Genomic DNA, 57,671 nt, shown 5'->3' with positions numbered 1-57,671 from the left:
AGTCATTGTCTGTAGACAAAGGACCAAGGCAGCCATTGGGCTACCTTGGTTTTGTTGATTAACGGTGAACCGCTTCGAGTTTCCAAATGTTGTTCACGTAATCGCGGATGGAGCGGTCTGAACTGAACTTGCCAACCAAAGCGGTGTTCAGAATCGCTTTCTTCGCCCAACCGGCTTGATCGCGGTACTGCTTGTCCATCGCTTCGTGCGCTTTCACATAAGAAGCGAAGTCTGCAAGACATAGGTACGGGTCACCGCCATCTAGTAGGCTATCGAAGGTCGCTCGTAGCAGGCCAGGTTGACCCGGAGTGAACTCTTCACCAAGAAGAAGATCCATCGACGCTTTCAGTAGTGGGTCTGCGTTGTAGTAATCGAATGGGTTGTACCCTTTCGCTTTCAGCGCTTCTACGCCATCCACTTCTAGACCAAAGATGTAGATGTTGTCATCGCCCACTTCTTCACGAATCTCAACGTTCGCGCCGTCCATAGTACCGATAGTCAACGCACCGTTCAGTGCCATCTTCATGTTACCAGTACCAGATGCTTCTTTACCTGCGGTTGAGATTTGCTCAGACACATCCGCCGCTGGGATGATGATTTCAGCCATGCTCACGCGGTAATCAGGAATGAAGACCACTTTTAGCTTGTTACCGATGCGTGGATCGTTGTTGATCTTCTCTGCAATCTTGTTCAGCGCAAAAATGATCTCTTTCGCTAGGTGGTAACCCGGTGCCGCTTTCGCTGCGAAGAACACCACGCGTGGCGCCATGTCGAAGTTCGCATCGTTCAGTAGGCGGTGGTACAGAGACAAAATGTGCAGCATGTTTAGGTGCTGACGCTTGTACTCGTGTAGACGCTTGATTTGCACATCGAAGATCGCATTGGTATCGAGATCGATGTTCATGTTCTCTTTCACCCAGTTCGCTAGGCGCTCCTTGTTCGCCTTCTTAACCGCCATGTATTCCTTCTGGAATTTCGCGTCATCAGCAAACTTGGCAACACCTTCTAGCTGCTCTAGGTGTGCAGGCCAATCCGTACCAATCTTCTCAGAGATCAGTGCAGACAAACCTGGGTTACAGAATTTCAACCAACGACGTGGCGTCACACCGTTTGTCACGTTTTGTAGACGCGTTGGGTAAAGCTCATCGAACTCTGGGAATAGGTCACGTTTTACCAATTCAGAGTGCAGTGCCGCTACCCCGTTGACTGCGTAAGAGCCAATCACACATAGGTTTGCCATGCGAACCATACGGTGGAAACCTTCTTGGATGATAGAAAGCTTCTGCTGCTTCGCAACATCACCAGGCCACTTGGCACGCACTTCTTGTAGGAAGCGGTGGTTGATTTCGTAAATGATTTCCATGTGACGAGGAAGTAGGTGCTGAATCAGAGATTCGCTCCACGTTTCTAGTGCTTCTGGCAATAGCGTGTGGTTGGTGTAGGCGAATGTCTTCGAGCTGATCGCCCACGCTTCATCCCAATTTAGGCCTTTTTCATCAATCAAAATACGCATCAACTCAGGAATCGCGATGGTTGGGTGCGTGTCGTTCAACTGAATGGTTTCAAAGTTTGGTAGCGAAGCCAATGTGTGGCCAGCGGCTTCATGACGACGAAGGATATCGCGTACTGATGCTGCACTGTGGAAGTACTGCTGCATCAAACGTAGCGTTTTGCCTTTTTCGTGGTTGTCGTTCGGGTAAAGTACTTTGGTGATGTTGCCCGCATCGATCAGTGCGTGCTGCGCTTCAAAGTAGTTACCATTATTGAAGCTCTCTAGTGAGAATGGCGCAATCGCCTGACATTCCCACAAACGCAGTGGATAAACCGTTTCGCTCTCGTAACCCACGATCGGTAGATCCCATGGCATCGCTTTAACGTGCATGCCTGGTACCCACTGACGGCGCTCTTTGCCACCTTCGTTGATGACTTCAACGTGGCCGTAGAAACCAATCTCTTGAGCCAGTTCAGGACGAGCCACTTCCCATGGGTAGCCTTCTACACCACGCCATGCGTCTGGCGCTTCTTTTTGACGACCTGCTTCAAATGATTGCTTGAATAGACCGTATTCGTAGTGCAAGCCGTAACCCACGGTTGGGAACTCTTGCGCCGCCAAAGAATCCATAAAACACGCCGCTAGACGGCCTAGACCACCGTTACCCAATGATGGGTCACGTTCTTCTTCAAGAAGATCCGTTAGGTTTTGGCCAAGCTCAGCCATCGCTTCAGTGATCTGCTCGTACAGACCCATGCTGATCAAGTTGTTACCGGTTAAACGGCCAATCAAGAATTCAAGCGATAGGTAGTTGACGCTTTTCGCTTCAACGATTTTTTTGTCTGTCTCTGTTGCAAGCAAATCAAAAGTCGTCAGCTCTGCTAACGCACGGCCCATTGCAAGATACCAAGCGCGACTATCTGCGTTTTCAAGCGTGTGTGCATACGTTGCTGACAGGTGTTTTTTAACACTTTCTTGGAACGACACTTTGTCGAACTGTTTCTGTTGAGTAGGTTTCATTACCGAAATCTCACTTTTGGTTCTAATCCATCTGCGATACATCGTGCATGGATGGCAATGAATAAACATCCTCCTAGTTTTCAGCCTCTACAGGAGGAGGGGCAAGGGCGTAGAGGGGGGATTGGGGGACTGTTAGTGATCCGTCTCTCACCTTTCCCTCTAAGACACCAGATTGCAGTGATTGAGATCACAGCCATCAACTAATAACTCTAGATGGCAAATATGACGCTGAGGTTGAAGAGCGAATTTAGAAAATCCATTTTTGTAAATTCGATCACAATAAAGTTTTTCTTTATGAAAGATGTTGCAAGATATTGTGCAATACCATTCTTACCTAACGATTCAGATGGAGAATTTATAGATCAAATTCACAAAATTGGGGCGTAGTTGGCGTCAAAACCATCAACTCTTGAGAATTAGGAAGTGGATCAAAGTCTGAGGTGATTTCTTTAACGTAACATGCCCAACAATTCGAGCATTTTGTCTAATTTTTGTTCGCTGGCTACATCCGGTTTTTCTGCCATGAAAAACCCAATATAAAAAGGAAGTATTAGAATGTGGATTCCTTCAAAACTCACACGCCCAGGCCGACTGCATAATGCGATTGTCCGCCCGAGAGTGTTAGAGCTGCTGCAACAAGCCCCTTACTATAAGTTGGTGTTGTTCCGCTCTCCCGCTGGCTACGGAAAAACCACCATGGCAGCGCAATGGTTGGCCGACAAAACCAACGTGGGTTGGTACAGCATCGATGACAGTGATAACGACGGTTTCCGCTTCATTAACTACCTGCTGCAAGCACTCAATAAAGCGACCAATGGCAACTGCAACAATGCACAAAAATTAGCAGAAAAGCGCCAGTTTTCCTCCCTGCGCTCGCTGTTTAGCGATGTATTCTCCGAGATGGTCGACTTTCATCAAGAGTGCTACGTGGTACTGGATGACTACCACGTGATCAACAATGAAGAAGTGCACGAGGCCATGCGTTTCTTCCTAAAACACATGCCGGACAACCTCACCCTTGTTGTCACCAGCCGTGCGAATCCACCTCTGGGGACGGCCAACTTGCGTGTGCGCGATCTAATGATTGAGATTGGCAATGAGATGTTGGCCTTCGACACCGAAGAGACCACACGATTTTTCAACCAGCGCGTCGCCGATGGTATCGATGAAGATACCGCCAACAATCTGCGTAACTATGTAGAAGGCTGGCCATCGGCATTGCAACTGATCGCCCTTCAAGCACAGCATCAAAAGCGCACCTTAGCGCAATCAGCCGAATCGGTTTCCCAGTTTAACCATGCCCATCTCTGGGATTATTTGGTGGAAGAGGTGTTTGACCTGCTCGATGCCGATACACGCAAATTCTTGATGCAGGTGTCGGTGCTCGATCACTTTAACGATGAGCTGGTCTACGCCCTCACCCAGCGTGAAGATGCACTAGGGATGATTGAATCTCTCAACCGCTACGGCTTATTCATCTATCCGCTTGAAGGGGAGCAAAACTGGTTCCGCTTCCACAATTTGTTTGGCGAGTTCTTGTCTCACGAGCGTCAAGCGCGTATTCCACAACAGGAGCAGGAGCTTAACCGCAATGCTGCCATTGCGTGGTTGAAACAAAAATCCCCGCATCAAGCGATTCGTCACGCCCAAAAGGCGTATGACGGGGAACTGGTGACAGAGATCCTCAACGAGTTTGGTTGGAAAATGTTCAACCAAGGCGAGCTGTCTACTCTAGAATCCGCCATCAACCTGCTGGAAAAAGATCTTCTGTTCAGTAACCCAAAACTGACCATGCTACGCGCTTGGCTTGCACAAAGTCAGCACCGCTACAACCAAGTGGGCACCTTACTGGCCGAAGCAGAAAATGAGCACAAAAAGCGCAATATTGATCTTGATATTCAATATCAAGGCCAAGCGAATGCCTTGCTGGCTCAAGTAGCCATCAACAGCAACGATCCAGAAAAAGCCCTCGAGCTGGCTGAACTGGCATTGAGCCAACTTGATAGCACGGTTTACCGCAGCCGCATCGTCGCTACTTCGGTAGTGGGGGAAGTGAACCACGTGATTGGCCGCCTTGATCGCGCTCTGCCAATGATGCAGCAAACCGAAAAGCTGGCGCGCCAATACCAGGTTTACCACCAAGCGCTGTGGGCAATTTTGCAGCAAAGCGAAATCCTCATCGCGCAAGGCTATGTGCAAGCAGCCTTCGAGCTGCAAGATTCCGCCTTCCGCCTGATTGAGGAGCAGCAGCTTCAACATGTGCCTTTGCATGAGTTCTTGCTGCGCGTGCGAGCGCAAGTGTTGTGGTGTTGGAACCGTTTGGACGAAGCTGAAGAGTGCGCTTACAAAGGGCTGCAAATTCTGGAAAATCACGCGCCAAGCAAACACTTGCACAGTTATTCCATGCTGGCTCGCATCGCCATTGGCCGTGGCGAGCTCGATCGCGCAGGCAAGTTCATCGAACACATTCAACATTTGATGAAGCAGTCCACCTACCACGTGGATTGGACCGCCAATGCTTCGCTTTCACTGATCTTATACTGGCAAGCGAAAGGCAAACTCAACGCGATTCAAGAGTGGCTAGACACGGCTGTGCGTCCTGAAAATGCCTGCAACCATTTCTGTCAGTTGCAGTGGCGTAATATCGCTCGTGCGCACATCAACCTTGGTCAATACGACCAAGCGCGCCAAGCCTTGGATTTCTTGCAAAGTGAGGCCGAGAAAGCGAATTTAGTCACCGATCGCAACCGTAACCTGATCATTGAGGCAATTTTTGCTGTTCATCAGAAAGATGAGAATCAAGCCAAAGTGCTGCTTAAGGAAGCACTGCAGCTCACTAACCAAACCGGTATGGTCGGCAATTTCTTGATTGATGGCGCGACCATTGGCAACTTGTTGGAAAAACTCACCAACCGCCATGAGCTGGGTGACTTAGAACGCCACCGCGCACTTCAATTGATGAAAGACATCTCTTCTAATCAGCGCAGCCGTTCGGTTCACTTTGACGAAGAGTTTGTCGAGAAACTGGTCACCCACCCGAATGTGCCTGAGTTAGTGCGCACCAGCCCACTGACACAAAGAGAGTGGCAAGTGCTGGGCTTGATCTATTCTGGCTTTAGTAACGAGCAGATCGCCCAAGAGCTCGATGTCGCGGGCACCACCATCAAAACCCACATCCGCAACTTGTATCAAAAACTCAATATCGCCAACCGTAAAGAAGCGGTCACCACCGCAGAGAACCTCTTGCAGTTGATGGGGTATTAAATACTCCCGATATCAGATAATAGTTACAACACTCAAAAGCCGATCAATCGATCGGCTTTTTTCTTTCATCAGTCAAATCCGTTACGAACGTTCAACTCTGTTTATCGCGCCATCGAATCCCCAACAAAATTGAATATAACCGATTGATATTGTTTACTATCTAGTCAAATTTATAAAAAACCCCATCAGAATCACACTTAGATAAATTATTTAGGTGAATTCGACTCGGTTTGATTATTATCGGGAAATAATGAGTTTCATTCTCATTTAATCAATAAGACAGCAAAGCGACATAGAATAGGTATCCGAAAAACTAAATCATGAACATACGAACAAAACCGCACCATAAATTTTCGCTGTACATGGGTGAAAATCGAATTAGTTATACTCTTTTGGAAACTGAGAACATTGCGTTCTATGCTGGAAAACTATCTGAGCGTTCTTCCAACTCAACTTACATACAGAATTACGCACCATCTGTCACATCTTATTGCGCAATTGCGCGTGCAATTCTTTTGCATTGGTCTCGGCCCGCGATTCAATATTTGATTGGTTCGGCGTCAGAGCTGGCTAAGATGCATTGGGCGATTCACTGCCAGCCGAACCAGACCATTGAGGTGGACTATTTTACCCAGCGCTTGCACGTCACCACAGTAGAAAAGCAGCACGATTACAACAGCTACGACTCTTTGATTCATTGGTTGGATGGCGCAAGCATGGCGATTTTGGCGGATGACCCACAGGCGAAAACGCAGCTCAACGCCGTTCCCGCTCATGAAATCTCACGGAAAACAGACCTCACCGATTTTCGTCCGATTGAACAAGATTTCTTTCACTTGTTTAAGGCGTTTTTGTTTGGTGAGCAAAACAAGGAGCAACAGGCCGCACTGCTGCAAGCGGTGGTTCCCTACCTCACCAGTGAGTTAATTGCGGAAAAAGGCCACCCTTACTGGATGAATTACTATGAGTTCCTCATTTTTCCGCTCTACAGCCTGATTGCAATTAGCTGGGGATTTGAAGCAACACCGCTAGACCAAGCGGTGGAAGCGTCTATCGAGGCCAACTATCAATGGTATGCCTATTTTGCCGAACAAAATGGCGGAAAAACCGGAGAAGAGAGCTTGCACCTTAATGACCGTAGCTGCTTGTTTCATAACATTCTCACCGCGTTTTTAAAGGTGCACTACCAACAAACGGGTGAAACGCCAAGCTTCGATTCGCTCTACACTCCGATGTGGTTGATCAAAGGCGAAGGCCCAAGCTTTGAAGCGCTCAAGGCCAACCCGCCCGAGTTCACCGTTGAATCCGTGTTAGCCGAATAGTTGGGTTGCAAGGTAAAAATCCGATAGCCATCGCGATCGGATTTTTCTTTCCACACCTGTGCGATGTGTTTTGAGTTAAAACGAGTCTTAAAAGTTTGAACGCCATCTCCCAAATCACAGGCAAAAAAAAACCAACCGCAAAATGAGTGCGATTGGCTTATGTATGATGTGAACAATGTGTATTCACTAACAACGTCAGTTGGCTAGGTGACCCTCGGCTTAATAAGGGTCGAGAAGTATTATGCATTAATCATGCCAACTTTAAAAGCGCTATTTTTGGGCTCAATATCCCATACATTAACTCTTGCTAAAATAATTTTTGCATTTTGCAAAAGCATTTTGCAAATGACTATGCAAATAGCCATTGTGAATACAGTTGCGCTTAAATTTTATACGATGAATATAAAAGATAAGAATCGTGACCATTGTTCGAAGGCAAGGAGCGCTATGTCCACGTAATTTCATACTTTTTTGACATGAATCTGGGTATACTCGCTGCACTGCTTTTTTACGATTTCTACGACATGAATTATTTGTTTACTTTCTTAAAAGGTTTAGCGATGGGCGCCGCCGACGTGGTGCCAGGTGTCTCTGGTGGCACAATCGCGTTTATTACCGGTATCTATGACACCTTGCTCGAAAGCATTCGTCGCGTTAACCCTAGTGTGATAAAAATCTGGCGTGCAGAAGGCTTTAAGGCGGCGTTCAACCACATTAACGGCTTTTTCTTAATCGCTTTGTTTGGTGGCGTACTGACCAGCATCGCAACGCTTGCCAAACTGATCACTTGGCTTTTGGCCAATCACCCCATTCCAATTTGGTCGTTTTTCTTTGGCCTCATCTTGGTGTCGGTTTATCACATCCTCAAACAGGTTGAGAAAAAAGACCTCACTCGTTTCGCTCTGTTGTTTCTCGGCATCGCGTTTGCCTACAGCATTACCGTGCTTAAACCGCTTCATTTAGAACCCACGTCCATCAATGTCTTGATTGCGGGTGCGATTGCGATTTGCGCGATGATTTTGCCGGGTATTTCGGGCAGCTTTATTCTGCTGCTGATCGGTATGTACGCGCCGGTTCTTGGTGCGGTTAAGAGCTTCCAAGTCGATATTCTGGCGCTGTTCTTAGTGGGCTGTGTGACAGGGCTGCTGACTTTCTCTCACGTGTTGTCATGGCTGCTGCGCAAGTTCCGCGATTTCACTCTGATGTTCTTAACGGGATTGATGATCGGCACACTGCCGAAAATTTGGCCTTGGAAAGAAACCATTAGCTGGCGTGTCAACTCAAGCGGCGAGCAAGTACCCTTGGTTCAGCACAACCTGACTCCGTTTGAGTTTGAAGCACTTACTTCACAGCCTTCACAGTGGCTAATGGCGATTGTTATGGCGCTGGTTGCGATTGCCTTGGTATTGGGCCTAGAGAAATTTGCCGAAGCCAACGCAAAATAATCCCAGTCTAAATCAGTTCAAAGCGGAGAATCCTCTCCGCTTTTTTATTGCTAACGCACAATTTTCAACGGCTGTCGCAGTGTTTCAAATGGAATGTGGTAGGATCGCCTCACGCTTCTTCCAGCTTCAAAAACAATGAACAACATACTGAAAATTATCGCGTTTATCCTCGCTCTCTCGGGCGGATTCTTTGCTAAAGACATCGTCCAGCTGTTTGCATCTGACACAACCGCTGTGACTCAATCTGCGCCTCAGTTAGAGGACTATTGCATGCTCTCAACCCAAGCTTGCACGCAGCAAGCGGTGAGCATGACGCTAAGCAATGATACCGCGCAACCGTTGGTGGCCAGTGAAGTTCGTGTCGAATGGCCCTCTAGCAAAGAGCCGCAATTAGTGCTCACTCTTAGTGGCTTAGAGATGGACATGGGCAAGCCAAAGTTTGTGCTTAAACAAACTTCGCCTGGCAACTATTCCGGTGAAGTGATTCTGCCTGTTTGCACTACCGACGCCATGACGTGGTTAGGCGAGCTTACCGACGGTACTACCACGGTTTACCCTGCAATAAGGATGCAACGATGAGTAAAAATAGGTCTCTCTTTCTGGTGGTCGCTTTTGTGCTTGGATTTGCACTCAAAAGCTATTTGGATCTGCAAGGTAAAGTGGAAAACGAAGCCACACCACCAAGGCACTCAGCCGCAATGCTCTATGGTCAAGATGGGCAAGCGGTGAACATTTTTGACACGGAAGATACACGCATCCGCGTAGTCTATTTTGGCTTTACGCGCTGCCCAGATGTGTGCCCGACGTCTTTGGCGATGCTCTCTGGCGCTTTGAACGAGTTGGACGATGCCACCAAAGCGAAACTGCGCCCGATGTTTATTTCGCTCGATCCAGAGCGTGATGACGCAAAGCTTTCTGCACAGTACGCCCACTATTTCCACCCAATGATTGAAGGGCTCTCTTCTTCACTGGACGTCACCACGGAACTGGCCAAACGCTACGGAGTCATTTTCCGCAAAACAGAATTGAAAGACTCAGAGTTGAAGTACACGCTCGATCACAGCTCTTACTTCTACTTTTTGCAGCCCGATGGCACCTTGATCACCAAAGTGCCACACACCTTAACTCCCGCTCCGATTGTGGAAGCAATAAAAACGATAACCCAAGGAAATTAGGATGAAACTTAAAGCTCTCGCGCTTGCCGCACTACTTGTCAGCCCGTTGGTTAGCGCGCAAATGGATCTCATGGCTCACCACCCTTATGCCCGAGCGATGGCCCCGGGTGCCGTGAACAGTGCGGTCTTTGTGGAACTGATGAACCGCAGTGACAACGTGCGTACGATTGTTGCCGCAGAAACGCCAGCAGCAGGCAAAGTGGAACTGCATGACGTCATCAAAGAAGGCGATGTGATGAAGATGCGTCAAGTTGAATCGATTGAAATCCCAGCGAAAGGCAAAACCGTGCTCAAACCGGGCAGCCTTCACATCATGCTGTTTGATCTCAAAGCGCCATTGAATGAAGGTGAGCAGATCGATGTCACAGTGACTTTCGCCAACGGTGAAAAGATGACCTTCCAAGCGCCAGTGAAAAAAGTGATGAAAGGTATGCAGCACTCAGGCCATTAAGCCCTCACCAGCCGCAATCAAAAAGCAAAGTGCAAAAAAGGAGCAACTCAGTTTGCTCCTTTTCTTTGTGCAACGTATACTCATGCGGTTTCTATCACTAACTGGAGGAATTCTGATGATTGTAACAAACCAAACTCAAAGGGCATGGTTGGGTTAACGGAAAGTCCGTTTTCAATTCTATTATCGCATTACGCGACTTCTCCCTTCCCTTCTCAATTTGCCCGGTCAAACCGGGGTGATTCTATTTGATTTACGAATGAAACCCTGAAGCTATTACTTAGTGGGTGCTTTTGCGCACCGGGAAAATTCGCAATGAACAACACAATGACGTCTTCTCAGCCTTACACTTTGACTCAACTAGGCTGGAAACCATTTTTTCAACAACAACTGACGCTTGAAGATTATGAAAATACGCAAATCTGCCGAGTGATCGCCCATCATCGCAGTGGTTATCAGCTTTGCAGTGAACAAGGACGCTTTCACCTTGCCATTCACCATGCACAACCGAAAATGACGGTTGGCGATTGGGTTTTGCTCGATGATCAGCAACAGTTTAAACGTCTACTTGAACGCCAAAGCGAACTCAGTCGCAAAGCGGCTGGCAGTAAAATCGCGGAGCAGTTGATTGCCACCAATGTCGATACACTGTTTATCGTCTGCTCGCTCAATGATGACTTTAACCTCAGCCGCATTGAGCGCTATTTGAGCATTGCAAAAGAAGCGCACATCGAGCCTGTGGTGGTCCTCACCAAAGCCGATTTATCTCAGCAGGCAGAGCAAAACATCACGCAGGTTAAGCAACTCAGTGCCGCGCTATGGGTAGAGGCAGTGAATGCGCTCGACCCTGCTAGCGTCGTGGCATTACAACCTTGGTGTGCCAAAGGCAGAACAGTGGCCTTTATTGGTTCTTCCGGTGTGGGTAAATCCACACTCACCAATACCTTACTTGGTGTAGAAACCCAACAAACCGGTGGGATTCGTGAAGATGACAGCAAAGGCCGCCATACCACCACGGCTCGCTCTGTTCATATGATCCCTGACGGCGCATTGATCATCGATACACCGGGAATGCGTGAACTTCAGCTTGCCGATTGTAGTGAAGGCGTCAGCGAGACGTTTGCTGAGATCGAAACGCTCGCGCAGCACTGTCGCTTTAAAGATTGCCAGCATCAGCAAGAGCCAGGATGCGCAGTTCAACAAGCGATTGACTGTGGCACACTAGAAGCCCGACGTTTACAAAACTACTTTAAGCTGCAACGAGAACAGGCCTACAACGCTTCAACGTTTGCAGAGCAAAGGAGCCGAATGAAGCAATTTGGCAAAATGTGTCGTCATATTCAAAGTGACAAGCAAAAACTCAAAACCACCTATTAACCTCAACGGTTAGTAACTTTTTCATAACCAAAGTGGGCAATCATTCACTTTGGTTATGCTTTCCTCTTACCAATCGTTGCGGCAAATTTACCTCACATCAACATTTTTAACCACGCATCACAACATTGAACAAACAATAACCCCAAAAACAAACTAAAACTAGACACAAAATATTACCAAGCTACTATAGGTTCCATTCAGCATAAAAATGGCTGAATTTTTATTACTTTTATAAAACGATTATTCAAATATCCTCACGCAACTTGATGTTTCCGCTTCAAGTAGCAAGGGGATAACTATAATTCTGATAAATGCAGGAATGATGTATGCAACATAACAGTCTTATCGCCCGATTTGCCCGAGGCAATCTGGTGATCCAAATTTTAGTCGGTATCATCCTCGGTATCTCGCTGGCCTTAGTTTCACCAAGCTCAGCGGAAAGTGTCGGCATGCTGGGCAGCTTGTTTGTCGGCGCACTGAAAGCGATCGCTCCAATTCTTGTTTTCATTTTGGTCGCCGCGTCTATCGCTAATCAAAAGAAAAACCAACACACCCATATGCGTCCTATCATTGTGATGTACCTAGCGGGCACCTTCTTTGCAGCTCTGACAGCCGTTGTTTTGAGCTTCATGTTCCCGACGACATTAACCTTGGTCACCGGCGCTGAAGGGGCAAATCCTCCTCAAGGCATTATGGAAGTGATCAAAACCTTGCTGTTCAAGTTGGTTGATAACCCAGTTAATGCACTAATGAGCGCGAACTACATTGGTATTTTGGCATGGGGTGTCGGCCTTGGTTTGGCACTTCACCACGCATCAGATACCACCAAAGCGGTATTTGAAGACCTGAGCCACAGTGTTTCTCACATCGTGCGCTTCATTATTCGTCTTGCGCCATTTGGTATCTTTGGCTTAGTGGCGTCTACATTTGCTACTACAGGTTTCGATGCCTTAGCTGGCTACGCTCACCTATTGGTGGTACTGCTGAGCGCTATGGCGATCATTGCGTTGATCGTTAACCCAGCTATGGTTTACGTGAAAACCAAGCAAAACCCATATCCATTGGTGTTCCAATGCCTACGTGAAAGTGGTGTAACGGCCTTCTTCACCCGTTCGAGCGCGGCAAACATCCCTGTGAACATGGCATTGTGTGAAAAACTGAAGTTAGACGAAGATACTTACTCTGTGTCTATCCCACTGGGTGCAACCATCAACATGGCGGGTGCGGCCATCACTATCACCACACTGACGCTGGCTGCCGTTCATACCATGGGTATCGAAGTAGACTTGATGACAGCGCTACTACTGAGCGTGGTTGCTGCCGTTTCTGCTTGTGGTGCATCTGGTGTTGCTGGCGGTTCTCTGCTCCTAATCCCACTTGCGTGTGGCCTGTTTGGTATTTCAAACGACATCGCGATGCAAGTGGTCGCGGTTGGCTTCATCATCGGTGTGATTCAAGATTCTGCTGAAACGGCGCTAAACAGCTCAACGGACGTGGTGTTTACTGCCGCGGTCTGTGAGTCAGAAGCGCAGAAAGCAAAAGGTTAACTGTGACTCTCCGTTAGTCTCAAAAAAAAGGAGCCCTACATGGCTCCTTTTTCTATTCAACCGTTTTCAACGTAACTTCTTCCAGCGGAAAGTGCTTGCTAGGCTCAACAAATTCTTGCTGGGCAGCAATGGTTTGCAGTTCCCACTCGCCCGCTTGGTAAGTCGCGTTCAGCACGCCGTAGCACGCATCGTGACAGTGCTGGAAGGCTTGTTTTGGCGTCCAACCTTTCAATAGACCAGCGGTGAAAATCGCCGAAATCAAATCACCCGCACCAACCGGGGCTTTAGCAAATTCAAAATGAGGGCGCTTCGCTAGGTAAGTACCTTCTTGCGTCGCAAGTAGCATATTGAAGCTATCATCCGACAAGCAGTAAAGGTGCTTCACCAACACTACTTTAGGGCCTTTTGCTAGCGCACGCTGACAAGCGTTAATCGCGTCATCCAACGTGTGAATTTCCATTTCGGCAAATTGGCTGAGCTCGAACTGGTTAGGCACAATCACGTCCGCCATTGGCATGAGGCGGTTTAATAAGTTTTCCGCAATCCCCGGCGCGACAATACAGCCTTTGTCTGGCGCGCCCATCACTGGGTCACAGACGTAAAGCGCGTTAGGATTCGCTTGTTTGACTTTGGTGACGGTTTCTTCGACTGCCAGACATTGCTCAGCACTGCCTTGGTAGCCAGTCAGTACCGCTTGGCACTTCTCAAGTGCACCAATATTGTTAAGGCCACGAACCAGTTCGCTGATGTCATCAGCCGAAAACGCACGCCCTGTCCAACCTTCTTGGTACTGGGTGTGGTTAGAAAATTGAACTGTGTGGATCGGCCACACTTCAAAGCCCATGCGTTGCATTGGGAAGACAGCACTGCTGTTACCGGCATGGCCATAAGCAACGTGTGACTGGATGGAGAGGATACCTTGCATAGTACCAGACCTCTTCTTGTTGTTATCAATAGTTCAAAGACAGCGGCAAGCGCTCAATTTACGAAACCAGTAGTGTATTCGACAAACCAAGATTCTCGAACTCAATTCTGAAGCGAATGGGCTGAGAGTTGGTCATCCATACCTGACTCTTGATTTCTCTCTGTCTTTTCAAGCGGGAGGGCAAACACTCGTCAACTCGCTCAAGCAACTACAAAGGTATCGGCGTCGAGTGTAACAGCCGCTTGAGGGATTGGCGTCTGCTAATTGTTGAAAATCAGTTTTCACCGTGTCGTCAATGGTCACGCATAAAATGAAAAAACGAGCCTTCCACATTAAGTTGGGGAAGGCTCTTTCTCGATGATGTTTAATTGGCTAAAGGTTCATGCTTGGCCGCGATCAAGCCATAAGCACTCCAACCTAAGAAGGTAACAATTGAACCCCACATCATGGCTTCGTAGCCAGAGCCGTACAACGCGTAGAAGCTGTAGAGAGAACCAACCAAAGCGATGATGTTGGTGGTTTTCATTTCGCGCTCAGGCACGTGCGCCACTTGCTGCATGATGAAGATTGCGCCCATACAGAGAATGTAAGGAATCACGTTGGTTACTACCGCGAGGTTCACCAGCGCTTCAAATTGCTCGTTCAATGTGGGTGAGATGGTCATTAAAGACAACACCGACTGGATAACCGTGATGGCTACCATCCCTTTGATGGGCGTGCCGCGTTTATCAACTTCAGAGAACAGTTTCGGGAAGAAGCCAGCATCCGAAGAGGATTTGAATACCGACGCGATAGTGAACTGCCAACCCAGTAGTGAACCTGCACAAGCCAGTACCGCCATACCCGCGACCATTTTGCCAGCGGTTGAGCCTAGCATCACTGTCCATACGGTTGAGAATGGCGCTGTCGATGCCGCAAGATCAGCATTCGCCACAATGCCAGAACAGATGTTGGTTGAAACAATGTAAACCACCGCCGCAATCAGCGTACCGCCCAATACTGCAATCGGCACGTTCTTTTCTGGGTTGTCCACCGCATCGGAGTTGGCGCAAGCCGATTCCAAACCTAAGAACGCCCAAAGTGTCATTGCGATCGACGCGCTAACCGCTTCACCAAATGGCAGATGATGTGGGTTCCACGCTTCTACGTACATGGTTGGGTTAAACCAGAACCAGCCCACAATTCCCAAAGAACACACAGGAAGGATAACGCCCCAAACCGTAAACGAGCCGATTTGACCCGTGATCTTCGCACCACCAAAGTTAGCGAAGGTACAGATCCAAAGGATAGCGATGGTGTACAGACAGGTTTCGACTGGCGACAAAGTCACTTCGAAGAAAGCCGAGCCATAACCGACACAGGTTATCGCAATCGCGATGTTGGCAATCAACAATGACAAGCCGTAGGTCCAACCCGCCATAAACGCACCCGATTTACCAAACGCGTACGAGGCATAACCGTTCATCCCACCGTCACGCTTACTAAAGCGACCACACTTTGCAAATACATAAGCAAGAGCCAATGAGCCCGCCGCGGTGATCAGCCAAGATAGAATCGAAATCGTGCCTACTTGCGCTAACTTACTTGGCAACATGATGATGCCCGAGCCAGCCATGTTAATGAATGTCAGAATGGTTAGCTGCACCACCGACATTTTTTTGGTTTCAGTACTCATAAATTATTCTCCACGAATAAACGGTTCGCACCGCGACAACCAAGTCACGATGCGAACGGGGTAGATTAATCTTTAAGGGCGTAGCAATGGGCGGTGGTGCGGCCATTGACGTCTTCTAGGTAGACACCTTGAATCTCTGGTGCGAAGCCTGGGAATCGGTTGATGCCTTCTTCTAGAGATAAGAAGTAATCGACCACTTGTTGCGTCCAGATTTCGCCCGTGATCACACAGATAATGCCTGGAGGGTAAGGAAGCGCACCTTCTGCAGCGACACGACCGACCGCTTCTTTCAGCGGCAAGTAATCACACTCGCCGCGGAAGTATTTGCGTGTTGCCACATCCGGTTTGTGCACCATGGTTGGGAAGTATTCGCTGCGGAACATCGCTTTTTGTAGCTGTTTCACGTTCAGCTCTTTGTACATGTCATGCATTTCCTGACAGAGCTGACGAATGGTGTAGCCGCGGTAGCGCTCTTTGTTCGCTTCGTAAACGCGAGGCAGCACGATGTTTAGCGGTGCATCATCACGAATGAATTTCTCGAAGCGGTTAATTTGCGCCACAAGATGACGGATCTTACCCATGTCCTCTGCTGGTGTGAGAAGGAACAAGATAGAGTTCAAGTCACACTTCTCTGGGATGATGCCGTTTTCACGTAGGAAGTTCGCCAATAACGTGGCAGGAATACCAAAGTCTGCGTAACTGCCATCTTCCGCAATACCGGCGGTGGTGAGTAGCAATTTACATGGGTCAACGAAGTATTGGCCTTCGCCGTAACCTTCGAATTTGTGCCAGCTTGCGTTTGGCTCAAACATAAAGAATTTCTTGTTGGTGGCGATGACATCCGTATCGTAGCTGCCCCATGGCTGACCATCGACTTGGTCAGGAATGAACGGACGGATCAGCTCACAGCTTTTGAGGATTTCTTTACGCGCTTCGATACCGGTCTTAACCGCATCACGCCATAGGCGCAGACCCGCTTCACCATCGTGGATCTTCGCGTTGACATCCAATGCTGAGAACAGCGCGTAGAACGGTGAGGTTGACGCATGCATCATAAACGCGTTGTTGAAGCGTTTGTGGTTACAGTAGCGAGCCTGACCTTTGATGTGGTGGTCTTTTTTGTGGATTTGCGAGGTTTGAGAAAAGCCAGCTTGTTGCTTGTGAACAGACTGAGTCACGATCACACCCGCATCTTCTGGTTTCAGATCCAGTAGCAGTGGCGAACAGTCTTTCATCATAGGAATGAACTGCTCGTAGCCCACCCATGCCGAGTCGAATAGGATGTAGTCACACAGGTGGCCAATCTTATCCATCACGTAGCGTGCGTTGTAGATCGTACCGTCGTAAGTACCCAATTGGATGATGGCAAGACGGAATGGACGCGCATCACGCGCACGTTCGGGCGACACTTTGGCGATTTGAGCACGTATGTATTCTTCATCAAAGCAGTGCTCATCCATACCCCCGATAAAACCCCAAGGGTTACGCGCTGTCTCTAGGTAAACAGGCGTGCCACCCGCTTGGATTAATGCGCCGTGGTGGTTTGATTTGTGGTTGTTACGGTCAAACATCACCAAGTCACCCTCGGTCACTAACGCGTTACACACCACTTTGTTTGACGCCGAAGTGCCGTTGAGGACAAAGTAGGTTTTGTCTGAGTTGAACACTTTTGCGGCGTGCGCTTGAGCTTGGTGTGCAGAACCTTCGTGGATCAACAAGTCCCCTAAATCCACGTCCGCGTTACACAAGTCACTACGGAATAGGTTTTCACCGAAAAAATCGTAGAACTGCTTGCCCGCCGGGTGTTTTTTGAAGAACTGACCGCCTTGGTGTCCTGGACAGTCAAAGGCGGAGTTGCCCATTTCCACGTAGTGCGTCAGTTGTTTGAAGAAAGGCGGCAATAGGCGGCATTCGTATTTGGTTACCGCTTCATTGATTTGGCGGCTGTAGTATTCGATGGATTGTCTTTCTAAATCGATAACGCCGGTTAACCATACGTAATCTTCAGCTGACACTGGGGGTGGCGTCCGTCACCAAAAATACCGGAATACCATAACCTGTTTCGGAAATGACTTTGTGCAGGCCCGCTTTAATATCTGCCGAAGTAATAATGGCAGCACCAACATCGGTTAATTCTACTTGCTCTAAAGGATGAAGATGACGATTAAATTGTTCATCTAAAGATTCAGCTAATAAACTAAAATCTTCTGGCATGTAATTACTAACACCAATAACTAAACGCTTCATTTGAAATATCTCTTATTTGTTCTTTAAAAACGACAAGCACAGATATTACAAACGGAATTTAGATTTAAAATTTAAAAAACAAATTTCGTGATTACTCGTTCATAATTAAAAACCTTATTTACTCGAAATAAAATTTCGAGATCTTTATCACTTTCCTTTTGATAAGCCAATGATATTGGATTGAGACTAAATTTAAATTCAGATAAGAAATTCTGTGACCAAACCAGTGACAAATAGAAACATAATCAAAAGAAAATAAAATTTTGCGATTTTCATCACTCTATATTGTTCGTATTTGATTTATTAGCGAGAAATAAAACACGGCATTTAACATTTTATAAACCGCAAACAAAAAAGCCATCAACATTTCTGCTAATGGCTTTTCATTTATTGTAGGGAAAAGAAACAAGATCAGTTAAATAGATGACTATCCAGCTTAACGCCATTGTTCGACCACTGTAGATACCGTTTCACAGCGATACCCGATGAGTACATCGTATGCTTACAGTCCATACATTCAACAAAGTACAACCCACTCATGCCTGCCATGACGTGCAACCGGCGGCTATCGCAACGCTTACAAGACAACCTTTGAACCTTGTGATTGGTGTCTATACGGCGAGCAAAATTCAGTGTTTCATGGGAACATAACGCTTCCATAGCACTTTCCTTAAAAGGATGCTCACTGAGTAGATAATTGATGGCGTAGTCGTAAACAGGGGGAATTGATGATTTTCCACTCTCTATATTGGTTATTTTGGCAACGGAGACTCCCAACAAAGAGGCAAATTCCACTTTGCTGTATTCCAAGATAAACCGAGAAGAGATGAACTTATCTGCACTTATAATTCTCAACATACACAAATCTCTAATAATAATAAACCGAGCACGTTGTACTCTGTTCATTGTTGAAACATGCAATAAAAGTCACTTCCAATTGTATTTATTCGAACAGTATGTTCTTTTTGTTTTTTATTATCATGCTACTAATTGATGTTAAAATCAACAAGCACAATTTAGTACAATCATTATTTACATTAAACATGATTAAATATTTTTACTTATACAAATCAAGTAAAATCATAAAATGATTAAATACTTCCTCTTATTGAGCATTAAGCCTTGCATTTTATAAAGAGGGATTCCCCCCCCTTTTTACATAGTTTTCACCATCATCAATCACTGGTAACCAATGCTGTTGACTATAAGGATAAATAAACAGCAAACTCATCAAGAAATAGCCTTCTATTGTCAGCAGGTGTTCAGTGGCCATCGCCATTTGTATCCTCCTTATGCAACCATGATGATTCATTCAGTGGCATCCAACCTCCCCCCCATGCGGCACATTTCCTCAATAACAGACTGTGAGCTCTTTTGGGTGATTACATTGGACTTAATTTTCAATAAAAAACAACTTGGATAAAAATCGTGAACTGCTCCGCATTGAGCGGAGAGGGTGGTTGGACTTCTGGCACGTCATCCTCCGTGCCTGGCTCACAAAATCGCCTCATCCTCCCCCTTTCTACGCCCTAAATTTGTGCATCGTTTCACGCCTTCTCCTTCTACCATTCGTGATCCCCATACCTGCATTGCGTTATTTATCAATAACAAAAATCTTTGCTGATTTTTCTCACATTTTGCTGGCAAACGAAATTCATAGCATATCTGGGCTTTTTTATAATTACGCATATGGATATAGAACGTGAACAAACAACCTTTCAACTTATCTCTGCTGGCGAAAGCCATCATGCCTATAATGGCAACCTCACTGCTCATTGGCTGTAACTCTTCTAACGATGGAGAGACGGCGAACCCACAACCAGACACTGGCAAAGTGGCTCGTGTCTATTTCAAAGCGAGCGAAACTGCAACTCGAGCAGCAGCTGACAGCAGCGCTTACGACAAAGCGACGTTATACGTTTGGAATAACGACACCTGTGGTGGCTACGCCGAAACCGACGAAGGCCATGATGATTGGGGCACAGGTATGAAACCCACTGGCGTGGACGATAAGTTTGGTGCCTACTGGGATCTGCAAGTGCGCAGCGAAGCGACCCAGTGCATCAACTTTATTCCTCGTGTAGATGGGGCGAAACCCCTTGGCGATTTTGATGCCAAACTCGATCTGACTCAAACAGGCAAAAATAACGCCGTCTACACCCAACAAGGTGTGGCCGCCGTTTACCCAGAGCTGATCTCAAGCTCTGACATCCCGGCCAACACGGCACGCGTTTACATGAACACGCCAGATGGCGATGAAGGGCACTTCACCTTACATGTTTGGAACAACGACACCTGCGGCGCTTTTGATGGCAACGCTACCACATGGCCAGGTATGGAACCTACCGGCTTTAGTGATGTGTACGGACCCTATTGGGATCTGCCAGTGAAAGGCGCAGAGGGCTGCATCAACATCATTCCAAACAACAAATCCAACGGCGACTACCAAACTTCAGACCTTAAGTTTGAGTTTGATAAAACCACCGCGATTGGCAATGTCGCGTTTGTGTTTAAAGGCACCAACAAGGTGTACTACACCGCATTGGCACAAAAGCCTGTGGCACAAGTTGAACTGGCGGGCGCAAGCGCGATTTTTGCCGATGACAGCGTGATTCTAGTCAACGCTAAAGACGCCACCAGCGTCACACTCTACTACTCAGAAAGCGGTGAACTGGCTTTCGATAGCGCCAGCAAAAAAGTCACGGGTGCAACCAAACAAATCACTTCAAGCAAAGCAGCGAGCGCCGATTGGAACAAAACCAAGCCACATCTGAGCAACGATTTTATCGGTTTTGAAATGGACTTTAGTGGCGAAGGTAACGCGCTGAAAGATCTGCTGAAAGGTCAATTGATCTTGGTGGCAAGCGATGCGACAGGCGTCATTAAAGCAACCGAAGTCCAACCTGCCAGCGCATTGGATGCACTCTACGCCGCGGCCGCGACCAAGCTCAGTTATGGTGCAGTGCTCAACCAAGACAGCACCACCACATTCCGCCTTTGGGCTCCAACGGCGCAGAGCGTCAAGCTGATCCCGTACAATGCTGATAAACAAGCACAAACCGCCATCGTAATGACATTTGATGCCACCAGCGGTGCCTGGGTAGCAGAAAACACCGCACTCAAACACGGTGATTTCTACCGCTACGAAGTCACGGTTTATCACCCAGCCACAGACAAGGTCGAAACCTACCAAGTGACCGACCCCTATTCCTTGAGCCTCTCGATGAACTCGGAATACAGCCAAGTGGTGGATCTGGCCAACGCGGAGCTGAAACCGTCGGGATGGGACGCACTTTCTTCACCACACAACCAAGCAAACCCAGCCGAGTTTGTCTTGTATGAAGCGCACATTCGTGACTTCTCGGCACTGGATGACTCAACGACCGAAGCCAATCGTGGTAAGTACAAAGCCTTTACTCAAGCAGGTGCTGCGCCTGTCGAGCATCTCAAAAAACTGGCTCAATCGGGCGTTACACACTTACATCTACTGCCGACCTTTGATATTGCGACCATCAATGAAGACCCAACCAAAGTGGCGAACATCAATCAGCCATTTGCTAAGTTGTGTGAACTGGATGCAAGCGTGAAAAACGATGCCGATTTCGGCAACTACTGCGACAGCAATGAAACGCTGAGCACCGTGTTTGAAACACTGGCGAAAAAAGACAGCAAAGAGAGCGCGGTAGTACAACGTTTGAACAGCCATGTGCGCAACCTAGACTCATTTAACTGGGGTTACGATCCATTCCACTACACGGTGCCAGAAGGTTCTTATTCATCGGATGCTGAAGGTATGGTGAGAATCAAAGAGTTCCGTGAAATGGTGATGTCGGTGAAAAAAGAGATCGGCATGAACGTGGTGATGGATGTGGTCTACAACCACACCAACGAATCAGGGGTATCGTCCAAATCGGTCTTGGATCGCATTGTGCCTTGGTACTACCAACGCCTGAACGAGTTCTCAGGTGCGGTGGAGCAATCGACCTGTTGTTCTAACACGGCGCCGGAAAACCAAATGTTTGCCAAGCTGATTGACGATTCCATTAGCACTTGGGTGAAAGAGTACAAGATCGATGCGTTCCGCTGGGATCTGATGGGCCACCACCCACTGGCGCAAATGAAGCAAACCTTGGCTGCTGCCAAAGCCGTCGATCCAAATGTCTACTTCTACGGTGAAGGTTGGAACTTCGGTGAAGTGGGTAACGATCGCATGTTCAAACAAGCCACTCAGTTAAACCTTGCGGGTACGGGCATTGGTTCATTCTCGGATCGTCTTCGTGACGCAGTCCGCGGCGGTGGCCCATTCGACAGCCAAGATTCGCTTCGTTCAAATCAAGGCTTTGGTAACGGTATTTACGTTCAGGTGAATGAGAAGAACGAGCAAAACGCCGCGCTGAAGACAACTGCGCTGCACCTTGCCGATCTGACTCGTTTGGGCATGGCAGGCAACTTAAAAGCCTTCACATTCACCGATAGCAAAGGCAAAGCGATCACTGGTGCTGAGTTGGATTACAACGGTCAACCCGCGGGTTACGCGCAAGATGCGTGGGAAATCCAGAACTACGTCTCCAAACATGACAACCAAACCCTGTGGGACAACAACCAGTACAAGATTGCCTATGCGACCACGGCCGCAGAGCGCACACGTATGCAAGCTGTGGGTTTGTCTACCGCGATGCTTGGCCAAGGCGTGCCATTTATCCATATGGGCAGCGAGTTACTGCGTTCTAAATCGATGCAGCGCGACTCGTATGACTCAGGCGATTGGTACAACCGCGTTGACTTCACTAAGCAAGACAACAACTGGAATGTTGGCCTGCCACGCGAAGACAAAGACGGCAGCAACTGGGCGATCATCGATGCCGTGATCACTGGCTCAAGCGATCGCGCCATGCCAAGTGCCACAGACATCGATAACATGGATAAGTTCTTCAACGAACTGGCCGCACTACGTGCTTCTTCTGGTCTGTTTACCCTAGGCAAAGGCAGTGAAATCATCAAACGCGTTGCGTTCCACAACACAGGCGCAGAACAAACACCAGGGCTTATCGTGATGAGCATCGACAACAGTGGTGATAAGCACGATGCCACCATTGATGCAACGCGTGATGGCGTGGTGATTGTGGTGAACGCGTCGCCAAGCATGGTCAGTGACTTTGCCAAGTTTGATGCAGCGGGCTACACGCTCCATGCAGTGCAAACCAATGCGGGCAATGACTCTCTGGCGAAGAACCAAGATAAAGTGGCTCAGGTCGTGAATGGCAAACTCACGGTTCCAGCTTGGTCTGTCGCGGTCTTTGAGAAGCTACGTTAAGTTTCTATTAGTAGAAAAACAACCAGTAAGAAAAGACAACGCCCGCATCATGCGGGCGTTTGTTTAGGATTTGTGTTGGGAGGAAAACAGGTCTTGAGTGAAATCGAGCTCGCTGCCAGCAGAGGAATCGGCACCAGCACTTGGTGGCTGAGGCTCTTGGTTAATGGTGTCAGCCAGTAGCCCCTCATCTATCTCTTCAAACACCAATGGCTCATCACTGCGATCCAAATTGGCCTCAAGCGGAGGGAAATAACTCGGTCGCTTATACACTTTATTGAGCGCTTTAATGATGGCGTGCTTACCCACTTTGCCCGCTTCAAGCTTTTTCAACAAAGGTTTTGCCACCGCTTGCAAACCCACCACGATGTCGACCCCAATTTTCGTCGCCACTTGATCACGCATTGCGCGCGCTTTTTCATAACCAAAATGAGACGCCAAGAACAGCCACACGTAAGCCAACGCATTGCCGGTTTTGCCATAATCACGCCAAGCTTCGCCCGCATGGAACATGGCTTCGGCGCTGCCTCTTTCGGCTGCGCGTTCAAGCCAATAGGTACCTTTGGCATGATCCGTCTTGGTTCCGACTCCCGCTAAATAACTGAGGCCAAGGTGAATTTGCCCATCGACACTGCCTTTACTTGCCGCTTTGTGATACCACTGGTAAGCATTATCGTTCGAGCGCTCGGGATTCTCACCCGATTGGCTCCACTCCCCCATAAACAGCATCGCATCCAAGTTGCCTTGAACCGCCGCTTCTTCAATTAAGCGATAGCCTTTGGGTAAGTTTTTTTCAATGCCACGACCATGAACAAGGGCTTTGCCCGCTTCAAATTTCGCATCCAGACTGCCTTCCAGCCCTGCAATGGCCAAACGCCAGAAGTTCGCTTGTTCTTTGAGGATCAAGTCTTCACGCATGCGGTCACTCATGCGCACAATGCCATACATCGAGTTCACATTGTCTAAACGTGCCCCTTTGTTATACCAATAGAGCGCTTCCTTTAAATTAGTTCGCTCCGCTTCTTTGGCTAAAAACAGGATCGTCGGAATATGACCGCCTTCGGCCTTGAAAAGTCGTTCTTGTCTTTCTTGCTCTCGCGCTTTTTCGATTGCTTTGCGGTTGGCAATTTCCCTTGCTTTTCGCTCTTGTTCGAGTCGTTGCTTCCTTAACGATAAGGAGAACATCCAAACAAACACCAGCAGCAAAGACAGCCCCGTAGCGCCAATGGCGACGGCCATCATACTCATAATGTCATTTCTTTATTGAACAGCTCACTCTGAGCCTAATTAAAACATGCTTCTTGCTAAGTTTAACGGCATATTTGTTAAATTCTTGAGCTAAGGTTACTTAAGTATACACATAGCCTCAGAGAATCCGCTCTACGCCCCCGATAAGGATGAGTTCAAGCCGTCGCATATCCGTTAAGTTGCCCCAATAATAATGACCCTACAAACATGGGATAAATGTGAAATGAAAAAACAAAAATTCACCGTTTACCAAGTATTTACTCGTTTATTTGGCAACAAAGTTCAGCACAGCCGACCTTGGGGAAGCAAAGAGGAAAATGGCGTTGGTAAGTTCAGTGATTTTACCGACCTCGCACTGAAAGAAATTCGTCAACTTGGCATTAGCCATATTTGGTACACGGGCGTGCCACACCATGCGTTGGTGGCGGATTATCAACACTATGGTATTGGGCACGATCACCCTGCCGTCGTGAAAGGGCGTGCCGGCTCACCCTATGCCGTCAAAGATTACTACTCGGTGAATCCCGATCTGGCCGACAATCCGGCAGAACGATTGTCAGAGTTTGCCGCGCTAATTGAGCGTACCCATCGCCACGGCATGAAGGTGATCATCGATATCGTACCCAACCACGTTGCGCGCAAGTATCACGGATTAAACAACCCTGAAGGGGTGCGTGACTTTGGTGCTGATGACGACACCTCTGTCGAATATCACCGAGACAACAACTTTTACTATATTCCAGGGCAAGCCTTTCAACTGCCTGACTTTCCAACGCCCTTTACCCCACTCGGCGGCGAGGCGCACCCACAATTGCAGTGGCCTTACGAAGAGTTCCCTGCCAAATGGACCGGCAACGGCTCGCGCTTAGCCAAACCTCAATTTGATGATTGGTATGAAACGGTCAAAGTCAATTACGGTGTGCGACCCGATGGCAGCAAAGACTTTGCCGAATTGCCAGCGGATTTTGCACAGAAAACCGCAGCAGAGCACTTTGCCTTTTGGCAGCAGCAAGACGTACCTGACTCGTGGAAGAAATTTCGCGACATCGCTCTGTATTGGCTCGAATTCGGCGTCGATGGTTTCCGTTACGACATGGCCGAGATGGTCCCTGTCGAGTTTTGGAGCTATCTCAACTCACACATCAAAATGCGCAATCCTGATGCGTTTTTGATGGCCGAAGTGTATCAGCCTCATCTATACCGCGATTACATTCACTTGGGCAAAATGGATTATCTGTACGACAAAGTGGATTTGTACGACGGGCTCAAAGCGGTGATGCAAAACCGCGCTTCGACCGCCATCATCGGCGAGATCCAAGCGCAAATGATGGACATCGAACACCATATGCTGCACTTCCTCGATAACCATGACGAGCAGCGCCTCGCCTCGCCTCAGTTTGCTGGGGATGCGGAGTTTGGTCGCCCTGCAATGTTGGTCTCGGCTTTACTCAGTAGCTCACCCACCATGATTTATTTTGGCCAGGAAGTGGGCGAAGCAGGGGCTGAATTGGGCGGATTTGGCCTGCCCAGCCGCACGTCGATTTTTGACTATGTGGGCGTGCCCGAGCATCAAAAATGGATGAATGAAGGCCAGTTTGATGGCGGCCAACTAAATGAGAAACAACGCGCGCTGCGGGCGTTCTATGTACGTTTACTCAACTTCACCTTAACCCACTCAGCAATGAACGGTGAGTATTGCGATTTGTACTCCACTAACCAACAAGCATTGAGCCACTTCTGCCATCTGTTTGCTCGTTTCGATTCTCAGCAGTTGGTACTGGCTGCCAGCAACTTTTCAGCACACCACAGCAATACATGCCAAGTGGTGTTGCCTGAGGCGTTGATCGCGCAACTTGGACTTGCGGATGGTCAATATACCTTAGTGGATAAACTCACTGACCAATCCAGTCATCATGCCAGTGAAAATCTGCAACTGAACGTCAATCACGGTCAAGGTCGAGCTTGGCTCACCCTACCCCCTTTTGCCGCCAGCGCATGGGTACTTGAGCTATAACAGTGGAAAAAACGGCCATTAGAAAAGACCCATAAAAACAGTTCTTGGGCTTGTTCACAGTTTGGCACTCTGTGGACAAGCCTCTTCCTTTCTTTCTGCACCTTGTGACCGCTTTACTCCGCACTGATATAAAAACTTTCTATATCACTGTTTGTGTTAACTATTTCTCTGCGGGTTCTGTCAGGGGTAATATTCCACTTAGAACATATTACGCGAGACAATAACAATGAAACCGATTATCAAAACACTTTCTGTTTGTACGCTTGCCACCTTAATGACGGCGCCAGTTATGGCGATGCAAGAAGGGGAAATCACCATCTGGATCAACGGCGACAAGAGCTACCAAGGCTTAGCCGAAATAGGTCGTCAATTTGAACAAGATACGGGCGTGAAAGTGATCGTCCAGCATCCTGAGTCACTGGAAGCCAAATTCCAACAACATGCCGCTACGGGCGGTGGTCCAGACATCATTTTCTGGGCCCACGATCGTTTTGGTGGTTATGCCGAAGCGGGTTTGCTTTACGAAGTGAAACCGAGCAAAGAGTTCAAAGAAAAACTGGTCGATTTCAGCTGGGATGCCGTTACGGTTAACGGCAAAATTGTCGGCTACCCATTGGCCATTGAAGCCCCTTCTCTTATCTACAACAAAGACTTACTGCCAGAGCCACCTAAAACGTGGGAAGAGCTGCCACAGATCCAAAAGCAGATGCAAAAACAAGGTAAGCAAGCGATCATGTGGGACATCAAAAATGCCTACTTCACTTGGCCAGTCATCTCCTCTGGTGGCGCATTTGCCTTTGAAAAAATCGACGGCGGATACAATGCCAAGAGCACAGGGGTAAACAACCAAGCAGGCATCCATGGCCTTCAATATCTGGTGGATATGGTCAACCAAGGTGTCCTCAACCCTGATATGGATTACTCCGTTGCGGAAGCGGCTTTCACCAAAGGCGAAGCGGCGATGACCATTAACGGCCCTTGGTCTTGGGGGAACTTAGATAAACTCAACGTCAATTACGGTGTTGCCGTTCTGCCTACTCTTAACGGTGGCAAAGGCAATCCGTTTGTCGGCATTCTCAGTGCCGGCATTAACGCCGCTAGCCCAAATACCGATTTGGCGGTCGAGTTTTTGGAAAACTATCTATTCCAAGATGAGGCGCTAAAAATCATGAACAACGACAAACCACTTGGCGCTGTGACATTGAAATCGTTCCAAACCATCTTAGAAAGTGATGAGCGCATTAAATCCACTATGATTAATGCCGAGAATGGCGAAATTATGCCAAACATTCCACAGATGACGGCTTACTGGTTTGCCGAAGGCGCAGCCATTGACAACGCAATGCAAGGTAAGCAGAGCGTGAAAGACGCTCTCGACATGGCCGCGAAGCAAATTACCAAATAAAGATTTCATCGTATCCTTGGCACAGTTCGCTGTGCCTTTTTTCGTTTTAGGAACCTAAACCATGCACACGCTTCCCACCCTGTATCTTAAAGGGACTTTCAATGGTTGGGGATTAGATACCCCGTTTGTGCCCGTTTCACCGCAGCAACTTCAAGCTTGCGTTGTCCTTTCTGCCGATCGCCATCAGTTTAAAATTGCCGATAAAGATGGCACGGCGCAATGGACCTTTTCCGCCCACCCAACCCAAGCGATTGAACTGAATGAAGCGATCGCACAGCCGTTGATCGCCACTCAAGGCATCGGCAATGATCTTGTTTACAATCCGCAAAAAACCGAACGATTCACCTTAACCCTCGACTGCTCACAACCACAGCCCAGCTTGACGGCCACCAAAGGGGCGAACAATGCGGAAGTCGAGGTTGAACGAGCGCAACTGCATAGCCAGTTGATCCCTACCTGTGGCCCCACACCAAACGCGCCCCATCGTGAACATGCTCTTGCTATCGACACTCTGTTTGACACATTGGCCATTGAAGAAAACCGCCGTTTCCCGTTTGTGTTTGGTGATAACGTCGACGGCTACTATGAAGGTCAAACGCACTGCTTTGTTGGCGCGGGTCGTTATCGACATCATCAAGGTTGGTATCTCGGCGGTTTTGCGGCCTTTGTCGACGGCCAGCTCCTCAACAAACCAGAAGCCTGCCGTGCTCGCTTACTGCCTTATGGCATTGAACATCACTACGCCTGCCACAGTCGCGATCGTTTGAGCGTTCATTCAGGGCAACGGCAAGTGGCACTAAGCGTGCAAAGCGTTGAGCCCACCACTTTAGCCATCGTGCCTGAGCTCAACATTGCCCTCAACGATTGCCAAATAAAAACCTATGGCCAATGCGTGTTGATTGAGATCGACCCCGAACGAGTGCCCGAAGGCGCGCCAAGATTCCTTGCTCTGAGTGCCAACCAAGCCGTAGAAGCGCAAGAGGTGACGTTTGAGCAATGCCCTGCATTGGATTATGCCGTTCATCTTGATGGTGGGAACTGCAAGCTGCGCATCACCACCAGTCAACCGAGCACGTTATTGACCCTTTACCTCTGCTTTGAACACGATAAAGACGCCGCGATACAGCAGGCGCAAAATGCGGCTTACCAGCATGCTGACTTACGACATCAACATCAGCTCTACCACTTCCTCACGGACAACGATTTCTACTGCGATGACCAAGAATATAACCGCGCTGTGATGTGGGCGAGATTGGCCAGTCGAACGTTCGTCAGCCACGAATTTGGTTTAGGCATTTGGGCGGGCTTGCCATGGTTTAAAGATTGTTGGGGGCGCGATACCTTCATCGCTCTGTCCGGCACGTCATTGATTAACGGCCTGTTTGATGAAGCCAAAGCGATCATCAGTAACTTTGCCTCCATGCAAAAATCCGACCTCGATGATGTCAATCATGGTCGTATCCCTAACCGAGTCACCAGCAAAACCAACATCATCTACAACACCACCGATGGCACGCCTTGGATGATTCGTGAAATCATGGAATACCTTCACTACAGTGGTGATATGGCCTTTGCACAGCAGATCTACCCCGTGGTGCAGCGCTTTATCCAAGGCGTTGAAGAACATTATCTGGATGAAGATGGATTGATGTCGCATCGCGATCCGGATACTTGGATGGACGCCAAAATTAACGGGCAGATCCCGTGGTCACCTCGCGGCCCGAAAGCCAATGACATTCAAGCGTTGTGGTTTGAGAGCCTACAAATCGCCGAGCAACTGGCGCTTTGGCAAGGTGATGAGTCGTTTGCTCAACACTGCCACCAGCTCGCCACCAAAGCGCAAGAGAGCTTTGTCGCCAAGTTTTGGCAGCCAGAGCGTCGCTGTTTAGCCGATTGTCTGCGTCATGGTGACGAGGCTGATCTCAGCCAGCGCCCCAATCAGTTGATGGCATTAACCATCCCGATGAAACGTAACTTGCTTGCTGCCGAGATTGGCCAGCATTTAGTGAAAAACTGCGTTGAACAATTGTTATTTCCATGGGGGATCTGCTCTCTGACTCAAAGCCATCAAGATTTTCATCCGTATCACGATAATCGCAGCGAATACCATAAGGACGCCGCCTACCACAACGGCACCATTTGGGGCTGGAATGCTGGCTTTACCGTGAGCGCATTGTGTCAATTTGGCCAACAAGATTTCGCTTACCAGCTCAGCAAGAATCTCGCTAAGCAAATTTTGACCCAAGGTCATCGTGGCACCATGAGTGAAAACCTCGACGCCTTCCAGCAAGACGAAAACGCGTTAGTGATGACAGGCACCTACGCACAAGCGTGGTCCGTTTCTGAGTTTGCACGTAATGCTCAGCAAGATTATTTGGGCTTTATGCCAAGATTGGCTGAAAAGCGAATGCTCCTGCATCCACAGTTACCCTCACGCTGGCACAAGGTGAAGGCGCGCTTGCCTTTTGGCCAACACAACGCTTTGCTGTTCACGGTTACGAACCCGGACAACACAGGGCAAAACAACACGCTTATTTACAGTGTAAAACCAGAACGCGTGGAGCCCGAGGTTCAGCTCACCTTGGTGCTTGAACTGGAAGACACGCAGTTGCACTTAACCTTCCCACTGAATGAAGCGCACTCGTTTATTGTTCGTGACGGCCAACTCAAACCGCTGGCACCGGAGGTAATGCTCACCGTGGTAGACAAACCCCACTACGCTCTGTTGGAAAATCTCTCCTTTGCTCAGCCTGATTGGCAAAGAAAGCACCATGCCTTGCAGCAGCAAGATTACTTACGCCAAAAACGCATGGCTGACAATCTTGCCCTTGCAGAGGATTAACCCATTCCAGACCATCGATCCAGATCATAGCTCCAGATCATAGGTTGCAAAGCAAAAAGGCGCTCCAGATGGAACGCCTTTGTTTTTGATGATGTTTTTATCGAATCAAAAATCGTTATTTTTTACTGTTCACCGCTTTCACAAACGCTTCTTGTGCACCCGGAATGTTCAGCGCTTTGGCTTCATCCAGTAGGCTCAAAGCTTTCGGGATGTCTCCCTTCGCGACCGCTTGTTCAATCGCCGATAAATAGAATTTTTGCGATTCTGGCTGCGCTTTGATGGCTTTTTCGACCACTGGGGCGGGTGCCACGTCAGCGGGTTTCACAGGGTCAATCGCACGGAATGGGCGCAGTTTCAGCGTCTCCACTTGCACTTCAACACGGCCGCCCAAGCGATGGGTATAAACCGGATCGGTCACCATCGGCATCACTTCACCAAACTCTTTGGCGCGTACCTTCGCAGGATGGTCAACCGTGACCTGTTTGCCCAACTGATCAGCTGGGGTGTAAATTACAAAATAAGGGGTTTGTTCTGCATTGGTTGTGAAACGTTCAATGTAACGCGTTCTGGTGAACGCATCCGAAGGCAAGATTTGAAAATCCGCCAGTTTGAAGGTTTCTACGACTTTAAACTGATTATCAAGCAGCAGCACTTCTGGCGCAAAAACGCTGTCGTCGATCATTAAACTCGAGACCGTAACGGTCACATCACCACTACGATCGCTAAAACGGAACGCAGCAAAATGGCTATTGCCTTGGCTAAACGTACCCACGGGCGACGCCAGATCAACATCAAACTTGATGTCTTCCTTATCGTTTAATTGCGCGTAAGGAAATTGAGAGAATTCGGTACAGCAAACTTCTGCATTCGTTGGGGGAGCCAACTCGGTTTGCACTTGCGCATCCGAGGCACAACCGGCAAGCAAGGCACCCAGAACGACAGCTAACAAAGAGTGTTTGTTTTTCATTATATTTCTCACTATGTGGTTGTAGGATACAAAGTCAAAAAGGCAGCCTTCTGGCTGCCTTTAATACTAATCGGTTTAGAACCAAATTTCAGTGTGAACACCGAAGACAAATTGGTCTTTACCATTGTCGATACCAATCATGCTTGCACTCGCTTCATCGTCGGCTTTGATGTAGCTGATGTAAGGTTTGATTTGTGGGCGACCAAAGTAGTCAGAGTTTGCAGTAAACGCGGTTGCTACTTCTAGGTTTAGAATGTTGCTTTCTAGTGCATCACCAGTACGACCCCAGTAACCTTCGTCACCTTCTTCGTGACCGTAAGATGCGGTTGCTTCTAGACGCACGTTTTCGTTCAGTTTGTATGAAGGACGCGCTGCTACGATGTAGCGAGTCAAACCTTCAGCTGTCCAAAGTTGATCAAGAGCAGTGATGTAAGTCACTTCAGTACCCAACTGAACTTTGTCAGAAATGTTCCAAACACCGTAAGAAGTGAAGAACAAAGACTCAGCCTTGTCATCGCCGCCTGACCAGTTACCAAAGTTCACACCACGGTTTTGCATGATACCGTTACCGTAAGCGATCGCCGTTTGAGTCCAACCATCTAGGCCGTAGTAGCTGGAGTTCAACGTCACAGATGCACCAACGCCATCGTCGTCTTTACCAGGTTTTGCTTGGCGACCAATTTTCAGGTCGAAATCTAAGCTACCGATACCTGCATCTACGCCGTAGTAGTATAGGTCAATAGAAGAAAGCGTTTCACGAGCAGCGCCATCGTTGCCTGCAGTTGGATCCGCCATTACATAAGCGATACCCGCAGTGTTGCCACCCAATTTGGTTTGTAGACCCGCACCGATACCAGAAGATTGCTTCCAGAATTCGCCAGACAGGATGCCCGCTGCGCGGTTTAGGTAACGTTGACCACCCCAAATTGACGTGTCTTCACCTAGAATGCCACCTAACTCAACAAACGCTTCTTTTACCGCGAAACCATCTTCGTCAGCAACTTTTTGGTCGCCATCAGATGAGTAAGCTGAAGAGTTACCGTTACCGAACTCAGAACGAACGACGTAGTCCGCCCACACACCGTTTTCGTACTCAGAGTGTTTTTTAACAACGAATTCAACTTGGTTGGTGCTCTTACCGTGAGTACCTGCTGTTTTGTAATCTGGGCGACCAAATTCTGTGTCTGTTGTCGTACCGTCTACAACACGTACGTTAGAAGACATGTAACCGTGAACTTCCCAACCATCAGTTACCACATCAGTACCCGCAGCAAATGCAGTACCCGCTGCTAAAGTAGAAGCCACTGCGGCAGCGATCAAACTTACTTTTTTCATTCTTAACTCCATTAAGGACTATTCTTATATATCTCTCCATGAAGTCACTCACCAGGCAGTAGAGTTTGTGTTTTCAAGAAGAGAGGTAAGACGGGACTAGGTCCCCAGTTGTTTCAACAGTGACTATCCTATGAAAGGCGGAGAAGAATGACGTCCTCCACCCCGAAAAAAAACAGGGGGGATGAGAAGGGATGAGAATTTTTATGGCATGATGTTTTATAGAGCAAGATCACTGATTTAGGGTGGAGTTGGTAACTTTGTTAGTGATTTGCTGGCTACAAAATGAGGGCTGATTCATATTTTTGCCAAATATGAACGTTAGAAAGAAAGTTTATTACATTTATATTAATCGCTGGGGGGCGCTTGACCTCAGTAGGACAAAGTTTTTTACTAGTGGTTCCGAAAGATGGAAACTGAACTAAGAAAAATAACTATGACAACATCGCTCGCTCGCCCCTATCCATTGGGTGCAACGTTACACGATAAAGGCTGCAATTTTGCCGTCCATTCTCCGGATTGCGCGTCTATTCGCCTCGCTCTGTTTGATGACAACAACGAATTTAAAACTTTTGAACTCAGTGAAGAATACGCCGGCATCCGTTATACCTTTGTAGAGAATGTTCAGCATGGACAAAAGTATGGCTTCATTATCGACACTGAAAACGGCCCACTGCTTCTCTCCGATCCTTATGCTAAAGCCCTGGATGGCCCCCTCCACTACCAAACTCCCTACAGTGCAGAGAAAAGCTTCTCCATGCCAAAATGTGTGGTGTATCAAGATGATTTTGATTGGCAGGGTATCGAATCTCCACGCATTCCTCGTGAAGAGATGGTGTTGTTTGAAACACATGTCAAAGGCTTAAGCAAACTGAATCCGGAAGTGGCACCTGCGGCACAAGGTCGTTACCTTGGTTTAGTCAGTGATGCCATGTTGGCGTTTTACAAACAACAAAACATCAACACGCTGCAACTGCTGCCCGTCGCAGCGTGTATGCACGAACCGCACTTGCTCGACATGGGTAAGGTCAACTATTGGGGTTACAACCCGTACCTTTTCATGGTGCCAGACCCTCGCTATGCCGACAAAGACGCCATTTTGGAACTGAAAACCGCGATTCGAGAGCTGCATCGCAATGGCATCCAAGTGATTTTGGATGTGGTCTACAACCACACGGCGGAAGGGGGGGCTGGCCCAACCGTATTCAACCTTAAAGCGCTCGATTCGCGCTGCTATTTCAAACATGGTAGCCATTTCGCCAATTTCACTGGCTGTGGTAATACCGTCGATCTCACCTATCAGCCCGCGCTAAATTTGGTGATGGATACGTTGCGCTATTGGGTGAGCGAATTCAAAGTCGATGGTTTCCGCTTTGATTTAGCCGCAACACTGGGCCGCCAAGGGGATGACTACAGCCGAGAGGCTGCCTTTTTCAAAGCGGTCGCGCAAGATCCTGTCCTAAAAGAAACCAAACTGATTGCCGAGCCGTGGGATATCGGGCCCAATGGCTATCAAGTGGGCAATTTCCCATTTGGATGGAACGAATGTAACGACAAACTGCGTGATATTACCCGCAGTTTTTGGCGTGGCGATCAAGGCTATCTCAAAGAGTTTGCTACCCGTTTGATGGGGTCGCGCGATATCTACAGTGCGGCCAACTGGCCTTATAAACTCACGGTCAATTACATCACCTATCATGATGGCTTTACCATGCAGGATTTGGTGTCGTACAAGCACAAGCACAACGAAGATAATGGTGAGCAGAACCGCGATGGTCACGGTGACAACCGCTCAGAAAACTACGGGGCCGAAGGGCCAACGGAAAATCTGATGATCATCGCCACACGTGAAAAACAAAAGCGCAATTTCATGGCGAGCTTGTTGTTTGCGTTTGGTATCCCGCACATTCTCACCGCCGATGTGCTGTCTCATAGCCAAAAAGGCAATAACAACGCCTACTGCCAAGACAACGAAACCAGTTGGTTAAACTGGGAGCACTCTGAGCGTAAGCATGATTTTCGTCACTGGCTGGCACAAATGGTGGAAAATCGCCAACGCTATATGGTGCCGTTTATTCGCGCCTTTAGTGGCCCAAGCCGCAATCTCAACCGCATCTACTGGCGTCGGGTTGACGGCGTTCATATGGAGCACGATGATTGGAACCGTTTGAGCGCGGTTTCTCTGCACATTGGCATTGGTGAAAAAGGCGATGAAATGGTCTATTTAATTAACCAAACCAGTGCGCCAGCACGCTTTACGCTGCCTGATGACAATCAGCAGCAGTGGACCTACATCTGCGACACCAATGTACGTAATGTCTCTCCCGAGTTAGCGCAAGGAGAAGTGTTACTTTCGCCTGTTTCTATGGCGATCCTGCATTACCAGCCGCCAGAAAGCGCGCCTTCAACAGCGGCTGTTTAGCGGTTTACTTTTTCACCCAAACTTCATCAAAAGGCCAGCAATACGCTGGTCTTTTCATCACTTAGGCTTTCTTTAGGTAATACGCATTGAAGTGCACATAAGAACTCTCTAATATTGCGAGCCACATAACACTATAAATAACGTCATTGGCAAAATGGAATTACCGAAAACGCTTATCCGGCTTTTACGTCCCTATCTCATCGCATTAACCTGCACGATGATTTATCTGGCTTATCATCAGTTCAAACAGTCCGAGGAAGCTGTCTACCAACAATCTCAGTCACATATTATTACCGCCAGCAGCCTTATCCATGCGCAGATCGAGGCGGTTTACAGTAAATTTTATCTGTTAGAAAAATCGCTACTGGCCGCTCACCTTGACCCGAGTAACGCAGACAGTCAGACGATTGCACAGCACATTCTTTCTCACTCGAATAACTACTCAAACATCCTGTTTTGGCGCAAAAATAGCCCCACTTTGCTAGACATGTCGGGAAAACAACAAGCCATAAATCCCTACAAACTCTACTGGCACCCACTCAAGACAGTGCGCGATAAGTTCGAAATTTCCTCTCTCTATCAAAATAACAAGAATCGCTGGGTATTTGCCGTCCGCCATATCAATCCGAATATTGATGGGCAGTTGTGGATTGAGTTTGATCTCCTTTTTACCACTCAATACCTCAAGGGGCTTAAGATCCTCGACAAAGGCTATGTGTTCGTGGTGGAGAAATCGACAGGCAAACTGGTATTCCATCCCGATCCTCATCGAATCGGCACTTTATCCATCAGCTTTAACAGCGGCATTGCTCAACAAATCGCAACCGGACACCCATTTGGGAAATACGAGTATTACTACCGCGACAACTTTAAGTTGGCCGTCTTCAATACGGACAGCGAACTAGATTGGGTCTTTATCTCCGGCACCAACCGAGCAGACATACTCTCAAGCAGCGACCAATTTAGCCTCACGGCGGTGGTGATCGCCTCACTACTTGGCCTGGCGATCATCATTAATTATTTAAGCTATCGACTCAGCGATCAGCTAGCGCAATTGGGTCAATGCCGCTCGTTGCTCGACTTCAAACAACAGCTCAAAATCTTACTCAACCGTTTTTACTTCAACTCTGGGGTTCAGTTTTGCCTCTATGATCCCATCAACCAGATGTTTTCCACCTTGGACTATCACGGCAATAAAAAACCTTTGCTACAAAACGATGACTTGGTTGCGCAATTATCGGCAAATGCTCTGAGCTTTCACCACCAGCACGATGCCGATCCACTGGCAGTTAAACTGCAAATCAACGGCAATCACTATCGTATGGCGCTGTTTGATGGAGAGCGTTTAAATGGTGTGATCTACCTGCGAAAACGCTTTCCAACACAAAAAGCGGTGATCAGCATAGTGCAAAACTATGCTAAAACAACGTTATCCAATCTGCTGTTGCATGAGCAGTTACGCCATCAAGACCCGATGACGCAACTGGAAAACAAAGCCAGCTTGGCCAATACCGTCCAGCGAGAGCTCGGTAAAGAAGCCCTCTATTTAGCGATGATCAACATCGACAACTTCCAACGCATTAAGGACTCTTTTGGCCATCCTGTTGGGGATATGGTGATCCGAAAAACCGCTCAGATGATTCGCGATGCCTTTCCTAAACCCAATGGGCTGTGTTTAGCTCGTTATGGCAGTGAAGAGTTTGCCGTATTATTTCAATCCAGCGACGCCCATGAAGCGCAAACGCAGCTTAACGAGCTCAAGCACGCCATCAGTAACACGCGATTGCTTGAAGCGGGATTGCCCGTGGGATACTCGATTAGTGTCGGCTTGACACAACTTGCACCGAGCTACCACGAGACCATCGAAAACGCAGAACGTGCTCTGCAACGTGCGAAAAACTTAGGGAAAAACAGAGTGGTGACTCACTTCTCTGAGAGCTCAGCCAAAACCAGTTGCGCATAAAATTAGCTCAACTTTCCACCCAACCTGTCACTACTCTTAGCAAAACGCGCCGAGAGTAGTGGCTCAAAAACAAATTAATACACTGTTATTTAAAGAATAAAACTCCAATTTACTTTAAAGCTCACTCTTTTTTCATTAGCTCAAAACCCTACCTTTTCTCTTAGATTTTTTACGCATTAAAAGCAAGAAATCATAACCGCCAGTTATATCTAGTTGTAGTCTCTTAGCAGCCTCGCTCGCTCGCCAATGGCTTGAAACACATGGCTAGTAAGGCTTTGTGAACCTGTTCTTTGTCACTCTTTCCCCTTTCGGTAATTACACAATGAGCAATAAAATTCATATAAAACATGGCTCTTATCACATTAAAAGTAACGTGATATTCCTTCAAACTTCTATTTCTCACCTAGAATTAAGTGGCGGGAAAGCGACGAAAGAACAACGTAAAGGACAAAAATGACTAAATTAGTAGGGCAACATCTTGAAGAAATGGCAGACATTCGATCAACAAGAAAGAAGAAAATTGTTGGTCTGTGTTCTGTTGCCGCTTCCGTGATGTTTTTCTACTGTGCAATAGACCAATTTGCGCAATCGGACTTGGCTTTAGGCGCATTAAATGGATTAGCGGCCATGATTTGTTTGGGCAATTTCTTGTACATCAAGTCGGTAGAAAATCCACTCTACGCGGATTTAGTCCTCAGCTGTTTGATGTTATTGGATGCGTTGTTGCTGTTTTTATATGGCGATGCAACTGCTGACAAAATGTTGGTCCTTTTCCCACTGTTAGCTACCGTCATTCTGATCAACAGCTTCAATATTGGCTTGCTGCTGAGTGGTTCTTTCTGTTTTATCGTCGCCTATTCACTGTTTTTTGCCAAAACAGTGGTGCTGACGGGGCTACTCGATACAACCCAGTTTTTTATCGCCCTCATCGCAACCTGTATTGTCTGTCACACATCAACCTACTACTACAGCAAAGTGGTTCACTATATTCAGAGCCTATACCAAGAAGGGATTGAGGATCTTGCCTACCTCGATCAACTGACGGGTTTAGCCAACCGTTGGAGTTTTGAAAACTGGGCAAAAGATAAGCTGCGGGAGATAGATGCCACACCGAGCACGTGCATCACTGCATTGGTTTTTCTCGATATCGATAACTTTAAACACATCAACGATGCGTATGGCCACGACGTGGGAGATCGCGTCTTGCAACACTTTGCCAACCGTTTGAAGAACAACGTCCGCAACAAAAATCGCAGAACAGATAAGCACGATTATTCAATCGCACGTTTTGCCGGAGATGAGTTTGTGCTGATGCTTTACGATGTGAAAACCAAGCAAGACCTCGACAACATTCTGCAACGTATTGTCGGCTTATTTACTACGGGTTACTTAGCGCATGAAAGAATCAATGAACTGACACTCAGTGTCGGTGCGGCAATTTATCAGCAAGACGCTTTTGAACTTTCGGAGTTAACACGTTGTGCGGACAAAGCGATGTATTCCGCCAAACATTCAGGCAAAAACCAGTACGCCTATTACGAAAACTGCACGCCGCCTCTACCACAAAAAAAAATGACGAACAGTGAGCCCTTGCCACCCACGGGCAATGTGTCACTCTTTATCAAAAAAGCGAACTCATCGTCAGAATAAGCGGCAGAATCGCAAGCCTCATCAGCCAGACATATACATCAGCCAGAGACAGACCAACAAAAATGTACACAACCAGATCGCGTAGCGAACGCGGTTCGGCTTATCAGGTCGCGGTTTAACCACTGGCTTCAATGCCGCACGTCTTGCTGTTTCAATGATGGTCGGCTCTTCTTCCAATCGTTCCCTACGGGCCTGAGCCTGATTGGCCACCGAAGTAAAGCGATGGCGCTGTTCAGACGTTAAATCTGGCGCGTCATATCTAGGGGGGCGGTCTCCATGCTTTGGTTGAACAGACAAAGGGCACCTCCTATCTTTCTCTTTCAAGTATAGACAAAAGCGTTTTCAACCATTCGAATCACCTCTCATAATTCAAAACTTTCGAATAGGGTGAACAAATTTTTCACCTGCTCTTGCTGCGAATCGCCACTAAACTGATACAAAACACACCGTATTTTCTACATTCACTGGAGCACGTAATGGCCAAAGTTCGAGCACTCAAACAGATCCGCGAATCGATTGCGACCAAAGATGGCGATGGTGTCAACATCACCCGTTTAGCTGGCTTTGAATGCCCAGATTTTTCACCCTTCCTAATGATTGATGAGCTGAAATCTGAAGACTCTGCCGACTATATTGGTGGTTTTCCGCCGCACCCACATCGCGGCATTGAAACCTTAACCTATATGCTTAATGGGCACTTTCAGCACAAAGATCATATGGGTAATGTGGGTGAACTGAGAAGTGGTGGTGCTCAATGGATGGCCGCAGGTCGAGGAGTCATTCACAGTGAAATGCCCATCATGACGGAAGGGCAACTGCATGGTTTTCAGATTTGGATCAACCAACCTGCAGCGAAAAAGATGACGTCAGCTCGCTATCATGATTTTCAGCCTGAGAGCATTACCGAGTATCGCAGTGAGCAGCATGATTTACTTCGTGTTATTGCGGGTAACCTTGAGGTCAACGGCAGAATATTGTCTGGGCCATTGACCGAGACCGGAGTCCCTCTCACTGTCGCCGATTGGCGCTCCGATACGCCAACAACCTTGATCGCCAAAGTGAGTAAGCACTTTCAATGCATGGTCTTTGTCTATCAAGGGGCACTCTCTATTGATGGCCAAAAACTCACTCAAGGCCACCTTGGCTTGATGGGCGAGGGTGACGTGCTCAAACTGACCGCCAGCCCCAACTGTGGCGTGCTGATTTTTGCAGGAGAGCCCATTCGTGAGCCCATCGTCCACTATGGCCCATTTGTGATGAACAGTGTCGATGAAATTAACCAAGCGATTAATGACTACAATTCTGGCCATTTTGTCGACTAAACGCAGCCAACGCTCCGTTTCACGGCGCACAAACAACAAAGCTCGGCCAATGCCGAGCTTTTTCATTCGATGAATCTATTGAGCCAAGTGTGCGCTTACAAATACTCACATAGGTAAGCAGTCGCGACTTCAACTTGCAGATCAAAAGAAGATTTTCCAGCAACTTCAAACGCTTCGCCCGCTTGATACGTGCTCCACTCTTCATCGCCTTCGCGTTTAATCACGAGCGCCCCTTTCACCACCGTCATACGCTCTGGAGCATCAGTACCAAATGTGTAATTACCAGGGAGCATCACACCCACACTGCTGTCTTCACCTTGCTGATTGAACCCAAGAGACTTTACATTTCCGGCAAAATAGCTGTTTTCTTTAATCATTGTTTATCCTTAAACAGAGTGCTCTCTTTATTCCAGCACCCAAAATTACGACGATAGGCACTCTTTGTAACCTGTTTTTTCCCACTCCTCAAGCATTCATTGTGCGCAGCCTCACCACCCTTTCTCTTGGCTATGCGCTTGGTTCAAAGTTTGACACTGAAAATTTGCCAAATAGCCCCTTAAAAACCACTATTAACAAGACAAGGAAGCGCAATATGGTTAAGAAATCCACGCAAAACAGCAAAAACAATCGTATCGAACAACAAGCCGAAAAACGCATTAACAACAAGCTGGCGATGTTTCGAGGGTTATTTGTGGTGTTTTTTCTGCTGTTGACGGGTTATTTTTCCTTCCGCATCTACTCAGAATACCAACTCTATGTTGATCCCGTGAATGTCTATGGTGAATGGATTGAAATCGGCGCACCACCCTATCTGACGGAGCGTTTGACGCTTTCCGAACAGGGCGTTTTTCGCAACAATCGCTTGGTGGCCACTCAATATCAGTTTGATGGCAAACGCATCATTGTCGAAACTGGCAATGGCCTCACCATTTATCAAGTCGCTGGTAGCGAATCCTCTCCGCAACTACGACGCTTGCAACCCGCCACTCCCGTGCAACGTTTTGTCAAAAAAGGCTATGAAGATACCATCACGGAGAGTGCCTCAGGAGGCGCACAAAATCGCCGTGCTGCACTCAGCGAGCATTTCAATTCGTCCAACTAATTAGTATAAGTTTCTGAGTTGCATACTTTTTTGTTAAGTTAATTCCACTTATTTTCTCTTCCTCCAAATAGTATGCTATTTGATATTTTTCCATAAAACGCCAAACAATTAATAAAACTCTCAAGCGCGGTTCCATTTTTTATGTAACACGCTGTTTCTTTCGCTCAGATTCTCCTCGGTCACTCGAAAAGCGTTTTAATTTTTTTTGCCGAAAAAAAAGACTCTTTAATACTGATATCGATGCTTTGTGCCTACCTTCGCAAAGCAGCTTATGCCTTCGCAATTGGTGGCATATATACAAAGGAATGAGAGAAAAATTATGACGAAACTAAACCTGTGTGCAGCGAGTATTGCGCTTGCTCTTTCCGGAGCTGCGCTTGCCGCACCTACAGCACCAAGTATTGACCTGTACGGTTCAAACAATCTTCAGTTTTCTAAGATTGAACTCGCGATGGAAACCACCGCGGGCTACAACCAAATGGTGAAATACCATGATCAGGCAACCATCTCTGTGAAGTTCAATCAATGGAGTGGCAATACTGGTGATACTTATAATATCTATTTTGACGGCGTAAAAGTGGCCTCTGGCCCTATTTCTGGCAGCCAAACAGCGGCCAATTTCCAATACGGTAAAGGCGGCCTTTATCAAATGGAAATCGAAGCGTGTGATGCAACTGGCTGTGCGAAAAGCGCACCTGCGGAGATCACCATCGCCGATACCGATGGATCGCATCTTAAGCCGCTTACCATGAATGTTGACCCGAACAATAAGTCTTACAACACGGATCCAAGCCTTGTCGTCGGTACTTACTTTGTTGAATGGGGCATTTATGGCCGTAACTACACCGTTGACAACATCCCAGCTCAGAACCTTACTCATATTCTTTACGGCTTTATTCCTATCTGTGGTCCAAATGAGTCGGTGAAATCGGTTGGCGGTAACAGCTTCAATGCGCTTCAAACCGCGTGTCAGGGCGTGCCAGATTACGAAGTCGTGATTCATGACCCATGGGCAGCGTATCAAAAGAGCTTCCCACAAGCAGGTCACCAATACAGCACGCCAATCAAAGGCAACTACGCCATGATGATGGCGATGAAACAGCGTTACCCAGATCTCAAAATCATTCCATCTATCGGCGGTTGGACGCTTTCTGACCCATTCTTTGACTTCGTTGATAAGAAAAACCGCGATACGTTTGTGGCGTCAGTCAAACGCTTCCTAACAACGTGGAAATTCTATGACGGTGTGGATATCGACTGGGAATTCCCTGGTGGTGACGGCGCTGCGCCAAACCTAGGCGATCCTGCACGTGATGGCCAAGCCTACGTTGATCTGATGCGCGAATTGCGCACCATGCTAAACGAGTTAGAAGCGGAAACAGGTCGCACTTATGAGCTGACCTCGGCTATCGGTGTGGGTCATGACAAGATTGAAGACGTGAACTACGCAGATGCTATTCAGTACATGGATTACATCTTTGCTATGACGTACGACTTCTACGGCGGCTGGAACAACGTTCCTGGTCACCAAACCGCGCTTTACTGTGGTAACTTCATGCGCCCTGGTCAGTGTGATGGTACAGGTGTAGATGAAAATGGCGTGCCTTACAAAGGCCCGGCTTACACCTCTGATCACGGTATTCAACTCCTGCTCGCGCAAGGTGTGCCTGCCAACAAGCTGGTGCTTGGTACTGCCATGTACGGCCGTGGTTGGGAAGGCGTAATGCCAAGCACTCTACGTGATCCAAATGATCCAATGACTGGCACTGCAACGGGTAAACTGAAAGGCAGCACCGCTCAAGGCGTTTGGGAGGATGGCGTGATTGACTACAAAGGCATTAAGTCATTCATGTTGGGTCCAAACAGCACAGGCATCAACGGTTATGAGTATGGCTACGATGAACAGGCAGAAGCACCATACGTGTGGAACCGCACTACGGGTGAGTTGATCACGTTTGACGATCATCGCTCTGTTCTTGCAAAAGGCGCATACGCGAAGAGCCTTGGTCTAGCCGGCCTGTTCTCATGGGAAATCGATGCCGATAACGGTGACATCCTCAATGCTATGCATGAAGGTTTGGCGGGCGGTGTGGTGATCCCACCAAACAAAAAACCAACGGCAAATGCGGGTGCCGATGTCGTCGTGGTTGGCCCAGCAGCCGTGACATTGGATGGCAGTGCATCGAAAGATGCAGAAGGCCCTATCGCTAGCTACGCTTGGACTCAAGTAAGTGGCCCAACAGTCACACTGACGGGCGCAAACACAGCTTCTGCAAGCTTTGATGCACCAGAAGTGACTGCAGCGCAGCAAATCACTTTCCAACTCACGGTAACGGATGCAGATGGTGCAAGCGCGTCTGACACTGTGGTTGTGACGGTGAACGCGAAAGACACGGGTCCTGTGAACACAGCCCCAGTGGCGAAAGTAACAGCACCTGCCACGGCAAATGCAGGTGACGTGGTCGTGGTTGATGCGTCTGCTTCAACAGACGCAGACAACGATACACTGACTTACACTTGGCAGCTTCCAGCCGGCCTTGTGGCACAAACCAATGGCGCACAAGTGACCTTCACAGCGGCAGAATACACGGCAGATACTAGCCTAACGTTCACCGTAACCGTGAGCGATGGTCAAGCATCGTCTGTGGCATCCACAACGGTTGTTGTTGCGAAAAAAGTGGATAACGGCGGCACATGTAGCAATGCATGGGATGCGAGCGCGGTTTACACAGGTGGCCAACAAGTAACTCATGCGGGCAAAACATGGGAAGCGAAGTGGTGGACAACTGGTGAAGATCCATCGAAAGCAGGTCAATGGGGTGTTTGGAAAGAGATCGGCCCTGCGAACTGTAACTAATCATTGCTGTTCCTAGCAATTCTGGCCAGATGCTTCGCATCTGGCCTTTTTATCTCATGCGCTTACGCCATCGATAAGACAAGAAATGAAAACCTGCCCTCTTACGCAATCAGGCGATCAAAACTGTCGAGCACCTGCTGACACTTCATCACGCGTCCATGCCCTTGTCCTTGTGTGCTGATTAGTTCAACATTCTCCATTTCTTGAGCGGCAGAGGCAGAAACGGCATGGCTCGTAAACTTGTCTTGTTCATCATGCACTATCAGGGTTTGCACGCGACGTTGCGCCAATCGACGATACGGATCAACCGATTGAATGGGATAATTAAACTGCTCTTCCACCTCAGACACCACGGCTCTAAACAGTTTCATGCTGTAACCCGAGCGCTCAATGCTCGAAAACAGGTTTTCCACATAATTCAATACTGGCGCAATCAGCAACATGGGTTTGTCCTCAAGCTTTTGGTGGCGACATTCTAAAGCCGATGCAGTGCCCATACTGTGACCAATAAGCCCTGCGACCTCATCCAGTGAATCCAACACCGCATCAAGCCCTTCAACAAACGCAGGGATATGGCCGACATCGCCAGAGCTTTCGCCATGTGCTGGGTGATCGTAGGCCAACGCGGTGAAACCTCGTGAAGCAATGTGCGTCATCAGTGGAAAAAACTGACTTGCCGTACCCGACCAACCGTGCGTCAGCACCCATACCGGCCCTTCTCCCAAAGCGTACGTGGTCAAGGTGCCATGGGCCGTGTCTACCTGGCCTTTACGCAAGCCTTGTGGTGGCAGGTTTTTACTCTGGGTACGAGCAGGCGTTAGCAGTAACTTTCGCGCCGTTCTTTTCGCATGGGAAGGGGCCAGCGTATGGTGTAGGCGTGTCGTCCAGTTCACTAAACTGCGTTTAAGGCTAAACTTCTGCGACGTATTAAAGTAAATCTTCTCACTCATCATATCCTCCGTTCGCTCAAAAAGAACGACCGTGCTATTTATATTGTTTAAAAAGAGCAATACCTTGCTCTTTGCTCTCTTAACCGTTTTTCCATCCTGCCAGCAGTCTATCGACCCCTTGCCAAAAATGCTGCAAACTCACTTCCTCCCCACGTATGGCATAAAACACATGCGCACTGAGGTACAAGCCATACAGTTCAAACACCGCTTGTTGGGCATTCAAATCCGCTGAAAAAGCGCCTTGTTCCATCCCTTTTTCAACTTGGATTTGCAGGTAATCCAGCCACTTAGCAATCGAACCTTGCAGCGCTTTTTGCAGTTCACACTCTTTCGGCGCCGCATCATTCCAAGCGTCTAAAAACATGCAACTGCCTTGAAAAGAGTGGTTCCACGTCATCCAGTTATCCAGTAGCCCTCGGATTTTCTTTTCCATATCCGCATCACCAGACAAACGGGCAGGCGCGATCACACGCTCAGCGAAGATCAGGTTGGCATACTCCAGCACCGAGAGTTGCAAATTCAGCTTCGCGTTGAAGTGGGCAAACAAACCACTTTTTGACATCCCGCACTGCTTCGCTAACTCGCCAATGGTGAGGCTTTCTAAGCCATTTTCACTGGCCAGTTGAAAGGCATGCTGCAGGATGTGCTCTTTTGTAATTCGACCTTTACTCATAATGACCTAATTTTTAGCACGATCGTTCCATTTTGCAAATTTTATATTAGAGATCAGACCAGAAAACCAAGATACCATTTGCGACACAAATAATAGATTTAATTGTAATACAATGATTTTAAATATTTTTCTTTTCACATCGCAACTATTGATATTCGCTAGGTTCTCCCTTTGAGAGCAGTGATAGATTGTGGCCAGTTATTTTTATGGGAGAGAACATGAAAACCAAAATCGCTAGCCTCGAGCTTGGGCGGATCATCGCGATGCTTGCCATCATAGGCTTACATTGCCAAATGGCATTGACCTACTGGCAAATCGATGACATTCCTTGGGTCGGCTACCTGCTCAATCAAATGGCACGCTTTGCCGTACCGCTATTTTTCCTGATTTCTGGTTATTTAATTCAGCCAAAGCTGACCAGCGCCCCTTTAGTGACACTGAGAAATTACGCCAAACCCTTGCTTAAGATTTGGTTGGTCTGGAGCGTGCTCAGCCTACTGATGCCTTTCAATTTCCAAGTCGTCGCGGAACACGGTTACCTAGCCGAGCGACAAGGCTACTGGGGCTACCTTGCTCAAACACCGCTGAATTCCTTGTTGGAAGGCGGACTGGTGCATTTGTGGTTTCTTCCAGCCTTAATTATCGCCGTGGCTGTGGTGGCACTGTTTGTCCATTTTCAACGTCAGCACTGGTTACTGCCCATCGCAGCGCTGTTGTATCTTTATGGGGTCTTAGCTGGCAGCTATCAGCCTTTGACGGATTTAGCCTCCCCTTTCTTTACCCGTAATGGGCCTTTTTTCAGCACTTTATTGGTGGCTATTGGCTTTATGATTCGCGAGAAAAACGTGCGTGTCAGCAGTGCGATTGCAGGTGGAATGTTCCTGGTGGGCTTGCTCGTGCACCTCGGCCAAGCTTATGGATTAATGGGGTACGACATTGCCTTTAACGGTCACGACTTCCTCTTTGGTACTGAACTGTGGGCAACGGGCCTATTTCTACTCTTGCTCAATTACCCTCAACTTGGCCAACATCCTCTGACCTTTGCACTATCACCTTATGTGCTCGGTGTGTACGTTTGTCACTTATTGGTGATCATCTTGCTCATGAACATAGCTGGAATATTGGGTTTCGAAGGGTTAAGCCGTGATCTCTTTATTTACCCGATGACGATTGGGCTTAGCATGACGCTGGTGTGGGTGTTGAACCACACGCCTTTACAACGCTACCTGCTCAGATAAAGCCAATCTAGCTCACCATTCCCGACCGATGACCAGATTATCTGTCGGGAATGGTTCTCATTTAATGAGAGCGAAGTCGCAAAGCCAACGTATTTTATGAAATGCATGGTTAAATATTTGTAATGACTCACAATAATTCATCCCCAACCTGATTAAAGTGTCCCCTTCATTCCACATGTTGTAGCCATTGCAAAGAAGGAGGGGTTATGTGGAGCACTCAGTTAACACCATTTCTTGAAATTAGCGCTTGGTTATCCCATGGGCTGATTATTGTTGTCGCCTTATTGAGCATTGCCAGCGTCTACAGCCTCAAAAGATAAGCAACTAAATCCATTTCGCTTCAGCGAATACGATAGCTGTCACATATAACTCGTTCATTTGTGTCTAAAATTTCTCCAGATAACAATGGAGAATGGTCTATGGGCATCTATCAACGGATTGTTGTGCTAATTACCCTTTTATTTCCCACCCTTGCCTTTGGTGCAACAACCTCGAAACTCAATCTCACCACATCTGCAGTCGGGATACTCTGCCTGTTTATTTTTGTCCTCTCCTACATCTTAGTGATGCTGGAAGAGTACTTAAAAATGCGCAAATCCAAACCCGTACTGCTCGCGGCTGGTTTAATCTGGATTTTGATCGGCTTTAGCTATCAGTCCCATGGGCAAAGCGAGGTCGCCAAAGCCGCGCTAGAACACAACTTGCTGGAGTACGCTGAGCTGCTGTTGTTCTTGCTGGTGGCGATGACCTACATCAATGCGATGGAAGAGCGACGACTGTTCGATGCGCTACAAGCGTGGATGGTGAGTAAAGGCTTTGATTTTCGTCGGCTATTTTGGCTCACTGGCCTCCTCTCTTTCTTCATTTCCCCTATCGCCGATAACCTTACCACGGCGCTTTTGATGTGCGCAGTGGTGATGAAAGTCTCTGGCGATAACCCCAAGTTTGTGAATCTTGCATGCATTAACATCGTCATCGCGGCCAATGCAGGGGGCGCATTTAGCCCGTTTGGCGACATCACTACCTTGATGGTTTGGCAAGCTGGCCACGTGAGCTTTTCACAGTTTATGCCACTTTTTCTGCCTTCTGCCATCAACTATCTGTTACCCGCCCTCATCATGTCGTTCTTCATTCCAGAAGAACGTCCGCAAACGGTGCATGTCGATGTTGAACTCAAACGCGGCGCTCGACGTATTGTCAGCCTGTTTGTTCTCACCATCGCCACCGCGGTGGCGTTTCACGCCGTACTCCACTTCCCTCCCGTCATTGGCATGATGATGGGCCTTGCTTATCTGCAATTTTTTGGCTATTTCTTGCGTAAAACCTTGGCGCAATCTTTAGCCAAGAAAACCGCCATTGCCATTGCCAATGGGGATGAGCACGCACTCAAACGCATCGGCTCTGTGGTGCCATTCGATGTATTCCATCGCGTCTCTCGAGCAGAATGGGACACCTTGTTGTTCTTTTATGGCGTTGTTATGTGCGTCGGTGGTTTGAGCTTGTTAGGTTATCTCGAAGTGCTCTCTTTCACCCTCTACACCAAGTGGGACCCTGTTTGGGCCAATATTACCGTCGGCTTCCTATCCGCTATTGTCGATAATATTCCGGTGATGTTCGCGGTGCTTAGCATGGAGCCTTCGATGTCACTTGGCAATTGGCTGCTGGTCACCTTAACGGCTGGCGTGGGAGGCAGTATGTTGTCGATCGGTTCGGCGGCTGGCGTGGCATTAATGGGAGCCGCTCGCGGTCAATACACTTTCTTTGGTCACTTAAAATGGAGCCCGGTGATCTTGCTTGGTTACTGCGCCAGCATCGCGGTCCATCTGGTGTATAACACGCAAACCTTCAACTACTGATCTTATTCAAAGAGGGCTATCAACGCTTGGTAGCCCTCTACTTGTTGCCGATACTTCGATTTTCAACACTTCACTATTTTATCGATCAGCGGGATGATTGACCCCATCCATCAATGGAACCTCACCAATATCATAAGGATTCACGCCTTCTAAACAGCCCAAATTGAAGCCATATTCATCTGGAGATGAGCGACGTTGATGGTGAGTATAGATACCGCAGTTGGAGCAAAAATAATGTTTGGCGGTATGAGTATTAAACTGATAGAGCTTCAACAAGGCTTCGCCTTTGATGATGCGGATCCCATCCAATTTCACCGACGCCACAATGGCCCCTTTTCTTCGACATAAGGAGCAGTCGCAGCGCCTCGGCTTCTCAATGCCATTGGGTAAATCGAGCTCAAGCTCGACACCACCACAGTGACAACTCGCTTTGTGTTTTTCTTGGATAACGGTTGGGCCAACTTGTTTGATCATCGCTTGCTTCCTGCGTTTACGGGTTTTCTCGCTCACCATCAAAGCTGTTAACTTTCAGTGTTCCAACCAGCTTGTGTAAAATTTGTTAAACACTTAACAGTTTCACCAATTCTGTTGCAAACTCGACAAAAGGCTCAATAATCGACATCTTTAGCGGGTTTTAGTCTGTTTTTACTCTTTAACAGCATTTTTGAAAGGAAGCCCGACGAAATGGATAAAGATCATAGTTTAAGAGAGAACTTACTGGCGCTGACATTAGGTAGTGCCTTGGTTTCTCTCGGTGTTATCTTTTTTAATCAAGTAGGATTATTGACTGGTGGAACCGCAGGATTGGCAATTTTCCTAACCAAAGTCACTGACTTTAGTTTCGGCCAAGTGTTTTTTGCGTTGAACCTACCGTTTTACCTACTTTCTGTGATGCGCATGGGATGGCGCTTTACCATCAATACTTTTATTGCCGTGACAATTGTCTCATTCGCCGTAGACCATTTGCATCACGTCATTCAAATTGCACACATTGACCCGTTTTATGCCGCCCTACTTGGCGGAGGTTTAATTGGCATTGGTATGTTGATCATCTTCCGTCACAAGATGAGCTTAGGCGGCTTCAATATTCTCGCCTTGTTCTTGCAAGAGCGGTTTGGCATTCGTGCAGGTAAGGTTCAAATGGCGCTCGACTGCACCATCGTCGTTTTTTCGCTCTTTATCGTTGAACCTTATTTGATTGCTTTATCAGTGCTCGGCGCCGTAGCAACAAACTTGATTCTAGCGATGAACCACAAACCAGGGCGCTATCAGCCACAGATCGCCACTCAATAACCACACCAGAACACGAGCTAATACAAAAACGAGAAGCCTGATGCTTCTCGTTTTTTGTTACATCCAACGGTATTCACAATATTGAGCGAGTTCCGAAGCAAGGCCGTGCTTTCTCTCTTCCGCCAAATTGTAGTAAACATGAGCAAGCAGTTCATAGGCATAGAACAGCTCGAAATCATCCTTCTCTCTTTGGCAGATATTGAGACAACGAGTCGCATGACTCAACGCTGAACTAGCATCGCCTGCGGCGAGATAACTTTTGGCAAAGCGATACTCCGCTCGCTCTTCTTCTTTCCAGCCACCGGCAATTTTCCAACTGTCTAGCGCCTGACGAGCGGCCCATAGCATGGCATGTTTCTCTTGTTCGGTACGCTGCGCTTGCTCTTCCAACTGACAGGCTAAGTTGTTTGATGCAATGGCCAAGATTCGATGCAGCACAACCTGACTTGGTGCAGCGAAAGAGGCCGCCTGTTGCAACCATAAAATCGCCTCTTCCATTTGCGCCAGCGCAACCAATTCATTGGCAATACGCCCACGAATCAAAGCTTGTTCATCATTCGATCGTGAAGCAAGGTAACTTGGTAAACGCTCAGGATCGGCAAAATAGACCAGAACACCTCGCCAAATCGACATAGTCGATGTGTCAAACACCCCATCACGCAGATCAAAAAGGCGTTGTGCTCGTTGTGCCTCTCTTAAATGGGCAACGCAGGTATGCACAAAACACCCCATTGCTGCGTCTAAATGATGGGATTCGGACTCGTTGCTTAACACTGTTTCGAGCAAACTCGCTACATACTGAGGATCTTGTTCGTGTTGAGCCCAACACTTGTTGATTAATGCACTAAAACTCTCAAATTCCGTATTGAGATACATTGCCTCACTCCTTCGGCTTGTTCAATCCATGGCCTTTATAGGCAACGAACGAGAAAAAGCAATCCTCGTTGCATCATTCTGCGAATTAGATACCTCAGCACTCTCTGTTTTTCGAGGAGAAACAGGTGGCAACGTCAATCTCGTGCAAGTTTACACTGTAAACCAAAACGCGATACGAGATGGATTAGCGTGACATCTCACCACCAGACTCCAACGCCAGCAATTGCTGTTTACGCTCTAAACCGCCAGCATATCCGGTTAACTTACCGTTTTTTCCTATTACTCGATGGCAAGGGACGACGATAGAAATCGGATTTTTACCATTCGCCAGCCCCACCGCTCTCACCGCTTTAGGGTTACCAATGGCATTGGCCAAATCTTGATAGCTACAGGTTTGACCATAAGGGATCAGGGTCAGTGCCTGCCACACTTTTTGTTGAAACTCGGTGCCTTGCGCAGCCAAAGGCAGATCAAATTGTTGTCGCTGGCCAGAAAAGTACTGCTCCAACTGTTGACGAGTTTCGCTGATCACCGGATGCGAAGCAGCGTCACAGCCTAATTCCGTTGGTAAAGTAGTGTGTTGTTCAAACCAGATCCCGAGCAAACCTTGATCGTTGGCCTGAACGCTCACAAGACCAAACGGGCTGGAAAATTGAGTGTAGTATTTCATGTTATTGATTCCATAAATGAAAAGTTGCGTAACTTCCCCAAGGTGAAGCGCTTTCTTGGGTCAACGTGGGGAATTGAGTCAACGCTTTTTTCACCACTAAATCCTTCTCGAGCAGTCTGTCTGGCTGCGAAAGCCCTCGCAACTGGGCATAACTGACCGTCCACGGCCCAATTCCTTTTAACGCCAACCATTGATTGGGATCGGCATGTTCATTCTCAAGCATCATGGCAGCAAAACGTCTTAAGGTTTCTTTCCGGCTTTGTGGCATTCGTAAGAAATGCAGATCTGCATCAACCACCTGTTGTGGTGAAGGAAAAGTGCGCACTTCAGAATCGGGTTGTAAGGTCGCGACCAATAGATTCAGCTGTCCGATGGCGGCTTTGACCGAGACTTGTTGGCCCAAAATCGCTCGTACACCCGCTTCCCAAACACTCCAGACACCCGGAATCCGGATACCAACGCTTTTAACTAACCCAGGCGCGACAGTGTTGAGATGCGCTTCAATCACGCGTGTGTCGCAATCGAGATCGAACATCCGCCTTATTCCAGCCACTATTGGGCGCAATAACGTCAGGTCATCCATCGAAAAATAGACCTCTAACTGCCGCTTCTCTGCTGGAAATGTTGCGGGAAATTCCACGCGAAACCCAACCGTTTTTCCGTTGATCACGACCTGGCGTTGGTAACTCGTCTCCGTCACCACCTCTACGCCTTCAATCGCCCTCTGCCGATAAAAATCCAGCATGTGTTTTGCGTTCAAATCACCGCGAAACGCGAGCACGATATGCGACTGTTCGTGACTTGCTCCCTCTTTACTTCGGCGGATTCTCGAAGGGGGCATACCCATCGACTTTTGAAACGCATCATTAAAACGGCGAGTACTGTTAAAGCCTGAAGCAAAGCCAATTTCGGTAATGCTCAATGAGCTACCATGCAGCAACTGTTTGGCAAACAGCAACTGCTGAGACTGAGCGTATTGCTTCGGAGAGATCCCCAAATAGCGGCGAAATAATTGACGAATATAGCGATCGCTCACTCCTAAACGTTGCGCCAAAGCTGACAACCTCTCCGTTTGTAGCGCCCCTTGTTCAATTAAGGTCAACGCACGTTGAAATGTGGTTTCGACCCCTTTCCACGCCCAAGAATCGGGCGCGCTGTCAGGGCGACAACGCAAACATGGGCGGTAGCCAGCAGACAAGGCTTGCACTTTATCGTGGTAGTACTCCACGTTCTCTTCTTTGGGTAAATTGGCAGGACACACAGGCCGGCAGAAAATCCCTGTGCTTTTAACCGCCACATAAAACAGCCCATCGAAGCGACTATCTCGGGCCATCCTTGCTTGTTGGCACTGCTCTGTCGTGAGCGATGAGTAGTTTAAAATGGCCATAGAAAAATCCTTGTTTGGCGGAAAAATGGCGGAACTGCAGCCCTGCACCACCTCAATCATGTCGCTCTATCAAACGTTAGCGTATCCCCATGCTCCAAACTGGCAATGGCTCGCTGTGTTTGGTCACCAACGCGTTGGCAAAGCCAAAACGATGGAGATATGAGAGAAATTGTAACAATAACCTCGATAATAACTCGCCATTTTCGGAACTCAATCCCAATTTCCAGCCTCAACCCAGCCTCTGCATCGGATTGCAATATTGCGTTGTGTATAATTTTTGGCAATTCTCACAATTTAAACTAATTTAAAAAGTAGCCACTCTTAGCAGTGGTCAACAACGTCAGACATAACGAATAAGGAAGAGGCTATGGATCTGCACTCCTGTATTATCGTGCTGCGCAATCAAGAAGTGATTACCAGCAACTCAGTAGAGGACTCTCTCGGCATTATCGAATCTCAAGGAGATAATGGAATTTCCACGATTCAAATCAACGCCCGCGATGGTAACGCTATTCACACCTACCATTGCGCCAACATTGAAGACTCGCTCGAAAACCTCATGAATCTTTAACGCCTTGTTAATCATTTTATTTAACAGAGTGGGTAGAGCTTAAAAAAGGCACTGAAAAGCAACAAAAAAGCCTCGTTTTTGACGAGGCTTTAGAGTATTTCAGCGCGAAAATATGCGGCTTAACCGTTTTGAGTTAACGACGAATCCATCGCCTGTTGAACTTGGTAGCTGGCCAGTGGGTCAATCATCTTAACCAATTCCTCCACCTGACGAATGGCATCAATCGAGGTGCTGGCTTTGCGGTAACTTAAATAAATAGGACGATTCCATTCCTCGACCCCTTCCACTCGATGCAACTGACCCGAAGAAAGGTACGGCTGGGCTATCGAAGCCGGTAAGTAAGCACTTCCACCTTTTTCTAAAATGAAATCGAGCGCAATGCGCGCAGTCGACGTTCTGAGATAAGGCGCTAGGTGTTTCTGGTGACGCTCAGCATGCTCAGAAGCAAACTTGGTTCCCCAATCAATGTAGACGTATTTACCTTCAAAGACGCTGTCTTTGCTTGCAGTTTCAGTGGACACCATCACCAACACCAAATCGGCCACTTTCTTGCAAGAAAACTCATCCGCTTTGATTTGGTCAAACGCGAATGCCATGTCTAACGTGCGCTCTTGCAGGCCACGTGTAAGCAGCTCTCGCCCCATCACTTCCGCATTAAAACCGTAGCCTCTGAACGAATCGGTCACCACGCTTAAACAGTTTTGTAGATAGGCGTCCCACACATTCGGCGTTCCGCCCAACGTCAGTTGCAAGGCACGGCCATCTTGCATCGAAAGCTCAAGTTTCGCCTGCTGCAATGTGGACACCATCACTTCTGCGTAACCCACTAAACGCTCACCTGCAGATGTCAGTTTGATGTTGTTGCGATCACGAATAAATAGCTCAACATCGAAGTAGCTTTCTAGCTGTTTGATGCGCGCGCTGACCGCGGCTTGGGTAATGTATAAATTCTCAGCTGCACGCCCAAAATGACGAACATTAGCCAATTCTAAAAAAGTACGAAAGACCTTTACGTCCATTAGACATCTCCTGGTTTATCGTCACCAGATTAACAACAAATACCTATTATATCGATAGAAAATTTTTGTTTTTCTTTTGCTGACTTTACGCCTAACTTTCGCCGTAAATCATCATTATTCATCTATCACGGTTACAGAGGCTGTTTGATATGTCTGACACGACTATTCGTCATGGCAAAAAACGATTTTTCGATAATGCAAAATTTCCTCGCGGATTTGCAAAGTCAGGTGATTTTACTCTTGCAGAAGAGGAAATCCTAATGATTTATGGAGACACCTTGGTTGGTCTAGAGACTGGTCAATTGACTCCAGAAAATGACGATGAAAAGCACTTTTTGCTAACGCTAGAAACACCAGAAGCGGCACAAAACAAAGTGGAACGTACTTGGTTGAAATACATGCGCCTTGCACGTGGTCGTAAGCGCTTCCATACTCTTAATGGACGCAATAAACCAGACGCGAGCGATGACTACGTTGAGGAAGACGCAAGCCTAACTGAGGACGATTAATGCATATCTGCTTTTTGATGTATCCATAGGATCGTGTTTGTGCTGAGTACGCCTCATTCATGAGTGCGCATTAAGAGGTCACACGGTTGCCATTACAACAATGAGCGGATTGACCATTAGAGACAAAAACGTATTTGGTTTTTGTCAGGTCCTAAAAAAAGGACAGCGAATTTCAAAAAGCCCGCCTCCCTATGGCGGGTTTTGACGTTATTTTCATACGGGCGAACCCTCCTTTAGACAATCTTGCCCTGACTTTCCTCGACGCCATCAAAGACGCACACTGATCATCGATGACCTTGAATTGAAGGCCTACGTATCACCAATAACAAGCTCTACAGCACAGCGATACGGTAAATAATTTGAGTGAGAAAATTGACCGACTAAACAGCGTGGGGCAACAGGCATTCCTCTATAACTCGTTACGCCATAATGGTCGTCCCGATAGGATTGATATCAGCAACCCTTAACATCTAGGTGACATTGAGCCGACACTCGCTTATTTGATTCGTTATCTAAAGCACTGACGCACTTGCCGAAACAAGTGCATCAACATAGAGGTCATTAACCTTAACTAGTGGGGCAAGCTTTATTTGGCGAGCATTGCCACTTTTTTCAAGAAGCTATCGCGCAAGTGCTCTTGCTCATAATCTAAGTGGTAGGTGTTGTGAAAACCGACTTTTAACTCAACCCCATTGCCTCGCATGTACACGCTGTAGCCATCGTAATCTGAAAACGCTTCGACCCCTTCATAAATTTTGCCAAATTCGGTTGGGGTGCCTCGTTCCATAATGGTTTCATACGCGTGCAGAATTTTGGTGGAATCTAACTCGTTTTTCATGATCTGGCTCCTGCAGAAGAACACACTATGAGTATGGGCAAGTGATGATTATTTCGCCAATGCGCAAAGTTGAGCCCCTTCAAATTACCACTTAATTTAGAAGATAAATTTATCAACTGATTAGAACAGATTTAACTCATTCAGCGCCGCTCAATGAAAGAAAAACCCCCAACGAAAACGTGTGTCATCAGCCACAATGGTGACAGTTGGGTGAAATATGTGAAATTTTGACCTAAAACAATGGCAGCCACAGAAAACTTATTTTATAATGCAAAATAATGTTTCGGTACATCCAAAATTTCTAATATCTAGGGGCGAAAAATGAGACTTATCCCGTTAAAAACCGCAGCACAAGTTGGTAAGTGGGCAGCGGCACATATTGCTAAGCGTATCAATGATTTCCAACCAACTGCTGAGCGTCCTTTCGTATTGGGTCTACCTACGGGTGGCACTCCTCTTGCGACATACAAAGCACTGATTGAACTTTACCAAGAAGGCAAAGTGAGCTTTAAGCACGTTGTGACTTTTAATATGGATGAGTACATTGGTATCGCCGCTGATCACCCAGAATCGTACCGTTCGTTCATGTACAACAACTTCTTCAACCACATTGACATCCAGGAAGAGAACATCAACCTGCTAAACGGCAATGCGGAAGATCACGAAGCAGAATGTCAGCGTTACGAAGACAAGATCAAATCTTACGGCCGCATCAACCTATTCATGGGTGGTGTAGGCAACGATGGTCACATCGCATTTAACGAGCCAGCGTCTTCTCTATCATCTCGCACTCGCATCAAGACACTAACGGAAGACACGCGCATTGCTAACTCTCGTTTCTTCGATGGCGACATCAACCAAGTACCAAAATACGCATTGACGATCGGTGTGGGTACGTTGCTTGATTCTCAAGAAATCATGATCCTAGTAACAGGTCACAACAAAGCGCTTGCACTAGAAGCAGCGGTAGAAGGTTGTGTAAACCACCTATGGACCGTTTCTGCTCTTCAACTGCATCCTAAGTCCGTGATCGTATGTGATGAGCCATCAACTCAAGAGCTAAAAGTGAAGACGGTAAAATACTTCACTGAGCTAGAAGCGAAGAACATCGTCGGCTTCTAATTTCGCTCTGAGCGAACGCCAGAATCGAGTAGGAGGAGGCCTCACGGCCTCCATCCTCTCACACCACCGTACAAGCGTGGGTCGCATACGGCGGTTCCGAATATATCTTTAGTGACTCATACCCATCTCTCAATGAGTACAGTCCCCTCTCCTCGAACCATTTGATTGGCATTGCGTGATTCACCTGGGGCGAGAGGGCTAAGTGCCACCACCCTTTATCTGACATCGCCAGCTTCCACGCATTTCGCTCTGTTACACCTTGTCGTTGTAACCATGTCGCTATGCTGTATCTGCGTT

General features: G+C 47.7%; 44 protein-coding genes and 2 pseudogenes. 26 read left to right on the top strand and 20 right to left on the bottom strand.

Going from position 1 to position 57,671, the window contains the following annotated elements:
* Positions 1-58: 58 nt before the first annotated feature.
* Positions 59-2,512, bottom strand: a complete 2,454-nt coding sequence (locus CIK04_RS14400; RefSeq protein WP_026050597.1) for a glycogen/starch/alpha-glucan phosphorylase — start codon at positions 2,510-2,512, stop codon at positions 59-61.
* Between the two features lie 555 nt (positions 2,513-3,067).
* Here CIK04_RS14400 and malT point away from each other — a divergent pair.
* The 8 genes from malT to sstT all read left to right on the top strand — a co-directional run bounded on the left by malT (position 3,068) and on the right by sstT (position 13,090).
* Complete coding sequence (malT, locus tag CIK04_RS14395; protein ID WP_097352468.1) at positions 3,068-5,776, top strand: HTH-type transcriptional regulator MalT; 2,709 nt, start codon at positions 3,068-3,070, stop codon at positions 5,774-5,776.
* A gap of 320 nt (positions 5,777-6,096) precedes the next feature.
* Positions 6,097-7,098 (top strand): hypothetical protein, encoded by a 1,002-nt coding sequence (locus CIK04_RS14390; protein ID WP_097352467.1) that lies wholly within the window; start codon positions 6,097-6,099, stop codon positions 7,096-7,098.
* Positions 7,099-7,622: 524 nt separating this feature from the next.
* Positions 7,623-8,543 carry a DUF368 domain-containing protein gene (locus CIK04_RS14385; RefSeq protein WP_097352529.1) on the top strand — a complete coding sequence of 307 codons (921 nt, stop codon included), beginning with the start codon at positions 7,623-7,625 and terminating at the stop codon, positions 8,541-8,543.
* A 135-nt stretch (positions 8,544-8,678) separates the two neighbouring features.
* The gene (locus tag CIK04_RS14380; RefSeq protein WP_097352466.1) at positions 8,679-9,122 is read left to right on the top strand and encodes a hypothetical protein; all 444 of its coding nucleotides are present in this window, start codon (positions 8,679-8,681) and stop codon (positions 9,120-9,122) included.
* Complete coding sequence (locus CIK04_RS14375; RefSeq protein ID WP_097352465.1) at positions 9,119-9,718, top strand: SCO family protein; 600 nt, start codon at positions 9,119-9,121, stop codon at positions 9,716-9,718. The genes CIK04_RS14380 and CIK04_RS14375 overlap by 4 nt, the downstream gene beginning before the upstream one ends.
* Before the next feature lies 1 nt (position 9,719).
* The gene (locus tag CIK04_RS14370; protein WP_017421715.1) at positions 9,720-10,169 is read left to right on the top strand and encodes a copper chaperone PCu(A)C; all 450 of its coding nucleotides are present in this window, start codon (positions 9,720-9,722) and stop codon (positions 10,167-10,169) included.
* Between the two features lie 312 nt (positions 10,170-10,481).
* Positions 10,482-11,543, top strand: a complete 1,062-nt coding sequence (gene rsgA, locus CIK04_RS14365; protein ID WP_045591111.1) for a ribosome small subunit-dependent GTPase A — start codon at positions 10,482-10,484, stop codon at positions 11,541-11,543.
* Positions 11,544-11,869: 326 nt separating this feature from the next.
* On the top strand, positions 11,870-13,090 hold the full coding sequence (gene sstT, locus CIK04_RS14360) for a serine/threonine transporter SstT (RefSeq protein WP_011151497.1): 1,221 nt from the start codon (positions 11,870-11,872) through the stop codon (positions 13,088-13,090).
* Positions 13,091-13,142: 52 nt separating this feature from the next.
* Here sstT and pdxY read toward each other — a convergent pair whose 3' ends face one another.
* The 5 genes and pseudogenes from pdxY to CIK04_RS33360 form a co-directional block, all read right to left on the bottom strand.
* Positions 13,143-14,015 carry a pyridoxal kinase PdxY gene (gene pdxY / locus CIK04_RS14355; protein WP_072600238.1) on the bottom strand — a complete coding sequence of 291 codons (873 nt, stop codon included), beginning with the start codon at positions 14,013-14,015 and terminating at the stop codon, positions 13,143-13,145.
* A gap of 364 nt (positions 14,016-14,379) precedes the next feature.
* Positions 14,380-15,690, bottom strand: a complete 1,311-nt coding sequence (potE, locus tag CIK04_RS14350) for a putrescine-ornithine antiporter (protein WP_017421711.1) — start codon at positions 15,688-15,690, stop codon at positions 14,380-14,382.
* A gap of 65 nt (positions 15,691-15,755) precedes the next feature.
* A pseudogene (gene speF, locus CIK04_RS14345) lies at positions 15,756-17,937 on the bottom strand (ornithine decarboxylase SpeF).
* A gap of 411 nt (positions 17,938-18,348) precedes the next feature.
* Positions 18,349-18,795 (bottom strand): helix-turn-helix transcriptional regulator, encoded by a 447-nt coding sequence (locus CIK04_RS14340; protein WP_038939235.1) that lies wholly within the window; start codon positions 18,793-18,795, stop codon positions 18,349-18,351.
* A 271-nt stretch (positions 18,796-19,066) separates the two neighbouring features.
* Entirely contained in the window at positions 19,067-19,216 is a 150-nt protein-coding gene (locus CIK04_RS33360) for a hypothetical protein (protein ID WP_232708635.1), read from the bottom strand.
* 423 nt (positions 19,217-19,639) lie between these two features.
* Here CIK04_RS33360 and pulA point away from each other — a divergent pair, with 423 nt between their 5' ends.
* Positions 19,640-23,251 carry a pullulanase-type alpha-1,6-glucosidase gene (gene pulA / locus CIK04_RS14330; RefSeq protein ID WP_128824625.1) on the top strand — a complete coding sequence of 1,204 codons (3,612 nt, stop codon included), beginning with the start codon at positions 19,640-19,642 and terminating at the stop codon, positions 23,249-23,251.
* A 63-nt stretch (positions 23,252-23,314) separates the two neighbouring features.
* Here pulA and CIK04_RS14325 read toward each other — a convergent pair whose 3' ends face one another.
* Positions 23,315-24,496 (bottom strand): tetratricopeptide repeat protein, encoded by a 1,182-nt coding sequence (locus CIK04_RS14325; RefSeq protein WP_038968840.1) that lies wholly within the window; start codon positions 24,494-24,496, stop codon positions 23,315-23,317.
* A gap of 223 nt (positions 24,497-24,719) precedes the next feature.
* Here CIK04_RS14325 and CIK04_RS14320 point away from each other — a divergent pair, with 223 nt between their 5' ends.
* The 3 genes from CIK04_RS14320 (at position 24,720) to CIK04_RS14310 (ending at position 30,757) form a co-directional block, all read left to right on the top strand.
* Positions 24,720-26,510, top strand: a complete 1,791-nt coding sequence (locus CIK04_RS14320) for an alpha-amylase family protein (protein WP_176463342.1) — start codon at positions 24,720-24,722, stop codon at positions 26,508-26,510.
* A gap of 226 nt (positions 26,511-26,736) precedes the next feature.
* A complete protein-coding gene (gene malE, locus CIK04_RS14315) occupies positions 26,737-27,915 on the top strand; it encodes a maltose/maltodextrin ABC transporter substrate-binding protein MalE (RefSeq protein ID WP_017789926.1) in 1,179 nt (392 codons plus the stop codon).
* Positions 27,916-27,976: 61 nt separating this feature from the next.
* A complete protein-coding gene (locus tag CIK04_RS14310) occupies positions 27,977-30,757 on the top strand; it encodes an amylo-alpha-1,6-glucosidase (protein ID WP_097352463.1) in 2,781 nt (926 codons plus the stop codon).
* A gap of 115 nt (positions 30,758-30,872) precedes the next feature.
* Here the strand turns inward: CIK04_RS14310 and CIK04_RS14305 are convergent, their stop codons facing one another.
* Together CIK04_RS14305 and CIK04_RS14300 are read right to left on the bottom strand one after the other, a co-directional pair.
* Entirely contained in the window at positions 30,873-31,724 is an 852-nt protein-coding gene (locus CIK04_RS14305; protein ID WP_026050603.1) for a MalM family protein, read from the bottom strand.
* 75 nt (positions 31,725-31,799) lie between these two features.
* On the bottom strand, positions 31,800-33,059 hold the full coding sequence (locus tag CIK04_RS14300) for a carbohydrate porin (RefSeq protein WP_172665050.1): 1,260 nt from the start codon (positions 33,057-33,059) through the stop codon (positions 31,800-31,802).
* A 433-nt stretch (positions 33,060-33,492) separates the two neighbouring features.
* Here CIK04_RS14300 and glgX point away from each other — a divergent pair, with 433 nt between their 5' ends.
* The 3 genes from glgX to CIK04_RS14285 all read left to right on the top strand — a co-directional run bounded on the left by glgX (position 33,493) and on the right by CIK04_RS14285 (position 39,091).
* The gene (glgX, locus tag CIK04_RS14295; RefSeq protein WP_176463341.1) at positions 33,493-35,478 is read left to right on the top strand and encodes a glycogen debranching protein GlgX; all 1,986 of its coding nucleotides are present in this window, start codon (positions 33,493-33,495) and stop codon (positions 35,476-35,478) included.
* A gap of 154 nt (positions 35,479-35,632) precedes the next feature.
* Complete coding sequence (locus CIK04_RS14290) at positions 35,633-37,441, top strand: diguanylate cyclase (protein WP_097352461.1); 1,809 nt, start codon at positions 35,633-35,635, stop codon at positions 37,439-37,441.
* Positions 37,442-37,894: 453 nt separating this feature from the next.
* Positions 37,895-39,091: a GGDEF domain-containing protein gene (locus tag CIK04_RS14285; protein ID WP_039547882.1), complete on the top strand. Its 1,197-nt coding sequence runs from the start codon at positions 37,895-37,897 to the stop codon at positions 39,089-39,091.
* 21 nt (positions 39,092-39,112) lie between these two features.
* On the opposite strand, the gene CIK04_RS14280 is transcribed toward CIK04_RS14285, so the two are convergent.
* Complete coding sequence (locus CIK04_RS14280) at positions 39,113-39,388, bottom strand: hypothetical protein (protein WP_011151480.1); 276 nt, start codon at positions 39,386-39,388, stop codon at positions 39,113-39,115.
* 179 nt (positions 39,389-39,567) lie between these two features.
* On the opposite strand from CIK04_RS14280, the gene CIK04_RS14275 reads away from it, so the two are divergent.
* The gene (locus CIK04_RS14275; protein ID WP_039547879.1) at positions 39,568-40,413 is read left to right on the top strand and encodes a pirin family protein; all 846 of its coding nucleotides are present in this window, start codon (positions 39,568-39,570) and stop codon (positions 40,411-40,413) included.
* A gap of 95 nt (positions 40,414-40,508) precedes the next feature.
* Here the strand turns inward: CIK04_RS14275 and CIK04_RS14270 are convergent, their stop codons facing one another.
* Positions 40,509-40,790, bottom strand: coding sequence for a pyrimidine/purine nucleoside phosphorylase (locus tag CIK04_RS14270; RefSeq protein ID WP_011082111.1), 282 nt, complete (start codon positions 40,788-40,790; stop codon positions 40,509-40,511).
* Between the two features lie 215 nt (positions 40,791-41,005).
* On the opposite strand from CIK04_RS14270, the gene CIK04_RS14265 reads away from it, so the two are divergent.
* On the top strand, positions 41,006-41,515 hold the full coding sequence (locus CIK04_RS14265) for a DUF2850 domain-containing protein (protein WP_017419873.1): 510 nt from the start codon (positions 41,006-41,008) through the stop codon (positions 41,513-41,515).
* 319 nt (positions 41,516-41,834) lie between these two features.
* Positions 41,835-44,372 (top strand): glycosyl hydrolase family 18 protein, encoded by a 2,538-nt coding sequence (locus CIK04_RS14260; protein ID WP_097352460.1) that lies wholly within the window; start codon positions 41,835-41,837, stop codon positions 44,370-44,372.
* 101 nt (positions 44,373-44,473) lie between these two features.
* On the opposite strand, the gene CIK04_RS14255 is transcribed toward CIK04_RS14260, so the two are convergent.
* Both CIK04_RS14255 and CIK04_RS14250 read right to left on the bottom strand, forming a co-directional pair.
* Positions 44,474-45,322, bottom strand: a complete 849-nt coding sequence (locus CIK04_RS14255; protein ID WP_170861636.1) for an alpha/beta fold hydrolase — start codon at positions 45,320-45,322, stop codon at positions 44,474-44,476.
* A gap of 79 nt (positions 45,323-45,401) precedes the next feature.
* A complete protein-coding gene (locus CIK04_RS14250) occupies positions 45,402-45,995 on the bottom strand; it encodes a TetR/AcrR family transcriptional regulator (RefSeq protein ID WP_017419876.1) in 594 nt (197 codons plus the stop codon).
* A 218-nt stretch (positions 45,996-46,213) separates the two neighbouring features.
* Between CIK04_RS14250 and CIK04_RS14245 the strand changes: the two genes are divergently transcribed.
* Positions 46,214-47,233: an acyltransferase gene (locus CIK04_RS14245; protein WP_039547873.1), complete on the top strand. Its 1,020-nt coding sequence runs from the start codon at positions 46,214-46,216 to the stop codon at positions 47,231-47,233.
* 419 nt (positions 47,234-47,652) lie between these two features.
* Complete coding sequence (gene nhaD / locus CIK04_RS14240; RefSeq protein WP_097352459.1) at positions 47,653-49,089, top strand: sodium:proton antiporter NhaD; 1,437 nt, start codon at positions 47,653-47,655, stop codon at positions 49,087-49,089.
* Positions 49,090-49,167: 78 nt separating this feature from the next.
* Here nhaD and CIK04_RS14235 read toward each other — a convergent pair whose 3' ends face one another.
* On the bottom strand, positions 49,168-49,563 hold the full coding sequence (locus CIK04_RS14235; RefSeq protein WP_039538709.1) for a GFA family protein: 396 nt from the start codon (positions 49,561-49,563) through the stop codon (positions 49,168-49,170).
* Positions 49,564-49,773: 210 nt separating this feature from the next.
* Here CIK04_RS14235 and CIK04_RS14230 point away from each other — a divergent pair, with 210 nt between their 5' ends.
* Positions 49,774-50,382 (top strand): YitT family protein, encoded by a 609-nt coding sequence (locus tag CIK04_RS14230; RefSeq protein WP_017419880.1) that lies wholly within the window; start codon positions 49,774-49,776, stop codon positions 50,380-50,382.
* Between the two features lie 57 nt (positions 50,383-50,439).
* On the opposite strand, the gene CIK04_RS14225 is transcribed toward CIK04_RS14230, so the two are convergent.
* The 3 genes from CIK04_RS14225 to CIK04_RS14215 all read right to left on the bottom strand — a co-directional run bounded on the left by CIK04_RS14225 (position 50,440) and on the right by CIK04_RS14215 (position 53,315).
* The gene (locus tag CIK04_RS14225; RefSeq protein WP_097352458.1) at positions 50,440-51,258 is read right to left on the bottom strand and encodes a hypothetical protein; all 819 of its coding nucleotides are present in this window, start codon (positions 51,256-51,258) and stop codon (positions 50,440-50,442) included.
* Positions 51,259-51,442: 184 nt separating this feature from the next.
* On the bottom strand, positions 51,443-51,928 hold the full coding sequence (locus tag CIK04_RS14220) for a methylated-DNA--[protein]-cysteine S-methyltransferase (RefSeq protein WP_097352457.1): 486 nt from the start codon (positions 51,926-51,928) through the stop codon (positions 51,443-51,445).
* A gap of 1 nt (position 51,929) precedes the next feature.
* Entirely contained in the window at positions 51,930-53,315 is a 1,386-nt protein-coding gene (locus CIK04_RS14215; protein ID WP_176463340.1) for a DNA-3-methyladenine glycosylase 2 family protein, read from the bottom strand.
* Between CIK04_RS14215 and CIK04_RS32730 the strand changes: the two genes are divergently transcribed.
* Together CIK04_RS32730 and CIK04_RS14210 are read left to right on the top strand one after the other, a co-directional pair.
* Positions 53,308-53,478 (top strand): hypothetical protein, encoded by a 171-nt coding sequence (locus CIK04_RS32730; protein ID WP_176463339.1) that lies wholly within the window; start codon positions 53,308-53,310, stop codon positions 53,476-53,478. The genes CIK04_RS14215 and CIK04_RS32730 overlap by 8 nt on opposite strands.
* A gap of 204 nt (positions 53,479-53,682) precedes the next feature.
* Positions 53,683-53,886 carry a hypothetical protein gene (locus CIK04_RS14210; RefSeq protein WP_011082099.1) on the top strand — a complete coding sequence of 68 codons (204 nt, stop codon included), beginning with the start codon at positions 53,683-53,685 and terminating at the stop codon, positions 53,884-53,886.
* A 119-nt stretch (positions 53,887-54,005) separates the two neighbouring features.
* Here the strand turns inward: CIK04_RS14210 and CIK04_RS14205 are convergent, their stop codons facing one another.
* Entirely contained in the window at positions 54,006-54,905 is a 900-nt protein-coding gene (locus CIK04_RS14205) for a LysR family transcriptional regulator (RefSeq protein WP_017419883.1), read from the bottom strand.
* A gap of 149 nt (positions 54,906-55,054) precedes the next feature.
* Between CIK04_RS14205 and CIK04_RS14200 the strand changes: the two genes are divergently transcribed.
* Positions 55,055-55,414 carry a DUF413 domain-containing protein gene (locus CIK04_RS14200; protein WP_017419884.1) on the top strand — a complete coding sequence of 120 codons (360 nt, stop codon included), beginning with the start codon at positions 55,055-55,057 and terminating at the stop codon, positions 55,412-55,414.
* A 191-nt stretch (positions 55,415-55,605) separates the two neighbouring features.
* Entirely contained in the window at positions 55,606-55,698 is a 93-nt protein-coding gene (locus CIK04_RS35570; RefSeq protein ID WP_332870149.1) for a hypothetical protein, read from the top strand.
* A gap of 302 nt (positions 55,699-56,000) precedes the next feature.
* Here the strand turns inward: CIK04_RS35570 and CIK04_RS14190 are convergent, their stop codons facing one another.
* A complete protein-coding gene (locus CIK04_RS14190; RefSeq protein WP_026050244.1) occupies positions 56,001-56,252 on the bottom strand; it encodes a DUF3081 domain-containing protein in 252 nt (83 codons plus the stop codon).
* A gap of 321 nt (positions 56,253-56,573) precedes the next feature.
* On the opposite strand from CIK04_RS14190, the gene nagB reads away from it, so the two are divergent.
* Entirely contained in the window at positions 56,574-57,374 is an 801-nt protein-coding gene (gene nagB / locus CIK04_RS14185; protein WP_038939254.1) for a glucosamine-6-phosphate deaminase, read from the top strand.
* Between the two features lie 58 nt (positions 57,375-57,432).
* Here nagB and CIK04_RS35565 read toward each other — a convergent pair.
* Positions 57,433-57,671, bottom strand: a pseudogene (locus tag CIK04_RS35565) (hypothetical protein); the annotation flags it as partial.

The sequence above is a fragment of the Vibrio sp. 03_296 genome, from assembly GCF_002265885.1.
This window is presented reverse-complemented; position numbering and strand designations above follow the sequence as displayed.

Excerpts from the sequence above, each read along its gene's own strand:
- sstT (WP_011151497.1), top strand. The coding sequence starts at position 11,870 with ATGCAACATAACAGTCTTATCGCCCGATTTGCCCGAGGCAATCTGGTG.
- CIK04_RS14215 (WP_176463340.1), bottom strand. The coding sequence starts at position 53,315 with ATGGCCATTTTAAACTACTCATCGCTCACGACAGAGCAGTGCCAACAA.
- CIK04_RS14200 (WP_017419884.1), top strand. The coding sequence starts at position 55,055 with ATGTCTGACACGACTATTCGTCATGGCAAAAAACGATTTTTCGATAAT.
- CIK04_RS35570 (WP_332870149.1), top strand. The coding sequence starts at position 55,606 with ATGGCGGGTTTTGACGTTATTTTCATACGGGCGAACCCTCCTTTAGAC.
- malT (WP_097352468.1), top strand. The coding sequence starts at position 3,068 with ATGTGGATTCCTTCAAAACTCACACGCCCAGGCCGACTGCATAATGCG.
- CIK04_RS14270 (WP_011082111.1), bottom strand. The coding sequence starts at position 40,790 with ATGATTAAAGAAAACAGCTATTTTGCCGGAAATGTAAAGTCTCTTGGG.
- CIK04_RS14265 (WP_017419873.1), top strand. The coding sequence starts at position 41,006 with ATGGTTAAGAAATCCACGCAAAACAGCAAAAACAATCGTATCGAACAA.
- CIK04_RS14310 (WP_097352463.1), top strand. The coding sequence starts at position 27,977 with ATGCACACGCTTCCCACCCTGTATCTTAAAGGGACTTTCAATGGTTGG.
- CIK04_RS14340 (WP_038939235.1), bottom strand. The coding sequence starts at position 18,795 with ATGTTGAGAATTATAAGTGCAGATAAGTTCATCTCTTCTCGGTTTATC.
- CIK04_RS14320 (WP_176463342.1), top strand. The coding sequence starts at position 24,720 with ATGAAAAAACAAAAATTCACCGTTTACCAAGTATTTACTCGTTTATTT.
- glgX (WP_176463341.1), top strand. The coding sequence starts at position 33,493 with ATGACAACATCGCTCGCTCGCCCCTATCCATTGGGTGCAACGTTACAC.
- CIK04_RS14385 (WP_097352529.1), top strand. The coding sequence starts at position 7,623 with ATGAATTATTTGTTTACTTTCTTAAAAGGTTTAGCGATGGGCGCCGCC.
- rsgA (WP_045591111.1), top strand. The coding sequence starts at position 10,482 with ATGAACAACACAATGACGTCTTCTCAGCCTTACACTTTGACTCAACTA.
- CIK04_RS14230 (WP_017419880.1), top strand. The coding sequence starts at position 49,774 with ATGGATAAAGATCATAGTTTAAGAGAGAACTTACTGGCGCTGACATTA.
- CIK04_RS33360 (WP_232708635.1), bottom strand. The coding sequence starts at position 19,216 with ATGGCGATGGCCACTGAACACCTGCTGACAATAGAAGGCTATTTCTTG.
- CIK04_RS14305 (WP_026050603.1), bottom strand. The coding sequence starts at position 31,724 with ATGAAAAACAAACACTCTTTGTTAGCTGTCGTTCTGGGTGCCTTGCTT.
- CIK04_RS14380 (WP_097352466.1), top strand. The coding sequence starts at position 8,679 with ATGAACAACATACTGAAAATTATCGCGTTTATCCTCGCTCTCTCGGGC.
- CIK04_RS14325 (WP_038968840.1), bottom strand. The coding sequence starts at position 24,496 with ATGAGTATGATGGCCGTCGCCATTGGCGCTACGGGGCTGTCTTTGCTG.
- CIK04_RS14375 (WP_097352465.1), top strand. The coding sequence starts at position 9,119 with ATGAGTAAAAATAGGTCTCTCTTTCTGGTGGTCGCTTTTGTGCTTGGA.
- CIK04_RS14245 (WP_039547873.1), top strand. The coding sequence starts at position 46,214 with ATGAAAACCAAAATCGCTAGCCTCGAGCTTGGGCGGATCATCGCGATG.
- CIK04_RS14255 (WP_170861636.1), bottom strand. The coding sequence starts at position 45,322 with ATGAGTGAGAAGATTTACTTTAATACGTCGCAGAAGTTTAGCCTTAAA.
- CIK04_RS14285 (WP_039547882.1), top strand. The coding sequence starts at position 37,895 with ATGACTAAATTAGTAGGGCAACATCTTGAAGAAATGGCAGACATTCGA.
- pdxY (WP_072600238.1), bottom strand. The coding sequence starts at position 14,015 with ATGCAAGGTATCCTCTCCATCCAGTCACACGTTGCTTATGGCCATGCC.
- nagB (WP_038939254.1), top strand. The coding sequence starts at position 56,574 with ATGAGACTTATCCCGTTAAAAACCGCAGCACAAGTTGGTAAGTGGGCA.
- malE (WP_017789926.1), top strand. The coding sequence starts at position 26,737 with ATGAAACCGATTATCAAAACACTTTCTGTTTGTACGCTTGCCACCTTA.
- CIK04_RS32730 (WP_176463339.1), top strand. The coding sequence starts at position 53,308 with ATGGCCATAGAAAAATCCTTGTTTGGCGGAAAAATGGCGGAACTGCAG.
- CIK04_RS14235 (WP_039538709.1), bottom strand. The coding sequence starts at position 49,563 with ATGATCAAACAAGTTGGCCCAACCGTTATCCAAGAAAAACACAAAGCG.
- nhaD (WP_097352459.1), top strand. The coding sequence starts at position 47,653 with ATGGGCATCTATCAACGGATTGTTGTGCTAATTACCCTTTTATTTCCC.
- CIK04_RS14205 (WP_017419883.1), bottom strand. The coding sequence starts at position 54,905 with ATGGACGTAAAGGTCTTTCGTACTTTTTTAGAATTGGCTAATGTTCGT.
- CIK04_RS14210 (WP_011082099.1), top strand. The coding sequence starts at position 53,683 with ATGGATCTGCACTCCTGTATTATCGTGCTGCGCAATCAAGAAGTGATT.
- CIK04_RS14275 (WP_039547879.1), top strand. The coding sequence starts at position 39,568 with ATGGCCAAAGTTCGAGCACTCAAACAGATCCGCGAATCGATTGCGACC.
- CIK04_RS14260 (WP_097352460.1), top strand. The coding sequence starts at position 41,835 with ATGACGAAACTAAACCTGTGTGCAGCGAGTATTGCGCTTGCTCTTTCC.
- CIK04_RS14220 (WP_097352457.1), bottom strand. The coding sequence starts at position 51,928 with ATGAAATACTACACTCAATTTTCCAGCCCGTTTGGTCTTGTGAGCGTT.
- CIK04_RS14400 (WP_026050597.1), bottom strand. The coding sequence starts at position 2,512 with ATGAAACCTACTCAACAGAAACAGTTCGACAAAGTGTCGTTCCAAGAA.
- CIK04_RS14250 (WP_017419876.1), bottom strand. The coding sequence starts at position 45,995 with ATGAGTAAAGGTCGAATTACAAAAGAGCACATCCTGCAGCATGCCTTT.
- CIK04_RS14190 (WP_026050244.1), bottom strand. The coding sequence starts at position 56,252 with ATGAAAAACGAGTTAGATTCCACCAAAATTCTGCACGCGTATGAAACC.
- CIK04_RS14290 (WP_097352461.1), top strand. The coding sequence starts at position 35,633 with ATGGAATTACCGAAAACGCTTATCCGGCTTTTACGTCCCTATCTCATC.
- CIK04_RS14300 (WP_172665050.1), bottom strand. The coding sequence starts at position 33,059 with ATGAAAAAAGTAAGTTTGATCGCTGCCGCAGTGGCTTCTACTTTAGCA.
- CIK04_RS14390 (WP_097352467.1), top strand. The coding sequence starts at position 6,097 with ATGAACATACGAACAAAACCGCACCATAAATTTTCGCTGTACATGGGT.
- potE (WP_017421711.1), bottom strand. The coding sequence starts at position 15,690 with ATGAGTACTGAAACCAAAAAAATGTCGGTGGTGCAGCTAACCATTCTG.
- CIK04_RS14225 (WP_097352458.1), bottom strand. The coding sequence starts at position 51,258 with ATGTATCTCAATACGGAATTTGAGAGTTTTAGTGCATTAATCAACAAG.
- CIK04_RS14370 (WP_017421715.1), top strand. The coding sequence starts at position 9,720 with ATGAAACTTAAAGCTCTCGCGCTTGCCGCACTACTTGTCAGCCCGTTG.